The sequence below is a fragment of the Neisseria sp. P0022.S009 genome, assembly GCF_051956675.1.
In the GTDB taxonomy this organism is placed as follows: domain Bacteria; phylum Pseudomonadota; class Gammaproteobacteria; order Burkholderiales; family Neisseriaceae; genus Neisseria.
Genome location: NZ_JBQCXE010000002.1, coordinates 1 through 57,671, shown reverse-complemented (window position 1 = coordinate 57,671; position 57,671 = coordinate 1). Strand labels below are relative to the sequence as shown.

Below are 57,671 nucleotides of genomic sequence, written 5' to 3'. Positions count from 1 at the left end.
GCGTTATGTCTCAAACACACGCATGCGCCGTATGCGTAAAGACGATTTTTCACGCCGTCTGATGCGCGAGCATACTTTGACGGCAGATGATTTAATCTATCCGGTTTTTGTATTGGAAGGTCAGAATCAGGAAGAGGCAGTGCCGTCTATGCCCGGCGTCAAACGCCAAAGTTTGGATAAATTGTTGTTTACCGCTGAAGAAGCACTGAATCTCGGTATTCCTATGCTGGCTTTGTTTCCCGTGGTAACGCAAAACAAAACCGAATTTGCGGAGGAGGCTTATAACCCTGAAGGCTTGGTACCGACAGTAGTGCGAACCCTGCGCGAGAAATTCCCAGAGCTGGGTATCATGACCGATGTTGCCCTGGACCCCTATACCATACACGGCCAAGACGGTTTAACCGATGAAAATGGCTATGTCCTTAACGATGAAACCATTGAAGTTTTGGTAAAACAGGCTTTGTGTCATGCCGATGCAGGCGCACAAGTCGTCGCCCCATCAGACATGATGGACGGACGCATTCTTGCCATCCGTGAAGCCTTGGAAGATGCCGGACATATCCATACACGCATTATGGCGTATTCGGCAAAATATGCTTCAGCATTCTACGGCCCGTTCCGCGATGCCGTCGGCAGCTCCGGCAATTTGGGTAAGGCAGACAAGAAAACCTACCAAATGGACCCTGCAAACACCAATGAAGCCTTGCACGAAGTCGCATTGGATATTCAAGAGGGCGCAGACATGGTAATGGTAAAACCGGGTCTGCCATATCTGGATGTCGTCCGCCGAGTTAAAGACGAGTTCGGCGTACCGACTTATGCTTACCAAGTTTCCGGTGAATATGCTATGCTTCAGGCTGCCATTCAAAATGACTGGTTGGATGGTGAGAAAACCATTTTGGAAAGCCTGTTGGCATTCAAACGTGCCGGCGCCGATGGTATTTTGACTTACTATGCGATTGAAGCGGCAAAATTGTTGAAGAAGTAAAATAAAGAAATAAATTAAAAAGCGGCAAACAGTATTTATCCTGTTTTGCCGCTTTTTTGTATTATTTAATTTTGGGATAATTACTTAAATTCTTCTATTTTTTCTGGTTATCGATTTCTTTTTGTAGTATCCTGTTACAAAAAATGTTACTGACACAGGTCCTCCAGTCCATCCTTTCCATTTCCTACCTAGAAAAAATCTTAGGTTTCATCCTGTCATCTATCCGGATCTGACTGAATTGAAGACTGTTCGATTTTTCCTACTTAAAGACAAAGCCTTTAAAAAACTTTGATCAAAATCTGCTTGATGGTTGATTATCTACCAAGACTGTATTAGAAACAAAAATAATTCCTCTTATATCTGATTTTCAATTTTTATGTGGCTAAGCAGGATTTAGAAGCCAACACTCTAAGGTCTAGTATCCTTTATTCAAAATATGAAATAGGTCATCTCTTAAAACGATTCCATCATCTTCTATTAAATAAGCGATATGTTCCCAGAATGTTAACTCTTGTTTAATGGGCTCTTCCAAATCTGCCACTTTATTCATCAGATCTGTTGCAATTTCCTCTGCTTGATAAGCCTGACTCTTATAGAATTTTGATTTTAAAAGAAAGACGGCAGACATAAATAGAGAATAGGAAGAAACAAAAGCCTGTAAAGAATGATTGACAAAAATTCTTGGCTTTTGAAATACTTCTACTCCTTCCGGATTGCAAATTAAGAAGATCTGGTTCTTTTGGCTAATCACAAAATAGCCTAAAAAACACTGTCCGAAAAGAGTATATCTGTCTTGCTCTTTCCTTATTTCCAATAGCTCATTGCCTGCTTTTACAAAAGAGAATCCCATTTTGGAATAATCCTCTAAATAAGCAAAGAGATTGAAACGAATCTCATCAAAGCTGAGTTTTCTCTTTTTTACGGAGGTGTGAACTCCTTGTTCCTTCAATGAATCATCTATATTTACTTTCATCTGTTTATCCTATTTTCTAGGCTATTTTTACCAAGCATTTTTAACTTTCAAACCTTGATGATTGCCTTTTTTCTTAGTTATATGAAAAGGCTTACTTATTTTAAGACTTTCTCTTTTTTGTATCTCTAAGAACTCATATACGAGGATGTATTTCAAGAAAATATGGGTATACAAGCATATGGATAGACACCATAACTCGTTTTGCAAGCCGCTTCTTCGAATGGAATCCAGATAGCCTGATAAAGGAAATGACAGATGCAACAGAGCATAAACCCATTATAAAAAAGGATAATTCCTATATTTTTTCAATTTATTATCAATATAAGTGGATTGAATTCTTAGTTTTCTTTAGAGTTTGAATAAGGTTTATTTTGGAAATCTGAAGAGTTTTGTATATTAAACAAAGGCCGTCTGAAAAAAACAGTCTACTGATTTTTCAGACGACCTTATATGATTTAAACTTTAGTGATGGCTGCAACCGCCGTGGGTTTCACGCAAAGCTTCGGCTGCTTGTTCGTCTGCGTGGTAGCTGGAGCGGACCATTGCACCGATGGCGGCATTGGTAAAGCCCAATTCGTATGCTTCTTTTTCAAAAACTTTGAACTGGTCAGGCGTTACATAGCGCAAGACGGGCAGGTGGCCGTCTGAAGGTTGCAGATATTGGCCGATGGTAATCATCTCGATATTGTTGGCACGCATATCGTGCATGATTTCGCGCACGTCCTCGTCTGTTTCGCCCAGGCCGACCATGATGCCGGATTTAGTCGGGATATGCGGCATCATTTCTTTGTAGCGGCGCAGAAGGTCGAGGGAGTGCTGGTAGTTGGCACCCGGACGGGCTTTTTTATACAGGCGCGGATGGGTTTCCAAATTGTGGTTCATCACGTCAGGCGGTGTTTCTGCCAAGATTTTCAATGCAATATCTAAACGGCCGCGGAAGTCGGGAACGAGGATTTCGATTTTGGTATTCGGGCTGGTTTCGCGGATGGCTTTGATGCAGTCGGCGAAGTGTTGTGCGCCGCCATCGCGCAAATCGTCGCGGTCGACAGATGTAATGACGACATAGCGCAGGTTCATGGCTTTGACGGATTCGGCCAAGTGCTTAGGCTCATCAGGATCCAGCATATTCGGGCGACCGTGGCCAACGTCGCAGAACGGGCAGCGGCGGGTACAAATATCGCCCATGATCATGAATGTGGCTGTACCCTTGGTAAAGCATTCGCTGATATTTGGACAAGATGCTTCTTCGCACACGGTATGCATTTTTTGTTCACGAAGAATATTTTTGATTTCAAAGAATTTCTTGCCTGGTAATTTGGCGCGGATCCATTCGGGCTTTTTCAATTTTTGTTTCAATGGAACCACTTTAATCGGAATGCGTGCAGTTTTGTCTGCACCTTTCAGTTTGATGCCGCGTTTGGGGTCGTTTTTTACTTCTTCACTCATGGTGATGTGTTCTTTCTGTCGTTATAAAGGCCGTCTGAAAGCTTCTAGAAGGATTTATACCTAAAAGCTTATGGGTAAAAGTTCAGAGGGCGGTTAAAAGATGGCAGTGTGACTGGATTTTTTCAGACGGCCTTATGCCAGCTCTTTTTGTAAATGCTTGGTCAATTTGTCTGAAACTTCTGCCAAACTGGGTGCCGGAGAGACATAGTCGGCAATTTGGGTCATTTCCATACCGGCATAACCGCAGGGGTTGATATGGGTAAACGGACTTAAATCCATGTTCACATTAAGCGCCAAGCCGTGGTAAACGGAGCCGTCTTTGATACGCAGGCCCAGGGAAGCGATTTTACGCTCGCCGACATAAACGCCGGGGCGTTTGGGATCGGCGGCTGCTTCAATGCCGTATTCTGCCAAGGTGGCGATGATGCTGTTTTCAAGTGCGGAAACAATATGGCGCACACTGGTCTTACGGCGTTTGAAATTGATCATCGTATAGACGACCAATTGGCCGGGGCCGTGATAAGTAATTTGACCGCCTCTGTCAATTTGGACAACGGGTATATCGTCGCGGATGAGGAGGTGTTCGGGTTTGCCGGCCAAGCCTTGGGTAAATACGGGCGGATGTTCGACCACCCATAATTCGTCTTCGGTATTTTCGTCACGCGAGGCATTGAATGCCTTCATGGCTTCGAAAGTCGGCAGGTAATCGACCAAGCCTTTGTGCACGATTTTCATTACAACACCACTTTAACCAATTCGTGGGAAGTCAGGTCGCGGTAGATATTGTCCAACTGCTCTTGATTTTCAACATTTACATGGACAGTCGCGCCGGTATAGTTGCCTTTGCTGCTTGGGCGCGTAGTGATGTGGTGCGGCTCGGTATCGGGAGCATGTTTGCGCACGGTTTCCAAGATGGCGGATTCAAATTCCGGATGAACCGCGCCCATGACTTTTACAGGAAAGGTGCAAGGGAATTCAATTAATGATTTTTTTTCGGTTGAGTCTGTCATGGTTTACTACCTTGTTTGGTTTGCCAGGGCCGTCTGAAAAGTTTTCAGACGGCCCAAAATCCGATATATTTTATCGTAAACGTCCATATCGGGCTATTAAAAATGATGTTTTCGAAAATAGGTGCGGATAAGCTGTTTTCAAGTCTTGAAATGGAGCGCTTCAGCCCAATTTTGAGCTACATTCTGATTTAACAATGATTGAGATTATTAACTATGCCGACAAAAGACAAATATTTCGAGGAATACAGTGCGCTGGCTACTTTGCCTTTACGCGATGTCGTGGTGTATCCGCATATGGTATTGCCGCTGTTCGTCGGTCGTCCTAAATCGATTGCAGCCCTTGAGGCGGCAATGGCTAATGATGATCCGGTTTTCCTGTTGGCCCAGCTTGACCCTAATACAGAAGACCCTAAAGCTGAAGATTTGCACCAAACTGGTACGGTTGCCCAAGTTTTGCAGGTTTTGAAGCTGCCTGACGGCACGGTTAAAGTATTGGTAGAAGGTATCCGTCGTGCGCGCGCGTTGACGGTTGACGAAACAGGCGGATTGTTTTTGTCCCATGTTGAGGCGATTGATGAAAACAGCGACAAGGACAATCCTGAAATTGAGGCCTTGCGCCGTACCTTGCTGACTCAATTTGAGCAATATGCGAAATTGAACAAAAAAATCCCTGCCGAAGTCATCAGTACCATCAGCAGTATCGATGACAACAGCCGTCTTGCCGATACGATTGCCGCGCATTTGCAGCTGAAATTGGAGCAGCGTCAATATGTACTGGAGACCGCCGGCATTGTTGAACGTTTGGAATTTCTGCTGGCTCAGTTGGAAGCCGAACTCGACATCATGCAGGTCGAGAAACGCATCCGTGGCCGTGTGAAACGTCAAATGGAAAAATCCCAACGTGAGTATTACTTGAATGAGCAAGTAAAAGCGATTCAGAAAGAATTGGGCGAAGAAGACGAGCGCGACGAGCTGGATGCGCTGGAAAACAAAATCAAAGAAGCAGGCATGAGCAAAGAGGCTGAAGAAAAATGTCTGTCTGAATTGAAAAAACTGAAAATGATGCCGCCGATGTCTGCGGAATCTACCGTCGTGCGCAACTACATCGATACTTTGCTTGAGTTGCCGTGGAAGAAAAAATCCCGTGTCAGCAAAGATATTGCCAAGGCTGATTTGATTTTGAATGCCGACCACTATGGTTTGGAAAAAGTTAAAGAGCGCATTTTGGAATATTTGGCCGTTCAAAAACGTATGGACAAGCTCAAAGGCCCGATTTTATGTCTGGTTGGCCCTCCGGGGGTGGGTAAAACTTCCTTGGGTGAGTCGATTGCCAAAGCCACAGGCCGTCAATATGTGCGTATGGCGTTGGGCGGCGTGCGTGATGAAAGCGAAATCCGCGGCCACCGCCGTACCTATATCGGCTCTATGCCGGGCAAAATCTTGCAAAATATGGCGAAAGCGGGTGTGAAAAACCCATTGTTCCTGCTTGATGAAATCGACAAGATGGGCAGCGATTTCCGTGGTGATCCTGCCAGTGCTTTGCTTGAGGTGCTGGATCCTGAGCAAAACAACAAGTTCGCTGACCATTATGCCGAAGTCGATTATGATTTGAGCGATGTGATGTTTATTGCCACTTCAAACAGCTTGAATATCCCGACTCCGCTGCTTGACCGTATGGAAATTATCCGTCTGTCCGGTTATACGGAAGATGAAAAAATCAATATCGCCATGCAATACCTTGTGCCGAAACAAATGAAGCGCAATGGTGTGAAAGAGGGTGAGTTGGTGGTTGATGAAAGTGCGGTGCGCGATATTATCCGTTACTACACCCGCGAGGCCGGTGTCCGCTCGTTGGATCGCGAAATTGCCAAAATCTGTCGCAAAGTGGTGATGCAGGTTACTTTGAATGAGGACAAGAAAAAAGCGTCCAAATCCAAAACAGTAAGCAAGGCCAAGCCTAAAGCGATTAAAGTTACTGAGAAAAATCTGCATGACTATCTGGGCGTGCGCCGTTTCGACTATGGTGTGGCCGAAAGCGAAAACCGCATCGGCCAGGTAACCGGTCTGGCTTGGACCGAAGTCGGTGGCGAGTTATTGACCGTAGAGGCGGTTGCCTTGCCGGGTAAAGGTACGATTCAATGCACCGGCCAACTGGGCGATGTCATGAAAGAATCGGTATCGGCTGCATGGTCGGTTGTCCGTTCCCGTGCTGAATCAGTGGGTTTGGCGCCTGATTTTTACGAGAAGAAAGACATTCACGTTCATGTGCCTGAAGGTGCGACGCCAAAAGACGGTCCGAGCGCAGGTATCGCCATGACTTTGGCGATGGTTTCTGCCTTCACCAAAATTCCGGTGCGTGCAGACGTGGCGATGACCGGCGAAATCACTTTGCGTGGCGAAGTCTTGCCGATTGGTGGTTTGAAAGAAAAACTGCTGGCTGCTTTGCGCGGCGGTATCAAGCATGTATTGATTCCAAAAGACAACGTCAAAGATTTGGAAGAAATCCCTGAAAATGTTAAAACCGGTCTGACCATTCATCCGGTCAAATGGATTGATGAAGTGTTGGCTTTGGGTTTGGAAGCTCAGCCTGAGCAATGGGCGGCTGAATTGGCGGTTGCCGAGACCCCGCAAACTTCTAAGACGAAGTCAAGAACAAAAGCAACCAAGCATTAAGTTGGTCGTCTGATGTTGCAAAAAATGTGGTTTTGCCCTGAATGCCACAAAAATAGGGCAATTCCACATCTTTTACTTGACATGATAATTTCAGAATTGCTATAAAGTGCGTATGTGCTTTAAAAGTGCTTAAGCCCCGAGTATTCGGGCATTTCATCATTTTTTACGATAGGAAGGGACTAATTGTGAACAAGTCTGAATTGATCGAAGCAATTGCTCAAGAAGCCGGCATTTCCAAATCTGCTGCGCAAAAAGCTTTGGATGCTACTACTAATGCCGTAACCAATGCGTTGAAAAACGGCGACACTGTTACTCTGGTCGGTTTCGGTACTTTCTACGTCGGCGAACGCGCCGAACGTCAAGGCCGCAACCCAAAAACTGGCGAGCCTTTGACTATTGCTGCTGCTAAAACTCCTAAATTCCGTGCCGGTAAAGCATTGAAAGACGCTCTGTAATTTAGAGTCTTTCCCTGAATGGGAATAAAAAACCGATTTGATTCGGTTTTTTATTTTGAAGGCCGTCTGAAAGTTTTCAGACGGCCTTTGGTTTGTTGAGTGTATAAAAAGGCTGAAATCCTAATGATAAAAGGATTTCAGCCTTTTTAGTTTATCTTGTTACATTTGATTTTTACATTAATAAGATTTATCATTAGCAAAGAAAATAACAATACTCAAAACAAACCGCACTTATTGAAAGAAGTAGCGAATAGCCACTCATAACCAACCTTTCAAATGTGCCACACACTCGTCATACTTCTCACGTTTTTTCAATAATCTATTTTTAAAACAAAAAGAAAAGAGAGGCTTATGTCTGCTGTTCCTTTGTCGCGCCTGAAAAAAGGCGCAGTCGTACATATTGATTCCATCGTTTCCAATCCTGTTTTTGGTGATTTGGATACCTTGGTAACCCGTCGCCTTGCAGATTTGGGTTTTTCCAGCGGAATGCCGTTGCAAGTGATTGCAGTGGGTGGTTTTGGGAGAGGCCCGTTTGCGGTACGTTTGGGTAACCAATCCCAATTTTCCCTGCGTTCGGAAGAGGCCGGGAAGATTATGTGTCGTATCGTTGAGGCCGTTTAAGGCCGTCTGAAAGAATAAGGAAAAATGATGGAACTAAGCTATTTTGCCTTGATTGGCGCGCCAAACTGCGGCAAAACCGTTTTGTTCAACGGTTTGACCGGCTCACATGCCAAGGTTGCCAATTATCCGGGCGTAACTGTCGATAAGCGCGAGGGCGCCTTCCTCGACGACGAGGCCGTCCGCATTATCGACCTGCCGGGCACATACAGCCTACGCACGACCAGCCCCGACGAAGCGGTGGCGAAAGATGTAATGGTAGGCAAGATGGGCATTCCGCCCGATGCCATTATTGCCGTTGCCGACGCGACCAACCTGCGTATGACCCTGCGCATGATTTTGGAACTGAAAACGCTGGGACTGCCTATGGTGGTGTCGCTGAATTTGAGCGACGTGGCCCGCAAAAGGGGCTTGAATATCGACGCGGCCAAACTGAGCGAGTTGTTGGATGCACCTGTTTTGGAAACAGTTGCAGTGAGCGCGTCGGGTGTACAGGCTGTACGCGAAGCCGTGGCGAAGCTGCCGCGCAAACGCTCTTTCCCCGCAAACCCCGCCTCTGCCGAACGCACGCTCGATGCGCTGGATAGCGACAAACTTTATCAAGAAGTCGAATCGATTTTGGCACAAGTGGTACGCACTCAGATGACGCTGCCCGCATGGCACAAAAAACTCGACGACATCGTGCTGCACCCCGTCTGGGGCATGATTATGCTGCTGGTCATCCTGTTTATGGTGTTCCAAGCGGTTTACACATGGGCGGCGCCGATTATGGACGCCATCGAAGGTGGCTTTACCGCGCTGGGCGAATGGATAGGCGCCAACATGGAGCCGGGCATCCTCAGCGACTTGCTCGTCAACGGCGTCATTGCCGGTTTGGGCAGCGTGTTGGTGTTCCTGCCGCAGATTACGATTTTGTTTGCCTTTATCCTGCTATTGGAAGACTCAGGCTATCTGCCGCGTGCAGCCTTCCTGCTGGATAACATCATGGCAAAAAGCGGTTTGTCCGGCCGTTCGTTTATTCCCCTTTTATCCAGCTTTGCCTGTGCCGTTCCTGCCGTGATGTCGGCGCGTACCATTAACGACCCGCGCGAACGCCTTGTTACCATCGCGGTTGCGCCGTTGCTGACTTGTTCCGCACGTTTGCCAGTGTATGCGCTGATTATCGCCGCTGTTATTCCTGATCGTACAGTGGGTGGGATTTTCAACCTGCAAGGCCTGACATTGTTTATTCTTTATATCGTAGGCATTCTGTCGGCTGCATTGGCAGCGTATATCATGAAACGCTTGGCGCGGATGAAAGGCAATGTGCAACAATTCCCACTTTTGATGGAATTGCCGACTTTCCGTACGCCTAACTTCAAACACATCATGACCAGCTTGTGGGATAGGGTAAAAGCCTTCCTGAAACGCGCGGGTACCATCATTTTTGCGTTGGCCGTGGTTCTGTGGGGCTTGGTAAGCTGGCCGCAACCGCCTGAAGGCGCAACCGGTGCCGCCATCGATTACAGCTTGGCAGGTACGCTTGGTCATGCTATTCAGCCGTTTTTTGCACCTTTGGGTTTTACTTGGGAAATGTGTATCGCCATGATTCCGGGTATTGCCGCGCGCGAAGTGGTCGTTGCCGCATTGGGTACCGTTTATGCCGTCAGCGCGTCGTCTGAAGATGCCGTACAAAACGCATTAATTCCCATCATACACAACAACTGGGGCTTGCCGACCGCCTTTGCCTTCTTGGCTTGGTATGTGTATGCTCCGATGTGTGCCGCGACTTTGACCGTGATTAGACGCGAAACCAAATCCACGAAAAATATGCTTATGATTACAGGCTATTTGTTCCTGATGGCTTATTTTGCCGCATTCGTGGTTTACCAAATTTCTTCAAGGATACTATCATCATGACTCAATATATTATCGTCGGCTTGATTATGCTCGCCTGCGTATTCTTCCTCTTGCGAAAATTCGTATTCAAACCGAAAAAACGCGACTGCAGTAGCGGCTGCGGAAAATGTGGCGGTTGCGGTTAAATAAAGAGGGTTAGGTAAAAGTAAAAGGCTGTCTGAAATGGTTTCAGACGGCCTTTTTTATTGCTCTATGGCTTTTCAGATGCAAAACTAGGTATTTAGAGCTTAGCACCAGGATTTATTGAACGGGAAGCCTGAAATGTCCAGTGATGGTGTAGCGGTAGAGGATATCGTCTTCACGGGTTCCCGAACCGATATTATGGATAATCAGGGGCCTGTCTCCGATTTTTCGATCGGAGACGATACCGATATGGGGACGGTTGCCTTTCAGTTCCCAAGTTACAATATCGCCAGCTTGATAGTTTGTATCTTGAACTGCCCAGCCTTGACGCGTGAAATAAGTCATTAGGTTAGGGACGCGGCGGTGATCGATATTGGTATCAGGCTGTTTCAAACCCCAGCGTTTAGGATAGACAGAAAAGTTGCGGCTCATGTCTTGATGAACAAGCTCTTGCAAATCTATATTTTGCTCACGCAAGGCACGGATAACCACGTCTGTGCAAACGCCTTTTGATATCGGCACATCTCCCATCGGATAAGTGAGCTTGGTGTAAGCCGGGTCGTAACGAAGGGTTTTGCCAATTTGGTTGCGCGCAGATTGTACGATTTGCGGTGATGGTCCTTCGGGTTCGGTAATCTCTTGTTGAAAGAAATCGGTAGTAATACTTGAGATAGAGTTGTGATGACGGGCAAAAAATACAGCTGTTGTAATCAGAAGGATGGAAAGCGCAATACTGAGAACTATGAGTTTAAAGGTAGTTTTGTGTTTCATGATATATGCACGGCTTAGATGTTGTTTGCATTATTATCAGATTTTTGGGTGGATTGGCAATGCATAATGGAAAAATGGTCTTGATCAAGTATGTATGGGCAAATAATGGATGAGTGTTATTTGAGTATTACTAAAACATTTTTTGTAAATATAGATTTTACATTGGCACATGATAAAAGGCCGTCTGAAACAGTTTCAGACGGCCTTGGTTATTGGAAAAGGCTTATTTCAACGCTTCCAACAGCTTTCCGTGTATTCCGCCGAAACTGCCGTTGCTCATGACCAAAATATGGTCGCCTGCTTCGGCATTTTTCACGATTTCGGCAACAAAGGCATCGAAGTCTTTGCCGACATGCAGCTTGCCGCCTAAAGGCGCGAGGGCTTCGGCGACGTCCCAGTCCACACCGCCGGCGTAGCAGAACACTTGGTCGGCATCTTTGAGGCTTTCGGGCAGGGCGGCTTTCATCGTGCCAAGCTTCATGGTATTGGAACGCGGCTCGAGGACGGCGAGGATACGGGCGTTTCCGACGCGCTGGCGCAGGCCTTCGATAGTGGTTTCGATGGCGGTCGGGTGGTGGGCAAAGTCGTCGTAAACAGTGATGCCGTTCACCGTGCCTTTGATTTCCATACGGCGTTTGACATTTTTAAACGCGCTCAAAGCTTCACAGGCCGTCTGAATATCGACGCCGGCATGACGCGCGGCAGAGATGACGGCGAGTGCGTTCATGCGGTTGTGTTCGCCCATCAGTTCCCACGCGACGTGTCCGACTGTTTCGCCGTGATGACGTACGTCGAACGAGCCGTCGGCATGGACGGTACCAACCTGCCAGCCTTGTTCGGTACCAAATTTTTCTACGGGCGTCCAGCAGCCTTTATCCAGAGTATCTTGCAGGCTTTGCTGTTGGCCGTTGCAGACGATGAGGCCTTCAGACGGCACGGTGCGTACCAAATGATGGAATTGGGTTTGAATGGCGCCCAAATCGGCAAAAATGTCGGCGTGGTCGAATTCAAGATTGTTCAAAATGGCGGTACGCGGACGGTAGTGTACGAATTTGGAGCGTTTGTCAAAAAAGGCAGTATCGTATTCGTCGGCTTCGATAACGAAGAATGGGGATTTTGAGTTAGGGTCTTGGCGCGGGGGTTGTGGCAGACGGGCGGAAACGCTGAAGTTTTCCGGTACGCCACCAATCAGGAAGCCCGGAGCGAGACCGGCATATTCCAAGACCCAGGCGAGCATGGAGGCGGTAGTCGTTTTGCCGTGTGTGCCGGCTACACCGAGTACCCAATGATGGTGTAATACGTTTTCAGCAAGCCATTGCGGGCCGGAAATGTAAGGCAGGCCTTTATTCAAAATGGCTTCAATCACATCCATGCCGCGTTTGGCAACATTACCGATAACGTAAATATCGGCTTTAAATTCGTCCAATTGAGCGGCATCAAAACCTTCATGTACGTCTATGCCCAAGGCTTCAAGCTGGGTGCTCATCGGCGGATACATCTTTGCGTCGCAACCGCTGACTTTAAAACCTGCTTCTTTGGCAATAGCCGCTACGCCGCCCATAAATGTGCCGCCGATACCGATAATGTGGATGTGTTTCATGATAAGACCGTCTTGGGAATGAATTAATTTTAAAGCCGTCATTATAACGGAGTTTGGATAAAGGGGTCGTCTGAAAAGTTAGGCAACAATAAGAATAGGAAAAAAATACGAGGGATTTGATTTTAAAAGAAGGGCGTTGAGGTTTTGATTGGACAAGTATTACTTTGAAAAGAGTTATTTAATACGGTAAAGTCGTTCATGAAGGTCAAGGGAAGCATTGCCTTGAATTCATCCATGCTTGATAGCGTGAGGTTTTCAGTAACAGATTTGCTTGGATAGACTTTAGAAAATGGGGGGTGTTATTCAATAATGCCGTCTGAAAAATAAGCCCTGATTAAAACAAGTCATGACTTTTTTCAGACGGCATTTGTATTCTGTATCTTGTGATTTCTATTAAAGCGCGGCATCCGAACGCTCGCCGGTACGGATACGGATGGCTTCTTCAACCGGATAAATGAAGATTTTACCGTCACCGATTTTGCCGGAATGTGCGGTTTCCAAAATGGCATCAACAGCCTGATCAACTTTGTCGTCAGCCAATACCAATTCGATTTTCACTTTGGGCAGGAAATCAACTGCGTATTCTGCGCCGCGATAAATTTCTGTATGGCCTTTTTGGCGGCCGAAGCCTTTGACTTCGCTGACGGTCATGCCGGTAATGCCGATTTCGGTCAAGACTTCGCGCACATCGTCGAGTTTGAAAGGTTTGATAATGGCTTCGATTTTTTTCATATTAATTCTCCTTATTTGAGAAAAGGCCGTCTGAAACATTCAGACGGCCTTTGTTCCATTAAGTTCGTTCAAACTTTATTTGAGTGAACTTATTTCTTTTTCTGAGCCGGCAGATCAGTACATACACCCAATGCCACTTCTGCAGCCATACCGATGGATTCACCCAAGGTTGGGTGTGGGTGGATGGTTTTACCGATATCAGTTGCATCACAGCCCATTTCAATCGCCAAGCAGACTTCGCCGATCATATCGCCGCCGTTAGGACCAACGATACCGCCGCCGATGATGCGGCCGGTTTCAGCATCAAAAATCAGCTTAGTGAAACCATTGTCGCAACCGTTGGCAATCGCACGGCCGGAAGCAGCCCATGGGAAGTTAGCTTTGGTGATTTTGCGGCCGGAAGCTTTGGCGGACAACTCGGTTTCGCCTACCCATGCCACTTCAGGAGAAGTGTAGGCTACGCCCGGAATAACGCGCGCGTCGAAGTAGGCTTTGTGGCCGGCACAGTTTTCAGCGGCAACGTGGCCTTCGTGAACGGCTTTATGCGCCAACATCGGTTGGCCGACGATGTCGCCGATAGCGTAGATGTGCGGCACGTTGGTGCGCATTTGTTTGTCGACTTCGATGAAGCCGCGGTCAGTTACGGCAACACCGGCTTTTTCAGCGCTGATGAGTTTGCCGTTAGGCGCACGACCGGCAGCCACCAGTACGGCATCGTAACGTTGTGGTTCTTTAGGTGCATTTGCACCTTCGAAGGTAACGTAAACGCCGTCTTCTTTAGGCTCGACAGCGACGGTTTTGGTGTTGATCATGATGTTGTCAAAACGGTATTCGTTTTGTTTTTGCCATACTTTCACCAAGTCACGGTCTGCGCCTTGCATCAGGCCGTCCATCATTTCAACAACGTCGAGGCGTGAACCCAGCGTACTGTAAACTGTACCCATTTCGAGGCCGATGATACCGCCGCCGATGATCAGCAGTTTGCCCGGTACTTCTTTCAGAGCCAGTGCACCGCTGGAATCGATGATGCGTGGATCTTCAGGAATGAAAGGCAGTTTGGTTACGCGGCTGCCTGCTGCAATGATACAGTTTTTGAAGGCAACGATTTTTTTCTCGCCGGTAGGGGTCGCTTGCTCGTACACGTCGCCGGTGGTCAGCGACACTTCCAAGTGGTGAGGATCCAAGAATTGACCGTCACCTTGGATAACGTCCACTTTACGGCCTTTGGCCATACCTGCCAAGCCGGTAGTCAGGCGGGAAACCACGCCGTCTTTGTAAGCGCGCAGCATGTCGATGTCGAGTTCTGGTTCTGGGTATTTGATACCGTTCGCAGCCAAGTGACGTACTTCATCGATTACGGCAGCGTTGTGCAACAAGGCTTTGGAAGGGATACAGCCGACGTTCAAGCAAACGCCGCCCAAAGTTTTGTAACGCTCGACGATGGCAACTTTCAAGCCTTCATCGGCAGCGGCAAATGCAGCGGAATAACCGCCGGGGCCACCACCCAATACGACCACATCGTATTCGGCATCGGCAGAACCGCCAAATTGTGCAGCTTGAGGAGCAGGAGCAGCAGCTTTAGGGGCTTCTTGTGCAGGAGCAGCTGGTGCTTCGGCTTTAGGAGCGGTAGCCGCACCTTCGGCTTCAACGACTGCAATCAAGCCGCCTTCGGAGATTTTGTCGCCGACTTTAACTTTGACTTCTTTGACCACGCCCGCAACTTCGGCAGGTACGTCCATCGTCGCTTTGTCGGTTTCCAAAGTAATCAGGGTATCGTCCACGGCAATGGTGTCGCCTACATTTACTTCAACCGCAATAATATCTACATTTTCGTGACCGCCAATGTCGGGCACTTTTAATTCAACTAAGCTCATGTCTAATCTTTCTGAATGATGTTCGGACTTCCTTTTCCAGACGGCCTGAGTAAAAAGGCCGTCTGGAAATGCTCGGATTACAGAGTAATGCGGCGGAAGTCTTTCAACAGGTTAGCCAGGAATACGGTAAAGCGCATACCGGCGGCACCGTCGATGACGCGGTGGTCGAAGGACAGGCTCAATGGGCACATCAGGCGAGGAGCGAATTCTTTACCGTTCCAAACCGGTTTGATTTGGGATTTGCACACGCCCAAGATGGCAACTTCAGGAGCATTCACGATTGGCGTGAAGCCTGTGCCGCCGATACCGCCCAAGCTGGAAATGGTAAAGCATGCGCCTTGCATTTCTTGAGGTTTGAGCTTGCCTTCGCGGGCTTTTTTAGACAATTCGGTCAGCTCTTGGCTGATTTGTTTCAAACCTTTTTGATCCACATCTTTAATCACTGGAACAACCAAGCCGTTTGGAGTGTCGGCTGCGAAACCGATGTTGAAGTAGTTTTTCAGCACCAAGTTGTCGCCATCCAAAGAGGCATTGAATTCAGGGAAGGCTTTCAGCGCAGCAACAGAGGCTTTGATGATGAACGCCAATGGGGACAGTTTCACGCCTTCGCGTTCCCATTCTTTGTTCAGCTGTTTGCGGAATTCTTCCAATTCGGTCATGTCCGCTTCCTCGTGTACGGTAACGTGAGGAATCACAACCCAGTTGCGAGACAGGTTTTGACCGGAGATTTTCTTAATGCGTGACAGTTCTTTAACTTCGACGCTGCCGAATTTAGAGAAGTCAACTTTAGGCCATGGCAACAAGTCCAGACCGCCGCCCAAAGAAGCAGCGGCAGGCTTGCCTGCGCCGCTTTGCATAACGGATTTAACGAAGGCTTTAACGTCTTCGCCCATGATACGGCCTTTCAGACCGGTACCTTTGACTTGGCCCAAATCTACGCCCAATTCGCGTGCCAGTTTGCGTGCGGAAGGACCTGCATGAGCTTTTGCAAATGCAGCTTCGTCGATTTTGGCAGCAGCAGGAGCAGCTGGCGCAGGCGCGGCGGCTGGTGCAGCAGGAGCCGGAGCGGCAGCTGGTGCAGGTGCGGCAGCTTGAGCGGCAGGAGCAGGAGTCGCTGCGGCAGAGCCAGCAGTTTCTACTTCGATAATGGCAGAGCCTTCGGATACTTTGTCGCCAACTTTCAGGAATACGGCTTTAACCACACCAGCTTCTGTACATGGTACGTCCATAGTGGCTTTGTCGGTTTCCAAAGTAATCAGGGTGTCATCAACTGCAACAGTGTCGCCAACTTTAATTTCAACGGCAATAACGTCTACGTCAGAGTGGCCGCCGATATCAGGTACAACAACTTGTACAGTAGCGCCTCCGGTAGGAGCGGCTGCAGGCGCAGCAGCAGGAGCAGCAGGAGCTTCTGCTGCAGGGGCCGTAGCGGCATCAGCAGCGGCAGCACCGGTTTCAACGGTCAAAATAACGCCGCCTTCAGAGATTTTATCGCCAACTTTAACTTTAACTTCTTTCACGACGCCGGCTGCATCAGCAGGTACGTCCATAGTGGCTTTGTCGGTTTCCAATGTAATCAGGGTGTCGTCAACGGCAATAGTGTCGCCTACTTTAACTTCTACGGCGATGATGTCGACGTTTTCATGACCGCCGATATCAGGGACTTTGATTTCTACGATACTCATTTGAGTTCCTTTAATATTTTCAGTTTGATGCCGTCTGAAAAACTATTTCACACGGCATCGGTACAGTTTGTTCAAACCATTCAAGCATTCGGTTTTCAGACGGCCTGATGTCTGAATGAAGCAAACAGGCCGTCTGAAACATCAATTAGCGTTTCCAGCTAGGGGCTGAATCGGCTTTGATACCATATTTTTCAATGGCTTGTTGAACGGTTTCTTTGCTGACTTTGCCTTGCTCGGCCAATGCGCTCAATGCAGCAACGGCAACGTTGTAGCGGTCAACTTCGAAGAAGCTGCGCAGGTTGGCACGGCTGTCAGAGCGACCGAAGCCGTCAGTACCCAAGACGTGGTAGTCGTTAGGGATGTAGGCACGGATACGGTCGGCATAGCTGCGGATGTAGTCGGTAGCGGCAATAACCGGACCGTCATGACCTTGCAGTTGAGAAGTAACAAACGGTACTTTTGCAGTTTCCAATGGGTTCAGACGATTGAAGCGTTCCACTTCGATAGCGTCGCGATGCAACAGGTTGAAAGATGGGCAAGACCAGATGTCTGCTTCTACGCCGAAGTCGGCTTTCAACAATTCGGCACCGGCAATGACTTCTTGCAGGATGGTACCGGAACCCATCAATTGAACTTTCTTGTCGCCTTTGCCGCCGGCTTTCAGCAGGTACATACCTTTCAGGATGTTTTCTTCTGCGCCTTCAGGCATATCCGGGTGAGCGTAGTTCTCGTTCATCAAGGTGATGTAGTAGAACACGTCTTCATTATTGGCATACATACGGCGCAGACCGTCTTGAACGATAACAGCTACTTCGTATTGGAATGTCGGGTCGTAAGAAACGCAGTTTGGAATCAAATCTGCTTGAATATGGCTGTGGCCGTCTTCGTGTTGCAGACCTTCACCGTTCAGCGTTGTACGGCCGGCAGTACCACCCAACAGGAAGCCGCGTGCGTGCATATCGCCGGCAGCCCATGCCAAGTCGCCGATACGTTGGAAACCGAACATAGAGTAGTAGATGTAGAAAGGAATCATCGCAAAGTTGCTGTTGGCGTAGCTGGTTGCAGCAGCGATCCAGTCAGCCATTGCGCCTGGCTCGTTAATACCTTCTTGCAAGATTTGACCGTCGACGGATTCTTTGTAGAACATCAGTTGGTCTTTATCTTGAGGGGTGTATTGTTGGCCTTTAGGGTTCCAAATGCCGTATTGGCGGAACATACCTTCCATACCGAAAGTACGGCTTTCGTCAGGAACGATAGGTACAACGCGTTTGCCAATTTTTTTGTCTTTCAGCAAAGTAGACAGGATGCGAACGAAAGCCATGGTGGTGGAGAATTCACGGTCACCGCTGGATTTCATTTGGGCATCAAATGCTGACAGTTCAGGCACTTCCAGAACGTCTTGGGTAGGGTTGCGTTGAGGCAGGTAGCCACCCAAAGATTCGCGGCGTGCATGAAGGTATTTGTATTCTTCGCTGTCAGGAGCAAAAGTCAGGTAAGGCAGGTCGCCACTGTCGATTTGCTCGTCAGTCACAGGAATATCAAAGCGGTCACGGAATTGTTTCAGAGATGCTTTGTCCATTTTTTTGGCTTGGTGGGCAACGTTTTGACCTTCGCCGGATGCGCCCATACCGTAACCTTTAATGGTTTTTGCCAAGATTACAGTAGGTTTGCCGTTGGCGTGGTTCGCAGCGCGGTCGTAAGCGTTGTACACTTTTTGAGGGTCATGACCACCGCGGTTCAATGCCCAAATTTCGTCATCAGTCATATCGGCGACCAATGCTTTCAGTTCAGGCGTATTGAAGAAGTGTTCGCGAACGTATGCGCCGTCTTTGGATTTGTAAGTTTGGTAGTCACCGTCCAAGCACTCTTCCATACGTTTGCGCAGGATGCCATCTTTGTCTTTTGCCAAGAGGCGGTCCCAACGACGACCCCAGATGACTTTCACAACATTCCAGCCGGCGCCGGCAAAGTTGCCTTCCAGTTCTTGAATGATTTTGCCGTTACCGCGTACTGGGCCGTCCAAACGTTGCAGGTTACAGTTAATGACGAATACCAAGTTGTCCAAGCCTTCGCGTGAAGCCAGAGCAATAGCACCTTGGCTTTCAGGTTCGTCCATTTCGCCGTCGCCACAGAATACCCATACTTTACGGCCTTTGGTTTTGGCCAGGCCGCGAGATTCCAAGTATTTCAGGAAGCGTGCTTGGTAAATCGCCATCAATGGGCCCAGACCCATAGATACGGTTGGGAATTGCCAGAAGTCAGGCAACAGGTGAGGGTGAGGGTAAGAAGGCAAACCTTTACCGTCAACTTCTTGACGGAAGTTGTTCAGCTGGTCTTCAGTCAGACGGCCTTCAACGAAAGCGCGTGCGTAGATGCCAGGGGCAACGTGGCCTTGGAAGAATACCAAATCGCCTTCTTCGCCTTCGCCTTTAGCTTTCCAGAAGTGGTTGAAGCCGACTTCGTACATGGTCGCAGCAGATTGGAAAGATGCAATATGTCCACCCAATTCCAAATCTTTTTTACCTGCGCGCAAAACGATAGCGGCAGCATTCCAACGAACGAATGCACGGATGCGGTGTTCGATGTTTTGGTCGCCAGGGATGCCTTTTTCGTCTTCAACGGAAACGGTGTTCAAGTATGGAGTAGTGGTGCCGTGAGGCATACGGATGCCTTTGTCACGGCTGTATTTGACCAAACTTTCCAGCAGGTATTGGGCGCGTTCGCTACCTTCATATTCTAAAACAGAGCTTAACGCGTCTAACCATTCTTTGGTTTCAATTGGGTCAACATCGTGTAATTGGGTGGACATAATATCTATCCTTGTGTTGAGTGTTTTTCAATGACGGAGTAGTACCCCGATATTTTCGTTTATCAACAAATGTGAGTTAAAAACGAAAATTCCTAGAGTCAAATTCGAAAAAAGTTTTAATTACTGAAATATTTTCAATACGTTATAACCGTTGATAAAAAATCAGAAAGAATTGAACTTTTTACAAACCAGCTAACCTGCAAATGCTATCAGTAATTGGGCAAACTGGCAAATTGTGCTGTAGATATTGATAGGATTTAGACGTTGAAATTAGGATTTTTTTAAAGAGTTATGGAGCTTGTTTTTAAATCGGGATATTGAGTGGATACAGTAAAAAAGTATCAGATATTTGAGTAAATGGATTCGTATACGAAAAATATTTTTCAAATTTTGTTGTAAATAGAAAATTAAATTTAGATTATCTGGTCTTTTACAAAGAGAATAGGTCGTCTGAAGACTCTAAAGAGATTAAGGAGAAATGGGATTTGAGGATGGCGATTGTTGAGGAAGGGTAAATGAAAAAAATGACATGTACAGGCTACTTTAGCGCTGACATGTCATTTATGTAGGAAGTTAGAATTTCAGACGGCCTTTAATCGGTAGAGCCTTTTTGAGCGAATTGCTTCCATTGAGTCAAAAGCTCTTTGAGAACGTCTTGCTGTTCATGTCCATGTTGGATGGCTTCTTGCAGCCAGAAGCAAGCATTGTTGATGTCTTTTTTTACACCCATGCCGTGATAATACAGGCAGGCAAGATTATATTGAGCCATCGTGTCTCTTTGTTTGGCCGCTGCTTCAAACCATTTTGCAGCTTGGGCGTAGTCGACAGGTACACCTTGTCCGCAGTAATACATCATGCCAAGATTGGTTTGGGATTTGCTGTGCCCACGTTCTGCGGACTGATGGTATAACTCCAGTGCTTCAGCGTAATTCTGTTTGCGTTTTAAGCCATAGTGTGCTGCAAATGCCAGCTTGTACAGACGCTCGGCTTCCTGACGTTGGAGGGCGATTTCTTTGGTTAGCTCATAGTTTTGCTGGTTATTCAATGCGCTGTCAGACAGAAGTTTTTGGTAAGCGGCAAGATTGCCTAAATCAGCCGAGCGTTGATAATATTGACGGGCGGTGTCTGCATCAACTGCTCGTCCCAATCCGTAGCGATAGATATCACCTAAAAGACGCAAACCTTCCGGATCATTTTGATCCGCAGCAAATTTAGCATGCTGATAGGCCTTTTGAGGGTCTCGTTCGGTGTTTTTGCCTAGGAGATAGATTTCGGCAAGTGCTACATTCGCATTGCTGTCACCTTGTGCAGCAGCTTTTTCAAACCATTCCAATGCTTCAGCAGGATTTGATGCGGCTAAGAGTTCTGCAAGAGAAGTTTGCGCTGGAACAATGTCGTAATCGGCGGCAATACGTAAATGTTCGATTGCTTTTTCAGGATTTTGTGCGACACCTTGCCCCAATTTGTATTGGAGACCGAGTTGCCAGTGTGCTGCAATAAATCCCTGCGCAGCAGATTGTTGATAAAGTTTATGAGAATATTCCAAATCAGAAGAGCTGGAATATTGGTAATGTTGGGCTAAGAAGTATTGTGCCTGAGGATTTTGCTGTTCGGCAGCTTTCAATGCCCATTTGACTGCTTCTTGGTCATTGCCATTATCTGCATATAAACGCATGAGGCGTAGTTGTGCTGGGGCTAATCCTTCTTCAGCAAGCTCTTGATAGGCTGCAATGAGCTTTTCTATTTCTATTCCATTATTTTCTTGTAACTGGAGAAGATTATAGCGGGCATATGGATGACCAGCTCTTGCAGCTTGCTTTAAATATTCAACTGCAATTGCTAAATCTTGCGCATTTTCGTGGTGTTCGATCAGGCATCCTGCTAGCTGAAATGCGGCCTCAATATGCCCGGCTTCTGCTGCCTCGCAGAGCAATGGGATGGCTCGTGCAAAGTCAGGAGGGTCTTGAGTGATTAATTTTTCTGCTAGAAGAAAAGATTCTTCATATTGTTGAGCATTCATCGTTTTTTATGTTTATGAAGGATTCAAGGATAAAATAATCGGCCGACAGGGTGCGGCCGTTATGATTTTGTAATTTTGGGGTTATTTACAAAAACAGGCAACCGTATTTGTATTTTTATACTTAGAATGATGGAATAAATTGTTTTATGCTGCATAAATACAACAGAAGATGGAACAAAGTGGGTTGAGAAAATACTTCTGCTGTTTGTTCAGTTCGAATTACTCTTCGTCCGGTTTTTTACGCCATAAAACAAGTAATTTACCAATGTGTTGAACCAGTTGGGCACCCAGTGTTTCACACAGGGCATTGCAAATTTCAATACGTTCTGCACGGTCATCGCCAAAAACGCGGACTTTAATCAATTCGTGTGCTGTCAATGCGGCGTCGGTTTCTTTAATGACAGAGTCAGTCAAACCTTGTTGGCCAACCATAACAACGGGATGGAGGTGGTGTGCCTGGGCTTTCAAGGCCAAAATTTCTTTGGTGCTTAGTTTGTTGTCGCTCATTTTGATAAGTATCCAATTAAAAAGAATAATGGCTATATTGTACGCGATTTAGAACATTTACGGGGGAAATAACGTACAATACTGGTTTTAAACTTAAGCATTTCAAACCAAGATGGCTGTACGCTCAAAATCTTCAAAAGCATGGCTGCATGAGCATGTCAACGATCATTATGTCCATATGGCACAAAAGGATGGATATCGTGCCCGAGCGGCTTATAAATTATTAGAAATCAATCAGAAAGATAAATTGATCAAGCCGGGTACGGTCTTGGCGGATTTGGGTAGTGCACCGGGTAGTTGGTCGCAGGTGGCAGCCAAGCTGGTCGGTAAAACAGGGGCGGTGTTTGCTTTGGATATTTTACCGATGGATGCGATTGAAGGCGTTTCGTTTATTCAGGGTGATTTTCGAGAAGATGCTGTTTTGGAGCAGTTTGAAGCCTTATTGGATAATCGCCCGTTAGACCTTGTAATCTGTGATATGGCACCCAATATGTCAGGCAATGCCGTAACAGACCAGGCACGCAGTTTTTACCTGTGTGAACTGGCTTTGGATTTTGCCTCGCAGCACTTGAAACCCGGAGGCAGTTTTTTGGTGAAGGTGTTTCAAGGCGCGGGCTATCAGGAATATACGGCGGCAATGCGCGAAATTTTTGCCAGTGTGCAAACTCGAAAGCCGGATGCTTCCCGCAATCGTTCCAGTGAGATTTACCTATTAGGCAAAAATAAACGCTGACAATGTAGGGTGGGTGCTTTAAAATTCTTTCCCTTGATTTTATTTATTTTGTAACCATGGAGCCTGTTCAGTGGGGAATACCATTAAAAACATATTAGTCTGGGTAGTGGGTGGTGCTATGCTTTTAGCAGCATTCAATGCACTCAGCGATAAGCAGGAAGATAAACAGCAAATCGAATATTCTCAATTTATTCAGCAAGTTAATAGTGGCGAAGTATCCAATGTCAATATCGAAGGATCTGTTGTCAGCGGCTATCTGATTAAAGGTGAGCGCACCGATAAAACTGCCTTCTATACCAATGCGCCTTTGGATGACAACTTGGTTAAAACACTGTTGGACAACAAAGTACGCGTCAAAGTGACTCCGGAAGAAAAACCAAGCATGCTGGCCAGTCTGTTTTACAGCCTGCTACCTGTTTTGTTGTTGATTGGTGCATGGTTCTACTTCATGCGCATGCAAAGCGGCGGTGGCGGTAAAGGCGGTGCCTTCTCTTTTGGTAAAAGCCGTGCGCGTTTGTTGGATAAAGATTCCAATAAAGTGACTTTTGCCGATGTTGCCGGTTGTGATGAGGCAAAAGAAGAAGTACAAGAAATCGTAGATTATTTAAAAGCCCCCAATCGTTATCAAAGCTTAGGCGGTCGTGTGCCGCGCGGTATTTTGTTGGCAGGTAGCCCCGGTACGGGTAAAACATTACTGGCCAAAGCGATTGCCGGTGAGGCAGGTGTACCATTCTTCAGTATTTCAGGTTCTGACTTTGTAGAAATGTTTGTCGGTGTCGGTGCGAGCCGTGTCCGCGATATGTTCGAGCAGGCCAAGAAAAACGCACCATGCATCATCTTTATTGATGAAATTGATGCGGTCGGCCGTCAGCGCGGTGCCGGTTTGGGCGGTGGCAATGATGAGCGTGAGCAAACATTAAACCAATTGTTGGTTGAAATGGATGGTTTTGAAAGTAATCAAACCGTTATTGTGATTGCAGCAACCAACCGTCCTGATGTACTTGACCCTGCATTGCAGCGTCCAGGCCGTTTTGACCGTCAAGTCGTTGTTCCATTGCCTGATATTCGTGGCCGTGAGCAAATCTTGAACGTCCACGCTAAAAAAGTGCCTTTGGATGCATCTGTAGATTTGACTTCTTTGGCTCGTGGTACACCTGGTTTTTCAGGTGCAGATTTGGCAAACTTGGTCAATGAAGCTGCTTTGTTTGCCGGTCGTCGCAATAAAGTTAAAGTTGATCAAAGCGACTTTGAAGATGCGAAAGACAAAATCTATATGGGTCCTGAACGCCGCAGCATGGTGATGCATGAAGATGAAAAACGTGCGACGGCCTATCATGAGGCCGGTCATGCAATCGTAGCGGAAAGCCTTCCATTTACCGATCCGGTTCACAAGGTAACCATTATGCCGCGCGGCCGTGCCTTAGGTTTGACTTGGCAACTGCCTGAGCGTGACCGTATCAGCATGTACAAAGACCAAATGTTGAGCCAGATCTCAATTTTGTTCGGCGGCCGTATTGCTGAAGATATTTTTGTCGGCCGTATCTCTACCGGTGCCTCTAACGACTTTGAGCGTGCAACTCAAATGGCACGCGAGATGGTAACGCGTTATGGTATGAGCGATAAAATGGGGGTGATGGTTTATGCTGAGAACGAAGGTGAAGTGTTCTTGGGTCGCAGCGTGACCCGTTCTCAAAATATTTCCGAGAAAACCCAACAAGATATCGATGCGGAAATCCGCCGTATTTTGGATGAGCAATATCAAGTGGCTTACAAAATCTTGGATGAAAATCGCGATAAGATGGAAACCATGTGCAAAGCACTGATGGATTGGGAAACCATCGATCGAGACCAAGTTTTGGAAATTATGGCCGGTAAACAGCCTAGCCCGCCTAAAGATTACAGCCACAATGTCCGTGATGACAAAGTAGAAGAGCCTGAAGCGCCTGTTGCTGAAGCTGCTGAACCTGTTGAGCAACATGAGGTTCAGACTGCTGAATCAGTAGAAGCAGAAAAAACAGATAAATCTGTATAAGGTTTGAAACAGAAAACGGTAGCTTTTAAGCTGCCGTTTTTATTTTGAGGATAAGCTAAAGGCCGTCTGAAAATTTTCAGACGGCCTGATTTTATTTGGTTAATTACAAAACGGCCAAAGCAGCTTCGTAGTCAGGTTCATTCGCAATTTCAGAAACCAACTCAGCGTGGAGAACTTGGTTTTGCTCATTCAAAACTACCACTGCACGGGCAGTTAGGCCGCGTAATGGGCTTTCTGTCAGTGTAACACCGTAATCGTTAGAAAAGCTGCTGCGGAATGTAGAAAGTGTTACTACATTTTCCAAACCTTCTGAGCCACAGAAGCGGGCTTGTGCAAACGGTAAATCAGCAGAAATGCACAAGACGACGGTATTGTCCAAAGACGAGGCACGTTTGTTGAAAGTGCGGACGGACTGGGCGCATACGCCGGTGTCAATGCTAGGGAAAATATTCAGCACTTTGCGTTTGCCTGCAAAGTCAGCCAATGATTTCTCAGATAGGTCTGCTGCTACCAATGTGAAATCAGATGCAACTTGGCCGATAGCGGGCAAATTACCGTTTGTAGAAATAGGTGATCCTTGGAAAGTAACTTGAGCCATGATTCAGTCCTTATATCAGGGGTAAAATGGATGGGCAGGGTTTTAGTAATGACGGCGGCGGAAATAGAACATGCCTTCGCTGTCAATTTCCAAAATATAGCGGCCGTTTTGAACGGCGGCATAACCGCTTTTGCCTTCGGTATAAGGCTGTAAAGCAGCGTGTGAAATCAGATAGTCGGTCAGTTTGCCGCCGTCTTGGGCAATATTGTCCACCATTTTTGCAAAGGCAGTGTGGCAGACGCCGTTGGCTGACCATCCGGCTGAAACGCCTTTTTCATTTTTTTCCATGCATTGGCCGCTGATGACTTCTAAGTCGTTAGGGTGCTTGCCAATCAGATTGATAACGCCGCCCTCTATGCCGTTAATCGGATAGGTGCGTTGTTTTTTACCTTCTTTAGTTTCGCCTTCTTGAGCTGTACCTAAATCCAAACCGGCTATGGCTTGTTCATCGATGTATTTGACTTTAAAGGTAGGTTTAGGCGCTTTGCCTGAAGCAGCATCATTGGCGGCAGTATCTTCAGACTTGCCGCCGCAGGCAGCCAATGAAAGGCTGAGCAAGATAAGAGGAAAGGTTTTTTTCATATGAGAAACCCTAGAAAAATGATTATATTTCAAATAATAAACGATATTATGGCCGTCTGAAATTTTCAGACGGCCTTACTATTATTATTTCAACGGACGAATACCTACTGCATCGCGTACTTTATCCAACAATTCGCCTGCTTCTTTACGCGCTTTTTGTGCGCCGGCCTGCAAAATATCTTCAATTTGAGAGGGTTTGGCTGTCAACTCATTGTAACGCTCGCGCGGTTCTGCGAGTTCGGCATTGATTTTTGCGCCCAAGAGTTTTTTGGCTTCGCCCCAAGCAAGGCCTTCGGCCAGCATTTGTGTGAATTCGGCAGTTTCAGACGGCGTAGAGAAGGCTTTGTAGATTTCAAACAGAGGACTTTCATCAGGCTGTTTCGGCTCGCCGGGTTCTTTCATATTGGTGATGATTTTGTTGACCGATTTTTGGGTTTTTTTATCGTTTTCCCAAAGCGGAATGGTATTGCCATAGGACTTGGACATTTTGCGTCCATCCAAGCCGACCAAAAGTTCGACATTTTCATCGATTTTTACTTCGGGCAGGGTGAAGAGTTCTTGGAAGCGGTGGTTAAAGCGTCCGGCAATATCGCGCGCCATTTCGACGTGTTGGATTTGGTCGCGACCGACAGGTACTTCATGGGCATTGAACATAAGGATGTCGGCAGTCATAAGGATAGGGTAGCTGTATAGGCCCATTTCCACGCCATGATCCGGATCTTCCTGACCGTTTTCGGTATTTGCCTGTACTGCGGCTTTGTAAGCGTGTGCGCGGTTCATCAGACCCTTTGCAGTAATACAGGTCAGAATCCAGTTCAATTCCATTACTTCGGGAATATCGCTTTGACGGTAGAAAGTGGTCTGTTCCGGATTGAGTCCGCAGGCGAGCCATGTAGCGGCAACAGCTTGAGTAGATTGATGAATCATTTCCGGCTCATGACATTTGATGATGCCATGATAGTCGGCCAAAAAGAGGAATGATTCGGTATTGGCATCCTGCGCCGCGCGGATAGCCGGGCGGATGGCGCCGACGTAGTTGCCCAAGTGCGGAATGCCTGTTGTGGTAACGCCTGTTAAAACTCGTTTTTTGCTCATGAAAGTATCCTTCGGCGCAAAGGCCGTCTGAAAATTAATATGTTGCCGATTATACCTGATTCTTCTTGATTTTTCAGACGGCCTTTTACGTATGGGGCAAATGGAAAAGAAAAGTTATACACATAAAATTATAAAAATAAATCAATATAAAACAATAATATAAATAAAATTTACTATTTAATGAAAAAATAACTCTTGAGTTATCCACATTTGCGCCTATATAGGCTTCAACAGAAATATATTTGTAGAGGAACGTAAAATGAGATTTGATAAATTGACTGCTAAATTTCAGCAAGCTCTGCAAGAAGGTCAAAGCCTGGCTTTGGCTGCGGACAGCAGCTATCTCGAGGCCGGCTTTATCTTAAAAGCATTGCTTGATGATCAAAACAGTGGAGCTGCTGCGTTACTGGCTCATGCAGGTGTGAATGTGCCTCAGGTGAAACAGCGTTTGCAGCAACATTTGAGCAGCCTGCCGAAAGTGTCCGGCCAGGGTGGCGATATTATGCCCAGCCGTGAGCTGCAAGCTGTATTGAACCTGATGGACAAGGCTGCAACCAAACGCGGCGATGCCTATATCGCCAGCGAACTTTTCCTGTTGGCTTTGGTGCAGCAGAATGATGCGACCGGCAAAATCTTGAAAGATGCCGGCGCAACCGAACAAAACATCAATGCCGCAATTGATGCGGTAAGAGGAGGACAAAACGTGAACGATGCCAATGCTGAAGACCAACGCGATGCGCTGAAAAAATACACGCTCGACCTGACTCAACGCGCCCGTGACGGTAAGCTCGACCCTGTTATCGGCCGTGATGATGAAATCCGCCGTGCGATTCAGGTATTACAACGCCGTACCAAAAACAACCCTGTGCTGATTGGTGAGCCTGGTGTGGGTAAAACCGCTATTGTTGAAGGCTTGGCGCAACGTATTGTTAATGGCGAAGTGCCCGAATCCCTGCGCAACAAACGCCTGCTGGTTTTGGATTTGGCGGCATTGATTGCCGGTGCGAAATACCGCGGCGAATTTGAAGAGCGCTTGAAAGGTGTGTTGAATGATTTGGCGAAAGACGACGGCAACACCCTGATTTTCATCGACGAAATCCATACTTTGGTCGGCGCGGGTAAAACCGACGGCGCGATGGACGCGGGCAATATGCTGAAACCGGCTTTGGCGCGCGGCGAATTGCACTGCATCGGCGCGACCACCTTGGACGAATACCGCCAATACATCGAAAAAGATGCGGCACTCGAACGCCGCTTCCAAAAAGTATTGGTCGGCGAGCCCAGCGTAGAAGACACAATCGCCATCCTGCGCGGTTTGCAGGAACGCTATGAAATCCACCACGGCATCGACATCACCGACCCCGCTATCGTTGCCGCAGCGGAGTTGAGCGACCGCTACATTACCGACCGCTTCCTGCCCGACAAAGCGATTGATTTGATTGACGAAGCCGCCAGCCGTATCAAAATGGAGTTGGACAGCAAACCCGAGCAGATGGATAAACTCGACCGCCGCATCATCCAGCTCAAAATGGAAAAAATGCACGTTGCCAAAGAAAGCGACGACGCCAGCAAAAAACGTTTGGAACTGATAGACGAAGAAATCGACGGTCTGCAAAAAGAATATGCCGATTTGGACGAAATCTGGAAAGCCGAAAAAGCCGCGTCTTCCAGCACCGCCGACATTAAGAAACAGATGGACGACATCAAAGTCAAAATCGAGCAGGCCAAACGCCAAGGCGACTTTGCCCGCGCGTCCGAACTCGAATACGGCGAGTTGCCGAAATTGGGCGCACAGTTGCAAGCTGCGGAAAGCAATCCTGACGGCAAAAAACAAAACAAACTTTTCCGTACCGAAGTTGGCGCGGATGAAGTGGCTGAAATTGTTTCCCGTATGACCGGCATTCCTGTGTCAAAAATGATGGAAGGTGAACGCGACAAGCTGCTGAAGATGGAAGAAGTATTGCACCGTCGTGTGGTTGGTCAAGACGAAGCCGTACGTGCTGTGTCCGACGCTATCCGTCGCAGCCGTTCCGGTTTGGCCGATCCGAATAAACCTTATGGCAGCTTCTTGTTCTTAGGCCCGACCGGTGTGGGTAAGACCGAATTGTGTAAGGCATTGGCAGGCTTCCTGTTTGACAGTGAGGATCATCTGATTCGTATCGATATGTCCGAATACATGGAAAAACATGCTGTTGCCCGCTTAATCGGTGCACCTCCCGGCTATGTCGGCTACGAAGAAGGCGGCTACCTGACCGAACAAGTCCGCCGCAAACCGTACAGCGTGATTCTTTTGGACGAAGTGGAAAAAGCCCATCCAGACGTGTTCAACATCTTGCTGCAAGTTTTGGATGACGGCCGTTTGACCGACGGACAAGGTCGTACAGTGGACTTTAAAAATACTGTTATCGTCATGACTTCCAATATTGGTAGCCAACATATCCAACAAATGGGTACTCAGGACTACGAAGCAGTAAAAGAAGTTGTGATGGAGGATGTGAAAGAACATTTCCGTCCAGAAATGATCAACCGTATTGACGAAGTCGTCGTGTTCCACGGTTTGGATCAGGCCAATATCCGCAGCATTGCGAAAATCCAGCTTAAAGGTTTGGAAAAACGTTTGGAAGCGCAACATCTGCATCTGAAAGTCGATGATGCTGCCTTGGATCTGATTGCCAAAGCCGGTTTCGACCCTGTGTATGGTGCCCGTCCGCTCAAACGCGCTATTCAGTCTGAAATCGAAAATGCGCTGGCAAAAGCCTTGCTTGAAGGCAAATATGCGCCCGATAGCACAATCCATGTTAAAGAAGAGGGTGGTAAACTCTTGTTTGCATAGGATTAAATTAATGTAGTATGTTGTTGTAACAGGCCGTCTGAAAGAATTCAGACGGCCTTTCTTGATTATTGATTCATATTATATAATTGTTATGTAATTTGATTATTCTTTGAATTCTAGGGAAATTGATCAAAATCTTATACCTTAGTTTGATAAAGAATACGCTATAATCCGACTTGTTTACCAAGGTTCTTGCTAAATACCTAATTTAATGTAATAATACTACAATGCAAAAACTGACTAATCAAAATCTTCACATTATTTTGTCGGAGCGCTTAAACGATACCGACTTTGTTCTTATCCTCAATGCCTTAATCAAATTTTTGCGCCGGGGAGGCAAAAAGAAGGCCTCCGAACGTTTTGATTTGATTTTATCTACGTTAAAACAAGATGATGCTTTATGCCGTCAATTCAGCCTGCGCTTTTATACTTGGCTGTCTAAAGTTCACATTTATCCTGCGCTGATTAAGCTGGGTATTTTCTCGCGCCATAGTTTTACCCGGGAAATGGGCATACGGATTTATGAGCGGTTCAGCCCGTCTTATAAAGATTTTTCCAACTTGCGCGAAGTATTTTTATATCTTTTTCATTCTGAAAACGATGATAAATGGTTGCAAACACTGAGTTTGCGACAATGGCTGGGTATGTATGAATTGTTGTTGGCTAAGGCGGATCCCGCTTTGCTTCAGACGGCCAGCCGACAATTGACAGATGCACGTTTGCGTGCGGTAGAAATGTTGTCCATCTGGATTGCTTCCGAAGCGATTGAGCCGGATTTAATACGGATTGCCCCCCGTTTGTTGGAAGCGGATTCTGCATTTGTCGCTTTACAGCGCGAAGTTGCGAAGATGGTGGAACATTATCGCCATAGTGAAGAAACTTATGACACGGCGCACTTGGAGGTTATGTTTGACCAGTGTGAAAATCAAATTGACTATTTGCGCCGTCGTGGTACCGGAGCAGGGTCTGGTTCGTCAGTAAAAGTTGCCCACTTGCTCGAACGCCTGCAACAAACCATAGACCGCCTGAAATTGTTGACCAATATTCAAATCGAAACCAGCCGCACCCGCTTAACTGTCAATCTGATGAATGCGATGATTTATGCGGCGGTGGAGCAATACAGCACCAGCCACTTGCGTAAAAGCAGTATCCGAATGCTGGCACGCAGTATTACGGAAAACAAAAGTCATCATGGTGAGCATTACATTACGCGCAACCGTAGCGAATATTTCAAAATGTTTTATTCCGCAGCAGGCGGCGGCGTAATTATTGCTTTGATGGCATTGAATAAAATCCATATTGCGTCTTTGGGGTTTGGCGAATTTACTACTGCATTCTTAGCCGGGCTCAATTATGGTTTGGGCTTTATGTTGATTCATATGTTGCACTGCACCGTTGCAACCAAGCAGCCTGCCATGACGGCAGCGAGCTTTGCCGAACAGGTGGACTCGAATGAAGGCAGCAAAGCGGTGGACAATAAATTGGCTAAACTGCTGATTGACGTGTGCCGTTCGCAAAGTGTTGCCGTATTTGGTAATGTATCGATTGCTGTATTATTGGCGGCGGGGATCGCTTGGGGCTATGCCTACACGCATGGCCATCCCTTGTTGAATGAGGTGGTTACAGCCTACCAGCTTAAATCTATTGAGATTTTTACTCAGCCAACCTTATGGTATGCCGCTATTGCCGGTGTATGGTTGTTTTGTTCAGGGATTATTGCCGGCTTCTTTGACAACCGTTCCGATTATCTGAACCTGCGTCAGCGCCTGCCGTTTAATCCGTTTTTACGAAAAATCATGCGCCCGCAGCCGCGCCGCCGTTTGGCCGCTTATATTCATAAGCATTACGGCTCGCTTATGGGCAATTTTATTTTCGGTATGCTTTTAGGCATGACCGGCTATTTTGGCCATCTTTTCGGCTTGCCGCTGGATATTCGCCATGTGGCGTTTTCTTCGGCAAATTTAGGTTATGCCGCGATCAGCGGCCATGCAGATGTATTCACGTTTATACTCGGCTTGGCAAGCGTATTGGCAATCGGTATGGTAAATTTAGTGGTCAGCTTTTCTTTGGCTTTGGCTGTTGCGCTCCGCTCCCGCGGTACGCGTTTGGGCAGTATACGCAATCTGCTGAAAAGTTTTTGGAACCAAGTAAAAGCCAACCCTTTGATTTTGCTGTATCCGGTTCAAGTGAATAATAAAGACAATACGAAGTAGGATTGGAGAAAGGCCGTCTGAATATATACGTTCAGACGGCCTTTGATTTAAACCGATAAAGATTAGGCTTGTAGAGATTCGCGGTTTTCCAAAACTTGGTCAATCAAACCGTATTCTTTGGCTTCATCGGCAGACATATAATTGTCGCGATCGGTATCACGTTCCAAATCGGCCAAATCGCGATCACAATGTTTGGCAAGCAAGCGGTTCAGTTTCTCTTTGATTTTCAGCAACTCTTTAGCGTGAATTTCAATGTCGGAAGCCTGACCGGCCAAGCCGCCGCTGATGAGCGGTTGGTGAATCATGATGCGGCTGTTGGGCAGGGCAAAGCGTTTGCCTTTTTCACCGGCAGACAACAAGAATGCGCCCATGCTTGCCGCTTGGCCCAAGCATAAGGTAGAAACATGAGGCTTGATGAAGTTCATGGTGTCGTAAATCGACATACCGGCAGTAACCGAACCACCCGGTGAGTTGATATAGAAGAAGATGTCTTTATCTGGATTTTCACTTTCCAAAAACAGCAGTTGCGCGACAACCAGATTGGCAGATTCGTCTGTTACCGGGCCGACCAAGAAAACGATGCGCTCTTTCAAAAGGCGTGAGTAGATGTCGAATGCGCGCTCGCCGCGACCGCTTTGTTCGATAACGGTAGGGACAAGGTAGTTATTGAAATCGAAGGACATTTTTGTCTCCTGTTAATGATGGAAAAGCACCAAAGCCATTTAAAGCGCTTCGGTGCTTTTGATTGTCTGTTTCAGACGGCCTTAGAGCAATTAAGCTTGTGCGCCCATTACTTCGTCAAAAGACAGCGCTTTTTCGGTTACTTTAGCTTTGCTCAGAACGAAATCAACAACGTTGCTTTCTACTGCCAAAGAAGTCGGGCCTTGCAGGCGGGAAGGCTCTGCGTAGTACCAGTCGATAACTTCTTGAGGATCTTCGTAGCTTTCTGCGAAGTTGGCAACAACGGCTTTGATTTGGTCTTCAGTTGGCTCAAGTTTGTTTTCTTCAACCAATTTAGCCAAAATCAGACCCAAAGCAACGCGGCGTTCTGCCTGTTCTTTGAACATATCCAAAGGCAGATCCAAGTTGGCAGCGTCAGCCATACCTTGGTTAACGAAGTTTTGTTTCATTTCGTTTGCCAAGCGGGCCGCTTCTTCGTTGACCAAAGCAACAGGAACTTGCAAGTCAGTCGCTTTGAGCAGGGCGTTCATGACAGATTCTTTGGTTTGTTCACCGATGCGGCGTTCAACTTCACGGCCGACGTTTTTCTTCACTTCTTCACGCATTTTGGCAACGTCGCCGTCTTCAATGCCCAGAGCTTTAGCAAAGTCAGCGTTAACTTCAGGCAAGGTGGCTTCAGAAACGTTGTTCAGAGTGATGGTGAATACGGCAGATTTACCGGCAACATCTTTACCGTGGTAGTCTTCAGGGAAGTTTACGGTAACGTCTTTGCTTTCACCGGCTTTCATACCGACAACACCGGCTTCGAATTCAGGCAACATTTGACCTGCACCCAATACGAAAGCGTAGTTTTTAGACGCGCCGCCGGCGAAAGGTTCGCCGTCGATTTTGCCTTCGAAGTCGATGATGACGCGGTCGCCGTTTTGGGCTTCGCGGTCAACATGGTTGAAACGGGTGCGTTGTTTGCGCAGGATTTCTACAGTTTGGTCAACTTCGGCATCGCCAACGGTTGCAGTTACTTTTTCTACTTCTTGGGCAGACAGGTCGCCGATGGTTACTTCGGGGAAGACTTCAAAAATAGCGGCAACTTTGAAAGACTCTTGATCGTCTTGTTCTTCAACGGCTTCAAAGCGTGGGTAACCGGCAACTTTCAATTCTTGAGCAACGGCAACATCGTAGAATTCGCGTTGTACCAATTCGTTGATAACGTCGTTTTGTGCGCTTGCGCCGTACATTTGGGCAATCATTTTGAACGGTGCTTTACCCGGACGGAAGCCATCAATTTTTGCGCGGCGTTGGGTTTGTTTCAGTTTTTTCTCAGTTTCTGCGTTGATTTTGGACCAAGGCAGAGACAATACTACTTTGCGTTCCAGATTTTCTAAAGTTTCAACAGTTACGCTCATCGTAAGCCCTTAAATTTGTTGTGTTAAACGGTTATCCTTCTGCTTAATCCCCCGAAGGATTTCGGGAATATGCATAAGGTCAAAATTTAGCTGCTTAGTATAACACAATGTTTCACGAATAACATAAAAAGGCCGTCTGAAAAGTAGGAAATTCTTTTCAGACGGCCTTTTTGCTTTGACATTGTTTTTTAAAGCTGGTCTTTTTGCGCCAGAATCCGTCGGCTGCCGTTGACATCTGCCGGAGAAAGCACGCCGGCATTTTCAAGCGCATCTATTAAATTGGCGGCACGGTTGTAGCCGATGCGCAATTGGCGTTGCAGGGAGGAGATGGAAGTCTTCCGGCTTTCCAATACGAAGGCAACTGCTTGATCAAACAGTTCATCGCTGTTGGCGTTCGGATTGACAATATTGGTGGTTTCGATGGCCGCTTCACCGCTGAGCAAGCCTTCCACATAATTGGTCGGCGCTTGTTCTTTGATGAAATTGACAACTTGATGCACTTCATCATCGGAAACAAACGCACCTTGCAGGCGTGTCGGTTCTGCGCTGCCCGGTTGCAGGAACAATGAGTCGCCGTATTTGAGCAATTCGTCTGCACCCATTTGGTCAAGAATGGTGCGGCTATCGATTTTGCTTTGTACGGTAAAGGCCATGCGTGTCGGGATATTGGCTTTAATCAGACCAGTAACCACATCAACGCTCGGGCGTTGGGTGGCGACAATCATATGGATGCCTGCCGCACGCGCTTTTTGGGCAAGGCGTGCGATTTGTTGCTCGACGGATTTGCGTTCGGTCATCATCAAGTCTGCCAACTCGTCGATGACGACCACAATCAACGGCAGTTTTTCCAGAGGCTCGGGATCGTCAGGATTTAAGCTGAATGGATTGAGTAATGGCTTGCCTGCCGCTTTGGCCTGCTCAATTTTTTGGTTGAAGCCGTCCAGATTACGCACGCCGGCGTGTGAGAGCAGGCGATAGCGTTTTTCCATTTCGGCAACGCACCAGTTTAACGCTTGTCCTGCCTCGCGCATATCGGTTACAACCGGGCAGAGCAGGTGTGGAATGCCATCGTAAATGCTCAATTCCAGCATTTTAGGGTCAATCATAATAAAACGGACTTCGTCGGGCGTGGCTTTGAAGAGCATGGACATAATCATGCCGTTCACGCCGACGGATTTACCCGAGCCGGTCATACCAGCGACCAAAAGATGCGGCATTTTTGCCAAGTCGCCGACCACGGGCGTACCTGCAATATCTTTACCCAACGCGACGGTCAGTTTGGACTTAGCGTCGGTAAATACGGGTGAAGAGAGGATTTCGCTCAACATCACGTCTTGGCGTTTCTCATTAGGTAATTCAATGCCCATGGTATTTTTACCAGCAATGGTCTCAACAATGCGTACCGCTTGCAGAGACATCGAGCGCGCCAAATCTTTGGATAAGGCGACAATTTGGCTGCCTTTGACACCTTGTGCTGGTTCGATTTCGTAGCGGGTAATCACAGGGCCGGAAGTGGCGGAAACAACTTGTACGCCGATGCCGAATTCAGCCAGTTTGGTTTCAATCAATTCTGCAGTCTGTTGCAATTCATCTGGATTGACGGCAACCGGTTCTTCAGACGGCATACGCAACAGGTTCATATTGGGTTTGTGGTATTCGCCGTTGTTTTTAGGCTCGGTATCGTCAAACAGGGAAGTTTGGATTTTAGGAGGCGGTGCAACGGATACGGCAACGGTTTTACGGTTGCTGCTGCTGCCTGCCAACGGAGCAACCGGAGTAGCGGTAATGGTTTTGGCTTCTTTAACCATGCGGCGCGTATTTTGGGTTTCCAAAGCTTCGGCGCTGACGTCTTCTTTTTTATTTTTGAATTGAGACAATTTTTTCATCAGGCTGCCAAACAGGCCGCCCATATGGCTGCCGGATTTGGCCATGACTTCCAACCATGACACCTGAGCCAGCAGGGAAATGGACAACAGCAACATCACCAGCATAATCAACAGGCTGCCTGATTTGCCCAGCAGCCAAGCCAAGCCTGAGCCGGCCAATAAGCCGACCAAGCCGCCGGCACCGACGGGAAGGGATTCGCTCAATGCGTTGTCAAACAGGAAGTGCTCGATAATCGGGCTGCACACCAGCAGGAGGAATAATGCTAAAGCGGCTACGCCGTGATTGTAGGGCTTATGGTTTTCCTGCTTTTTCATGGGGCGGAAGTTTTTGTAGAGGAAAACGCAAGAGGCGACAATCCACCACCAAAATGACAGGCCGAACAAATAATACCCGACATCGGAAAGATAGGAACCAAAAAGGCCGCCGAGGTTGGCAACATCATGGCTTTTGGGAACGCTGCGTGACCATGCAGGGTCGTCCATGCTGAAACTGGCCAGGGAAATGGCCAGATAAATGGTGATAACCAAACCAAACAGCCATAAGGCATCATTAATCAAGTTGACGACATGTTCGGGGCGCGCTTTTTTTTCTTCGTTTCTTTGCAGCTCTTTGGCGGCTTTCAGGCGTTGGGAGACTTTATTGTCGGCTTGAGTTTGTGTTTTGGCGGATTTGCGTGTGGTCGGTTTGGCAGCCGGTTTGTTGGAGGTACGTTTTTTTGTTTGGGTTTTAGAAGATTTTGCAGTCATGAGATAAAGGCCGTCTGAAAAGACCGGAGGTAATGTGCGTAAAGGGCAAATTATACCGTATTTACCAGACGCGAGAAATTGAAACGGGCGTAATCATTACGGGATTCAGGCCGTCTGTTTGGCGTGACGAAAATTTTGGATTTCGTTTCCACCTGTTCAGACGGCCTGATGTTTTGATTGATTTGAACTTACATTCTGCCCAGTTCGCGCTGGAGGGCTTGAATGTTTTTCTCCCTATCCAAAACGGCACCTTGCAGCGTACTGATGGCCTGTTGATTGACGCTGCCGCCTTTGGCTGTCCGCGCTTGGCTTAATTGCTTTTTGGCATCGGCCAAAGCCGCGCGTTCATTCGATAACTCGGTTTCCAAAATAGAGCGGCGGCTGTTGACGCCGGAGGATTTGGGAACCGGAGGAGGAGCCGTTTCAGAAGCGGTGCGGACGGGGGCAGGTTTAGGCGTTGCTTTATGGTTGGATTTTGCCGCCGTATTTTTGCTTTTTGCCGGAGCCGTTTGTGATGTCGGCGCGTTGAGTGTAGGCGCATCGCTGATCGGGGCATCGTATCGGCTGCTGCTGTATTTGCCGACAATCGGCAAATCGTTGACGGCTTGGCAGTTGCCGCTTGGGCGTGAGGTATAGACAATCGAGCCGTTGACTTCACAGGTGTAGATTTTTGCGGCGTGGGCTTGGCTGTTGAAAACAGCAAGCGGCAGCAAGGATAGGGTAAGCAGATATTTTTTCATGATTCAGGTAGGGCTGATTCGTTGCAGTTGAGCATTTTATTCTTGTTCAGACGGCATGGGCTGTTGTTTTTTGGCTTTTGCACTGTTTTTGTTTTTGCTCGGTTTGTCAGATTTTTCCGTGCGCTTCTTTTTCTTGGGTTTTGCATTGACGCGTTCATCAGAGGCATTGAGGCTGCGGATGTTGAGATGATAACCGCTGCCTTGATGGCCGCTGATTTTAGGCAATTGGGCCTGTGCGCAGGAGGAGTTGGGCTCGGAGGTATAGCTGCCGTTGCCGCAGGAATAAACTGCGGCGGCTGCGTGAAGAGAAATGCCCAAGACGAAAGAGGATACGAGGAAGTATCCGGCTTGTTTGATAGTTGAAGTCATGTTTTTCCGTATTGTGTTTTATTTCAGACGGCCTGATGGCTCTATTTTTATTGGGAAAACTCGGCTTCGACATCAACTTGGATTTGCTCAAGCTCTTCTTGCCATTGCAGCCAGTTTTCTTCCAGTTGCGTTAATTTTACTTTAGTTTCTGTTAATTGTGCGAGTGTCTCTTGCAATTTGGGTTTATTTTCTTCTGAATAAGCAGATTCTTGTGCCAAAAATGCTTCACAGGCCGTCTGAATATCAGTCAAACGCGCGATTTCTTTTTCGGCTTTGTCGATTTTCTGCTGAATCGGTTTACTGCGTTTGGCTTTTTCCTGACGGATTTGTGCCTCGATACGCTTGGTGTCCTTGGGGCTTTGGCTTTGTGCAGATGCAGCGGGGGCTGTTGCGGCGTTTTCTTGTGCCAATCGCCATTGACGGTAGTCGTTCAAATCGCCGTCGAAGTTGTTCAGACGGCCTTTGTCAATCAATAGGAAGCTGTCGGTAGTCGCTTCAAGCAGGCTGCGGTCGTGCGATACGACAATCAATGCGCCTTGGAAACTTTGCAGGGCAAGTGTCAGGGCGTGGCGCATATCCAAGTCCAAATGGTTGGTCGGCTCGTCAAGCAGCAGCAGATTGGGTTTTTGCCAGATAATCATGGCAAGGGCGAGCCGCGCTTTTTCGCCGCCGGAAAAGGGCTCGGTCTTTTGAACCGCCATATCGCCGACAAAGTTGAAACCGCCTAAAAAGTTGCGGATTTCCTGTTCGCGGACTTCGGGCGAAAGCTGTTGGATATGCCAAACCGGACTTTGGTCTGCACGCAAGGTATCCAGTTGGTGCTGGGCAAAATAGCCGATATTGAGCTTTTCGGAGCGGACGATGCTGCCGGAAAGCAAATCGATTTTTCCTGCCAAGGCTTTGATAAATGTGGATTTGCCGCTGCCGTTAACGCCCAACAGGCCGTAACGTGCGCCACTTTCCAGAGACAAGGTGATATCGTGCAAAACGGTTTTGTCGCCATAGCCCAAGTCGGCATGGTCGAGTTTCAATAATGGATTGGGCAGGTGGGTCGGATTGGCAAACTCAAAGGAAAACTCGCTATCCAAATGAGCAGGGGCGATGCGCTCGAGTTTGGCTAATGCCTTCATGCGGCTTTGGGCTTGTACGGCCTTTGTGGCTTTAGCTTTGAAACGGTCGATAAAGGATTGCAGATGTTTGATTTGCGCCTGCTGTTTGACGTAGGCGGCTTGTTGTTGCGCCAGACGCTGGGCGCGTTCGGCTTGATAGAAATCGTAATTGCCGCCGTATTGGGTCAGTTTTTGTTGCGACAGTTCGATGGTTTGCGTGGTGGTGGCATTCAAGAAGTCGCGGTCATGGGAGATGATGATTTGCGTACAGGGCAGGGAGGCAAGATGGTTTTCCAGCCACAATACGGTTTCTAAATCCAAGTGGTTGGTCGGTTCGTCCAAAAGCAGCAAATCGGCACGGCAAATCAGTGCTTGGGCAAGGTTGAGGCGCATACGCCAGCCGCCGGAAAAAGATTTGACGGGGCGGATATGTTCTTCTTGTGCAAAACCCAAGCCGCTCAACAATTTCGCCGCGCGTGCCGGAGCGGTATAGGCATCGATTTCTTCGAGTTTGGCGTGATATTCGGCCTGCTTCATGCCATCGTTTTGCGCTTCTGCTTGGGCCAAGGCCGTCTGAAAAGCCTGCAATTCGGCATCGCCTTGCAAAACGTAGTCTAAAGCGGAAATATCTAAATCGGGCGTTTCTTGAGAGACGGAAGCCAGGCGCCATGTTTTGGGAATCAGGATTTCGCCGCCATCTTGTGTGATTTCACCTTTTATCAGCGCAAACAGGCTGGATTTTCCCGTACCGTTTTTACCGATTAAACCAACGCGTTGGCCGGGGTTGATTACGGCATCGGCTTTATCGAGCAGGACTTTCAAACCGCGTTGCAGGGTGAGTTTTTTGATTTCTATCATGATGGCGGGTAGGGGATAAGTAAAACGAAAGGCGTTATTTTACCTGAAAAGACATATAAAAGGCCGTCTGAACAAGTATGAAAACGAAATCAGCGTTTTCTATTTCACTTATTCAGACGGCCTTTATGAAATGACAGTCGGAAATGCTTTCAAATTTTCTGTCGTTTCAATTAAATTTAAAGGTCAGCATTGTCCGCACGGATTTGGCGCAGGAATTTTTGTGTCCGCTCATGTTTGGGATGGTTAAACAAATCTTGCGGGCTGCCTTGTTCGACAATAACGCCGCCATCCATCACGACGACGGTGGTTGCCACTTCCAAGGCAAATTTGATTTCATGCGTAACGACAACCATGGTCCAGCCTTCTTGTGCCAACTCCTTCATGGTATCCAAAACATCTTGCACCAATTCAGGGTCGAGCGCGGAAGTCGGTTCGTCAAACAGCATCAGTTCAGGCTGAATCGCCAATGCTCGGGCAATGCCGACGCGCTGCTGTTGACCGCCAGAAAGCTGGTAGGGGTAGAGATCAATCTTATCGCCCAAACCGACTTTTTTAAGCAATTTGACAGCCTCTTCACGCGCTTGGGCGACAGGTTTGCCTTGTACGGCAACCGGTCCTTCCATGACGTTTTCCAACGCAGTTTTGTGCGGAAAGAGGTTGTATTGTTGGAACACCATGCCGGACTTGCGGCGCAGTGCCAAAATATCGTGTTTGCTTGGTTTTTTGGAAAAATCGATGCTTAACGGCTGCGCGTTGTCAAACTCGATCTGACCTTGTTCGGGCATTTCCAAAGCGTTTAAACAGCGTAAAAACGTGGTTTTGCCCGAGCCGGAAGGGCCTAGGATAACGACCACCTGTCCTTTGCCGACATCCAAATCGATGCCGCGCAAAATGGTATTTTCGCCAAAGGTCTTATGGATATTGCGGATTTTAATCATGACAACTCCTTATTTGGCGACATAGCGGTCAAAGCGTTTTTCCAAGCGCGCCTGAATCAAAAACAGCACTTTGCAGAAACACCAATAAACCAATGCGGCTTCGATATAGACTGGTAGATAGTCATAGGAGCGATTCGCAATTTGTTGGGTAACTTGGAATAATTCAGTTACTGTTACAACTGCTGCAAGCGAAGTATTTTTGAACAAGCCGATAAACTCGTTGCTCAAAGGCGGTACGGCAACACGAAATGCCTGCGGCGCGATAATACGGCGGAACGTCTGCATATAGGTCATACCGATGGAGAAGCCGGCTTCCCATTGACCTTTAGGTACGGACAAGATTGCCGCGCGGATGGTTTCGGAAGCATATGCGCCGACATTGAGCGAGAAGCCGATGATGGCAGCAGGAATCGGGTCGATATATATACCAACAGATGGCAGGCCATAGAAGACTACAGCCAGCTGTATTAGAAGTGGTGTGCCACGAATGACCGAAATATAGAATTCAACCACTTTAAGTAGGATTTTTTGAAGAATTCCAACTGGTGGCATAATTCGTACCAAAGCAACGGCTATAGCAATAATCATGCCGATAACGAAAGAAGCGATCGCTAGAGGAAGAGATACTATAAAGCCGGCTTTAACCATGGGCCAAAACGCGCTGATGAGCATATCAGCGCGTGTTTCCGTCATAAACGGCAGAGAGGCAAGGAAATTATTTAACACTGATGTCTTTTCCGAAGAATTGTTCGCCCAGTTTTTTCAGCGTGCCGTCGGCTTTCAGTTCGTTCATGGCTGTGCTGAATTTAGCCAATGCTTCATCGTTGCCTTTATTGACAATCAAGCCGGAGCCGACTTTTTCATCAGCCGGGGCAGACCAAACGATTTTTACACCGGCGTTCGGATTTTTCTTCAGATAGTCCAATACCGCCAATTCGTCGTTCAGGGTTGCATCGGCACGTTTTTGTTCAATCAAGGTCAGGGATTGAGCCAAGCCGTCTACCGGTACGAGTTCTGCGCCTGCAGCTTTGGCTTTTTCGCCATAGTTGCTGGTCAGGGATTGTGCGGTTTTCACGCCTTTGATGTCGTCGATGGATTTGATGTTGCTGTCTTTGCGCGCAACTAATACAGCACCGCTCCAGCTGTAAGGCTCGGATTTGTCAAAAGTTGCTTGACGTTCAGGGCTGGTCAGGCCGACTTGGTTGGCAACCACGTCGAAACGGCCGGCTTTCAAACCCGCCATCATGGAGTCCCATTGTGTTTCTTTAAATTCGACTTTTACGCCCAGTTTGTCGGCAACGGCGCGGGTAACTTCGACATCGTAGCCGGTCAATTTGCCGTCTTTATCATGGTAGGTGAAGGGTGCGTAAGTGCCTTCCGTACCGACAGTGATGGTACCTTTGTTGTTGATACGCTCAATCAGTGAGCCGGAGGCTGCGCCGGATTGGGCCGGTGCAGAAGAAGCTGAATTGCTGCCTTCGCCACCGCAAGCAGCCAAAACTACTGCAGCGATGGTGCCGAGTACGAATTTTTTCAACATGGATTTTTACTCCTGATTTTTAGTGTGTCATCTGGTATTAAAGCATGCATTCTAAGCGAAACTGCCCAAAATACAAAATACATCTTATTTCTTAAAAGGCCGTCTGAACGCTGATTTGTTCAGACGGCCTTGAGCGGTGTATCAAAATTCCGGCTTATGCAATTTCAAGCCACATGACTTGATAGGGTTGCAGTACCAAATCCTGATTCAGGGAAACGGTTTGACCGCTGATCAAATCGTGCGCTTTAAACGGCATGGCTTGCAGCGTATGCGCACTGATGGTTTGCGGATGTTCGCTGAAGTTGCCGAATGCCAAAAGCGCGTTGTTACGCATATAGCCGATGATGTGTTTATTGTTGGTATTGAAGGTAACCAACTTGCCGCCGTCAAAGCGCGGATTGCTTTGGCGGATGGCAATCATATGGCGCAAACCTTGGAAGATTTGACCGGCAGTGGTCGAGCTGTCATGGCGTTGGTTGTACAACTCCTCATTATAACGAGGACGGTGTGCCCAGCGGCTGTCGTCGCTCTTATTGCTGTCTTGCGACCAGTCGTCGTCATTGAGCGTACCCACTTCGTCGCCTAGGTAAATCAGCGGCAGACCGCCGGTACTCAGGGCGATGCTGTACAAAAGTTTGATGCGGTCAACGGCATACGGGTCATTTTGAGCCAAACCAACCAATGCTGCGGCTGTACCGCTGACACGGCAGTCGCCAGTGTTTGGGTTGTATTGGAAGGGGACGCCGCGCGCGAAGCTGCCGTCGAAATGGTTGACGAAGAAGCGGTTGAGGAATTGTCGGTGGTCGTAGCCGTGGATGCCGAACTGCCATGCGTCCTCATCGGCAAACGTCCAGCCTATGTCGTCATGGCTGCGTACGTAGTTGACCCATGCTGTGTGGTCGGGCAGGTTGTGGCGGTAGGTCAATGCCTGATGGAGCAGGTTGACTTCGCGCGTGGCAAGCGTGTTCCATAACAATGCCATTTGCAGCGGGTTGTAACCGATTTGGCATTCGTCTTGGCTGATGTATTGGACAACTTGGTCGGGGTGGACGATGGCTTCGGATTTGAAGAACACGGCCGGGGCGGCAATACGCATCACAGAGTTAAACGCGCGAATTAAGGCATGGGCTTGCGGCAGGTTTTCGCAGCTTGTGCCCATTTGTTTCCAAATAAAGGCAACGGCGTCCATGCGCAGAATATCAACGCCCAAGTTGGCAAGGAACATCATTTCGCCTGCCATGGCACGGAATACCCATGGGTTGCTGTAATTCAAGTCCCATTGGAAGGAGTTGAACGTCGTCCATACCCAGCGTCCGTCTTCCAGTTGGGAGAAGCCGCCCGGATGTTGGTCGGGGAAGATTTCACGCAGGGTGCGGTCGTATTGGTCGGGCATCCAGCGGTCAGGGAAGATGTAGTAGAAGTTGTCGTAGAGCGGATCACCGGCGGCGCAGCCTTTTGCCCATTCGTGTTCGTTGGAAGTATGGTTAAAGATGAAATCGACGACGGCGGAAATACCTGCTTCGTGCAAGGCGGCAATGACATCGCGCAAGTCGTCTATCGTACCCAAAGCCGGATTGACATCGCGGTAGCTGCTGACCGCATAGCCACCATCGCTTTTGCCTTCGGGACATTTAAACAGGGGCATCAGGTGCAGATAGGTCAAGCCCAATTCTTGGAAATAAGGGATTTTGGCTTTCAAACCTTGCAGATTGCCTGCGAACAAATCGACATAGCACACGCCGCCAACCTGTTTGTTGGACAAAATCCAGTCAGGATCGTTTTCGCGCGCAATATCAATATCTTTTAAGGATGAGTTGCGTTGGGAATAGCTTTGCCATGCTTGAGCAATCAGTTGCTCCAGCATGGGGAGAACGGCTTCGTTGTTGTTGTAAACATTGTCCAGCTCGTGCATCAGTTTTGGGAAGTGTTCTTCAAGTCGCCTGTCAAACTGTTTCCAGTCTTCAGATGTCTCGATGCTTGCACGCTGTTCGGGGGTATAAATCGATAGGGTGCGTTCTTTAAGGTGATGCAAGGTCAAATCAACCTGTTGAGTCTGGGTCAACATGATGCCTACTCCGAAGTTAAGGTGAAATTGTTTTGAAGCTTGGTTTCACTTCTTTTGCAAATCCATGCCGATTGTGGGCGGCTAAGACTGTAATTTTGCGTCAAGAAATTGTCACAATAATACTGGAAGTGCTTGAGTGTGCATAGGGTTTTCAAGGTTGGGAACGATGATTTTTCAAGTGTTTGATTTTGATTAAAAGTAGGATTGAGCATATGGAAAGTGGCCTTTTGACGAACTTATCTTTCAGACGGCCTGAGTCTTGTGAAAAAACTTTTATTTTTATTATCTTAGACATATTTTTATGCTAAGTATGGCCGTCTGAAACATATGTATAGCATAAGAGGTTGCTTATTTTGTTTAAAAACGTGTCATAGCGATTAAATTCATGACTTCTGATGTAAATCAAGATTCTATAAAGAGGCAGTTATTGTGTTTTGAAGAGAGAGTGAATGGTTGCATTTCATTTATTAAAAAATGAATCCTTTAGTTTTCTTATTGATAGTAGTTATTATGTAGATTATCAATTTAATAAGGGAAAGGTGTTTGTCTGGTTTGTCATGCTTTTTTAATATTATTTTTTAAAATTAGACTTGACCCATTACAAGCAATTACTTAAAGTATCCATCTTATTTTTACACAAGAAAATGGGTTATCCCGTTCCAAAAAAATGAGCGCAATCAAACCACCACAAATCACCGTATTCGACAGCAAGCCAACCGATGCTTATTTCTTCGGTACTTGCGTTCTCGACCTTTTCATGCCCGAAGCAGGCATGGATGCCATTACCTTAATCGAACAACAGGGCATCCGTATCCATTATCCGATGGAGCAAAGCTGCTGCGGCCAACCTGCCTATTCGTCCGGCCATCCGAAAGAAGCTTTTGATGTGGCCAAAGCCCAATTGGATTTATTCCCGGAAAATTGGCCGATTGTCGTACCGTCCGGTTCTTGCGGCGGCATGATGAAACACCACTGGCCGACTTTGTTCAAAGGCACCGAGTACGAACAAAAAGCCATTGATTGCGCCAACCGTATCATTGAATTTACCCACTTCCTGCTGGCCATCGGCTACAAACCTGAAGATAAAGGCGAGCCGGTTAAAGTGGCCGTTCATACTTCTTGCGCGGCGCGTCGTGAGATGAATGTCCATTTGTCAGGCTGGCAGCTGATTGACGGCATGGAAAATGTTGAGCGTATCGTTCACGACCATGAAAGTGAATGCTGCGGTTTTGGCGGTACATTCTCTGTCAAACAAGCAGATATTTCCGGCGCGATGGTAACCGACAAAGTTGCAGCCCTGAAAGAAACCGGCGCGACTGAAATCATCAGCGCAGACTGCGGCTGCATGATGAATATCGGCGGCAAAATTGCCAAAGACGAACCGAATATGCCACGTCCGAAACACATTGCATCCTTCCTGTTGGAACGCACCGGAGGTAAAGCATGAGCGCGCGCGAAAATATTTTGGCGAAATTGAAAAAAGCCGATGCCTTACCGATGGAAGAGCCGCCGGTTTTCGATTATTACCGTGAAATGGGCGTTTCTTGGGCAAACGATGTCGAACGCTTGAAACATTGGGCGGCTGCCATGCGTGCCGTCAAAACGGAAATCTATTGGGTTACTAAAACCAACTGGCCGCAAGTATTCCGTCAAGCAGCCGAAGGCAAAGGCTTGAAAAACATTCTGTTGCCATTGGAAACAGAACACGGCCAGCTGGCTCGTGCAGCTTTGGCCGATACCGATATCGAACCGCGCGGTTTTGAGCGAAAAATCGACGACTGGAAAAACGAATTCTTTGCCGATATTGAGGCCGGATTTAGCGGCTCTAAATGCGGTATTGCCCGTACCGGTACGATTATGTTGGAGTCCAGTCCTCTGGAGCCGCGCAGTTTGAGTTTGGTACCGCCTGTGCATTTCTGCCTGTTTGACACCAGCAAAATGTACAACGAATTCCATAATGCTGTTGAAGGCGAAAAACTGGTAGAAAAAGGTATGTCTACCAACGTTATTTTGATTTCCGGCCCGTCTAAGACTGCCGATATTCAATTGACTTTGGCCTATGGTGCACACGGCCCGCGCGATTTGGTGGTTTTGGCTGTCCTGCCTGATCATATTTCCCCTGCCGATTTGGAGGAAAAAGCATGAGTTCCCAAACCATTAAATTCCATATGAAGCCGGAAACGTTCAAGCAAAACGCCGCGATTTCTTTGCAAGACAAGCCTCTGCGTAAAAGCTTGCGTACGGCGATGGATATGCTGATGACCAAGCGCAAAGCTGTTTTGACAGATGAAGAAGAGCTGCAAAGCCTGCGTGACCTGTGTGAGCATGTCCGTCAACGTTCGTTGTCCAAATTACCTGCATTATTGGAACAGCTGGAAGAGAACCTGACCAAGCTGGGCGTTAAAGTCCACTGGGCGGAAACACCGGCCGAAGCCTGCCAAATCATTCACAACATCATTACCGATAAAAACGGTAAGCTGATGGTGAAAGGCAAATCTATGGTCAGCGAAGAGATTGAGCTGAACCATTATCTGCAAGACCGGGGCATCAAAGCGGTTGAAAGCGACTTGGGCGAGTTTATCGTACAAATGGCCGGCGAGAAACCAACCCATATCGTGATGCCTGCCATTCACAAGACCAAAGAGCAGGTGAGCGAGCTTTTCCATCAAAACCTCGGTACGCCGTTAACTGACGACGTGGACCAACTGACCGGCTTCGCCCGTAAAGCACTGCGCGATATTTACAGCACTGCCGACGTCGGTTTGAGCGGCGTAAACTTCGCCGTTGCTGAAACAGGCACTTTGTGTCTGGTGGAAAACGAAGGTAACGGCCGCTTGAGTACCACTGTGCCGCCTGTGCATATCGCCATTACCGGTATTGAAAAAGTGGTTGCGAAACTGTCGGATGTGCCGCCTTTGTACAGCCTGTTGCCACGCTCCGCCATCGGTCAGAATATTACCACTTATTTCAATATGATTACCGGTCCTCGCCGTAGCGAAGAACTGGACGGTCCGCAGGAAATGCACTTGGTTCTGCTCGACAACGGCCGTAGCCAAGCGTATGCAGAAGATCAAATGCGCCGTACCTTGCAATGTATCCGTTGCGGTGCGTGCATGAACCACTGTCCGGTTTACACCCGTATCGGTGGCGCGGCATATGGCACAACCTATCCCGGCCCGATTGGCGAGATTATCTCTCCGCATTTGTTGGGCTTGGATGCGACACGCGATCTGCCGACTGCGTGTACCATGTGCGGCGCGTGTGTCGAAGTTTGCCCAGTACGCATTCCGATTACCGAACAAATGCAACGTCTGCGCGTTGAAGCACAACGTTCGCCAACAGAAGCCGTTCCTCATCCTATCCGTGGTCAAGGCGCATCGCATACCTTCGGCGAGCAAATGGCATGGCGAACCTTTAACGGTATTTTCAGCGGCAGTAAGGCTTATCGAGCATTCGGCTGGGCTGCTACCAAATTCCGTGCATTGACGCCAAGTAAGCAGTTAAGCTGGACCAATAACCATGTTCCGATGAAACCTGCCAAGCAAACATTGCATGAGATGGTGGCAGAAAGAAAACGTCAGCAGGAAAAAGCATAAGGCTTGAAAATAAAACCTGGGGGATGAAAGCCTCAGGTTTTATTTTTTATTGAATGGTGTTGAATGACTGATAGTAATTGATTTCATTAGCTTATTTTTATTTCTATTAAGTAAGAGGCCGTCTGAAAATGAGTTTCAGACGGCCTTGTAAATATCAATATTCTACTTTTCTAAATGAACATTCTCATAGCTCAAACTTAATGGAAACGGCATTTCAGACGGCATCGGTACTAATTCGCTATCGCGCAGTTGTGAATCAGCCTCTTTATTGCCTTTATTGTCTGTGCAGATATCAGCGGTTTGGTCACGCTCGCTTAAGGCTTCCAAAATCGCTTTTTTCAGCGGTGCACCAATGGTGAAATCCAAGGCTTTTAAGGCCGGATTCAACACTTTTAAAAATGCCTCACGATTTTTATATAATTTATCGCCCAAGCCATTTAATGCGGTAATAATGGCTTGTTGCTGCGCTGCGCCGATGGCTTCATCAGCTTTAATCTGCGCTTCGTCTTTGAGTTTTTTGCTTGTGGCTAAATTCACAAAGGCGGTTTGTTCCTACAGTTTTTCAATACGTTCTGCGCTGGCTTGGAAATTGAGTCGCAGCGGACGTTCTACCGTGATTTTCAAATAAGCAAAATCTTGGTTGCTAAAAATCTTGCTGTCTTTGGTTTCGGCAAAATTGGCATACAGTTTGGTAATCTCTGCGATATGCTGTTCAGACAATTCGTTGCGCTTATTGCCAAGCGATTTTTGCATTTTTTGGAAATACTGCGTAGCGTTAATCAGCTGCACTTTGCCTTGTCGTTTGGCGCTTTTCTTATTCGATAAAATCCAAATGTAGGTATAAATGCCGGTGTCGTAAAAAATTTGATCCGGCAGCGCGATAACGGCCTCAAGCAGGTCGTTTTCAATTACATAGCGGCGGATATTGCTTTCACCGCTGCCGGCATCGCTGGTAAATAGCGGCGAGCCGTTAAATACCACGGCAATGCGCGAGCCTTGGCCGTCTTTTTCAGGCTGCTTCATTTTGCTCATCATGTGTTGCAAAAAGAGGAGTGAGCCATCGTTGATACGCGGCAGACCAGCCCCGAAACGCCCGTTAAAGCCTTTATCGGCATATTCTTCTTTGACGTAATCTTCTTGGATTTTCCATTCCACACCGAAAGGCGGGTTCGAGTATTTCGGCATGACGGCTCATGATGCCGATGCAGTTGATGAGGACGTCTTGCCCCTCTAATAAACGGCGTGCGGCTGTTTCATTGGGATGAAGAAAGTCGAAGGCGCGGCGGTCAGGCGTGCAAACTTGGTGACCTTGTTCTTTGAGGATTTGAACGGTACGCTTGCCGATAAATCCGCTGCCTCCGAAAATGATGATGTTCATGGTTTTTTCTTTATATTGCTGAGGCCGTCTGAAAACCTTTAAACCGGTTTCATCACCATCAGGAAGTAAATCACGATAGTGGCACAAAAGGCGGGATAGCCCAGCAATTCCCAACGTCTGGCATAACGCCAATAAGGCTCAGGAATGGTGTCTGCATTTTCTTTGTGCGCTTTTTCGGCAATCTTGGCCATGCGGATTTGCAGCCAAACAACGGGCAGCCAGCAAATGCCTGAAAAGATGTATAAAGCCAGCGTCATCCATATCCAATTTTGTTCCAGCATGGTGGAAACAGTATAGCCGCGTTCATACAGCATCCATAAGCCGGACAAGGGTTGGAAAATGACGGCAGGTGTCGTAAACCACCAATCTGCTTTGATGACCCAATGCGATACGACCGACTGTGCGGCGACCGAACCGCTGCGGTTTGCCCAAAAGAGGTAAAACGCTGTACCAAAACCGGTGCCGACCATTAAGGTAGCGGAGATGATGTGCAAGGTTTTAACGATTAAATAGGTGTTCATTTTTTATCTTCTACGGATTGATACAGGAAAAATAAAGTAGCCATAATCGGCAGGTTTTTTACCAAAGGTGCAAACGGATGCGCCCACATTTCAGGCAGCCTGAAGGCAATAATCAGGCTGTATGCCGCGACGGTTATCAATTGCAGCAGCCATATTGCGGAACGGAAGCGAAAGCGGCTGAAACATAAAAAGGCAAAACCGATGTCCAACAGTGAAGCAGCGATTAATGTCGGCCATTGCAAAGGATTAGGAATGCCGGCCGAACGCAGTAAACCCAATGACATTTCAGGCATGAAAAACAGAGGCTGGGTACCACTCCAGAGCCATAGCAGCCCCATCGAGTAAGACAAGTAGGCGGGAGGAGGGCGTTTAATATTGTCGAGCATACCAAATTCCTATTTCATCAGTTAAGCCTGTTCAATCTTTAATTTCTAAAATTTCTGTCAAGAGAGAAATTATAGGGTAAAAAAATTTTGGTTTTACATGCCCATGTAAAACTAACATGAGTATGTTTTCATATTTCTAAATAACATAGGCAGTATTTTTTGAGCAGATGCCCAATGCCATTACCGGAAAAATTTTTGTATTCCTGCACCGACTTTCAAGATTTTTACCATGGTTGAAGTGGATAGCTTCAGCATTTCATTTGCCCATATGGTCAGCGTACTGATGAAATCATGGGTTTGTTGGATTCGCTGCTTGGCGGTTTCATTTTCCTGACTAAATTCAGGGCTGTCGATCAGGCTTTGCAAAAATTGCCGCGTCGGTTCGATTTCGCGCTGCATACGCACTTCAGCAATGGTGCGGAATAAAGTCCAGACATCATCCGAAGTTTCAAAATGATCGCGCCTATCGCCCAAGATATGCACGGTATGCACCAGTCTCAGATTTTGCAGCTCTTTAATACTGTTGCTGACATTGGAGCGCGCCACTCCGAGCGTTTCGGTAATTTCCTCGGCATTCATCGGCCTGCCCAAGATATAGAGCAGGGCATGGATTTGCGCAACGGTACGGTTGACCCCCCATTTGGTGCCCATTTCGCCCCAATGGAGGATAAATTTTTCAGTGGTCGGATTCAGTTTCATAGTGATGGTATTCTATTTTTATCTTTTATTTCTGTCAATACAGAAATAAAGAAATTTTTGGCCGTCTGAAATAAAATGTTCAGACGGCCTTTTGAATCAACCCTTCTTCTATATATCCTCTCAACATCTCTAGACCTTATCAGTCATGATTTCTTATGAGGAAAAGATGTTGTTCGTAAACCGGTATTTTTTGAATAAAAATTTGTCCGTACAATCCGCTGTATCAAATAACGAGGAGTAAATCATGAAAAAAATGCCTGTATTGTTTGTCGGGCATGGCAGCCCGATGAATGTGTTGGACAAAGAAAACCTGTTTAATCAGAATTTCAGCCTAATTACGCAAAGGTTTGCCAAACCAAAAGCTATTTTGATGATTTCAGCGCATTGGTACAGCAGCCGTTTGCAGGTAACCTCAGGCGCGCATCCTAAAATGATTTACGATTTCTACGGCTTTCCAGATGAACTCAGTCAAGTGCAATATCCTGCGCCCGGTTCGCCTGAGTTGGCGGAGCAAGTGAAGTCATTATTACAGCCGGAAAATGTCGAGCTGAACCCAACACGTGGCTTTGATCATGGTGCTTGGGCAGTGTTGAAATTTCTTTATCCCAATGCCGATATTCCTGTGGTGCAACTTAGCCTTAACCGTTTGCAATCGGCAGAATGGCATTTCAATTTGGCGAAAAAGTTAGCTGCTTTACGCGAACAAGGCGTGTTGATTATCGGCAGCGGCAATATTGTGCATAACCTGAGGGCAATAAGCTGGGAACATATTGATCAAATCGGTGCAGGGTATGAATGGGCGTTTGCATTCCAAGAAACGGTCAATCAAGCGATTGCGACACAAGATGATGAAACCTTGGTGCATTATCAGCAACTAGGCGAAAAAGCCGAGCTTTCCGTGCCAACACCGGATCATTACTTGCCCTTGCTGTACATCATGGCATTGCGCGAACCGCAAGATCAGGTTACGTTTTTCAACGACAAGCTGATTGCAGGTTCACTCAGCATGACGTCGGTTTTAGTGGGGTAAAAAGGGAAAAATATAGTAAAAGAAATCATCCTTTATTGGCTTTATCTGTTTCAGACTGCGTTTTATATCTATATAAACCATAACCTATTCAGCAAAGATGAGATTGAGTTTATAATCTTCAAATATAAATAATTCGAGCATAGCAAGCGATTAAAGCTGAATTTTATTTGCAGTTGGGATGATTAGGTGGGAATGGTTTGATTATATTATAGATAAAAGTTATATCTAATAAAGTAGGACTATGGTATATTATTTATGAAATTTTATAATTTTTTTATTACTATGTGTATTCTCTTTTTTCCTTAGTAAGCAAAATTTCTATATTTCAGATTATATTGTTTATGGGGATATCTATAAGCTATCTGAGCTACAGGGTGAGATAGAGGGTAATGAAGTTTTTATTAAATTATTTTTTATTTTGAATAATATTCCTATTTTACTTTTTCTACTCAATAGGAAAATAATTGGATTAATATTCTTAGCTTTATTTTTATATTTTATCCATAAATTAGTAGGATTAGATCTATTTTTTATCATTGTCTTCAGTACAATAAAAGCAGGTAATTATGGATTAATCATTATATTTTTCCTATATGTGATACTTTTGTTAAGCAATATATATTTTTATCTTCGCATACATAAATTGAGATAAGTATGTAGTTTAGAGAAACCCGAATAAGAAAGGCCGTCTGTAAGATATTCAGACGGCCTTTGCTGTTGTCTTATTTTGCGATTCAGTTGCGCTTTCATGGTATGAATATGATAATGAACACATATTCCTGATTTTAGAAAGCTAGTTTCTCATGAAAGATTTTGCCCGCTTGCTCAACCATCCCGATATTTCCTTTTCTCCGATTCCAAATGCTATTAAAGTTGATAATCCTGCAACAGGTGAGACTTTGGCGTTTGTCCGCACGACTCGTTCAGACGGCCTCAAGTTGCTGATTCAAAAGGCGGAGGCCGCACAAAAATTATGGGCGGCAAAAACTGCGTTGGAACGCGCCGATGTGTTGTGGCGTTGGTATTTTTTAATCAAGGAAAACAAAGAAGAACTGGCGCGCATCATGACGATGGAACAGGGCAAAAGCCTGACCGAGGCGCGCGGCGAAATCGATTATGCGGCTTCGTTTGTGCGCTGGTTTGCCGAAGAGGCGCGGCGGATTGACGGCGATGTGCTGACAAGCGTGAAAGCGTCGCAAAAACTGGTCGTGTTGAAACAGCCCGTCGGCGTTACCGCTGCGATTACGCCGTGGAACTTCCCGTCCGCGATGATTGCGCGCAAGGCCGCGCCTGCTTTGGCGGTGGGTTGCGCGATGATAGTCAAACCTGCGTCGCTCACGCCCCTGAGCGCGTATGCGCTGGCGCTACTGGCCTACGAAGCAGGCGTGCCGCAGGATTTGCTTCCCGTCGTCAGTGGCCGCGCTTCTGAAATCAGCCATGAATTTGCCACGAACCTGACCGTGCGCAAAATCAGCTTTACCGGCTCTACCGAAGTCGGTGCGAAAATTTTTGCCGACAGCGCGGCGGACATTAAAAAACTCAGTTTAGAACTGGGCGGCAACGCTCCGTTTATCGTGTTTGATGATGCCGATTTTGACAAAGCCGTCGAAGGCGCGCTGGCCAGCAAGTTCCGCAACAGCGGCCAGACCTGCGTCTGCACCAACCGCGTTTATGCTCAATCCGGCATTTACGAAGAATTTTGCCGTAAATTGAGTGAAAAAGTGGCTGCGCTCAAATTGGGCAACGGCTTGGATGAAGGCGTGAACCAAGGGCCGCTGATTGAGGAAAAAGCGGTAGAGAAAGTTGAGCAGCACATCGCCGACGCACTTTCAAAAGGCGCGGTCTGCCTGACCGGCGGCAAACGCAGCGCGTTGGGCGGAACATTTTTCGAACCGACTGTCTTAAGCGGCGTAACGGCGCAAATGGCGGTGGCGCGCGAAGAAACCTTCGGGCCGTTGTGTCCAGTATTCTGTTTTGAAACCGAAGCCGAAGTCATCGCGACCGCCAACGATACGGAATACGGTTTGGCAGCTTACCTTTTTACCTCCGATACCGCCCGTCAGTGGCGCGTCGGCGAAGCCTTGGAATACGGCATGGTCGGCATCAATACGGGCTTAATCAGTAATGAAGTGGCACCGTTTGGCGGTGTAAAACGCAGCGGTTTGGGACGTGAAGGCAGCAAATACGGTGCGGACGAATATTTGGAATTGAAATATTTGTGTATTGATGTGGCGGAATAAGGCTGTACAGTAAAGGCCGTCTGAAATTCGGTTTTCAGACGGCCTTTTTTAAACGCAGAAAAGGTATTGGATAATTTTCATATTGTGAGAACGAGCTTTATAAAAAAGCAAAACCATAAGAAACAAAGTTGCAAAAATTTTGTCACATGTATATAAAATTATTTTGATAATTTTTTTATGTTTTTAATCTTGCAAGGTGCTTATTTCGAGTTTCTAGCAGTGGTTTTTCTTTGAGTGATGGCAGCGGGAATTTTGGATAATACAACCGTGAGCAAGGAAGGATTGTTTTTTTGCTCACATAGTGTGGCTTATATCGATAGCGTGGGAACTTTATCTAGGCTGTAATTTTTGGGTATGATTTTTATAAAAAAGTGATGTGAATGTTGAAGAAATTTTTAATCTTGTTTTGCGTAGCTTTCAGCGGAGCATGCAGTTCATTTGATGGAGATGGTTTGACAAATGGCTCATATTCTCAAGGAAAACGTCTTGATCCGAATTGTGATCATTTTTATGGAAAAAAAACTAGAAGGTATATTACCTTATGTCCAATTGGATACTATGAAGACAGATTTAATGATGATCATTTCAGAGTTAATACCGGTATAGATAACTCTTGGTCAGAAGTTAGTGGAAATAAGGCAGATGAACTCTATTTTTTAGGATTAGGGGTTGATTTACGACATCCTCACGCCTTGGAGGCAGCACGTGACTTTTTTTATGCCTTCTTTATTGATAAGTTATCTCTTGTCGAGATGGAGCAAAAAATTATAAGGTTTGATATAGAAGAAGGATGGAAGTTTAAACGAAAAAATAGGGGAATGGATGATTAACAATAGAGTTAAATAATAATAAAATTTTTAGTTTGGATACTTTAATCAGTATAATCTGTATCTGATTTTTTTATCATTAGGCTGTTTTTCAATTCTTATTCTATTGATTATAAAAAATATATCGGTATTAGTTCTTTTGAGAAGGTTAGTGTAGATAGTAAGGCAGTATGGACGAATAAATACGAAGCATAGGATAGAATCCACTAAGAAACCGTTTTAGAAGGCTTAAAAATTCAACGTCCCATTCCGTGTCCAAGGTAAATATTACGATCGAGAAAATGGATTACATTGGAACAATACGGACTTTGACAACGAAAGTTTGATTATGAAAAGGCTTAAGGAATATAAACAAAAAAGGCTGTCTGAAACATTTCAGACGGCCTTTTTTGTTTTTGAATATTGTAAGTGATTGTACTACTGAAAGAAACAGATTTTAGAAATTTGAAATGCTTAAATTATAAATTTAACATATACTGAGCTGCCGATTTTACCGATGAAGAAATAGAAGAGGCCGTTGAGAATAAAATAGAGCTCCTTCGTAAATTTGACTTGGGCTATACCTTATTTCATTTCAAAGAAGGAATACCTGTTGTAGAAGGAAATACTTATACCATTGATCAAGTTGCATATATCAGAGATGCAAGCAAAGAAGAGTATGATGCCAGTCCTCATGTAACCATAGTAGGTTGTAATGGGGAAATTATCACCAGCAAAGAAGAAGCCCGCAACAGTTGCGCCGCCAGATAAAAATCTTTATTTTAATCAAGAAAGGATAATTCATGAATGATACCGAAAAGAAACTCATCGCCATCCATTATACCGCCGACCGCACCAAACGCAACAACGAACATGGCTTTACCCTGTTGAAACTGGGCATACGTGGCGCAATCTATTTTAATACCCGCAATGATGTCGCCGATGCCTTAACCGCTCTGATGGATTTCTATTACGAATGGGCGAAAGACAAGCTGACAATAGCTAGGCACGAAAGAGGCCATAGGGATATTAAAAAAGTCAAACTGACCGAAAAATCATATCTGAAAGAACGGGATACAATCTACCGGTGGTTGGACAATCGGGAGGAAAATCTGCCAGAGGTGATGTGGGGAATGCAAAGTGAGCATGCAGATACCAGCGCATCCTATTATTTCGACATTACCTCTATTGCCGCAGGTTTGGTTAATGAAGCCCATATGCCGCTAGGCACCCTACTTTTTAACCTGCCACTGGAAATTTTGTCTTCCCCCAAAGATTTGGCAAAACTGGATGAGTTTGTCGACAAGATTGCAGAGAAGCTGGATGTTTTCCATGGCTATATCGGTCTGGCAGCAATTCCACCTCATAACTATTACGATGGTGCGCCATACGAATACGGGGTGTGTCGCGAGAATTTCGGTCTGATTCCGGTTACAACCGATTATCTGTCAACTTTTTATAGATACAACATACGCAGTATCAGTTGGTACACTCTGGTTGGTAGGGAACTTTACGGACAGCTTCCGGCAGGCAGGATAGAGCCTGTTTTGGCAAATCATCCCGATATTAAGATGCGTGATATAGCAGGTATCAAAGTTTTCAAAATTGGCAATTTGCCTGAAACCGGAGATATCCACGAAGATTTACCCTTGGACTATATTGAGCTAAACCGCGCTTTAGAACCGATACGTGAAAAATACCCCCGTGAAAATATGGGCGGCATTACCCGCGAACAGATGTATTATTGGTCGAGAAGATGGGACGGCTGGGAAGTGGAAGAAGAAAAAGACGGTAAAAAGATCTACACCCAAGCACCGCAGGAAATCATCGGCGTCGAGGAAGAGCCTGTCCCGATTTCGGGCATATGGAAAATTACCAGCTTTAACGGCGAAACCCGTCATTTCAATAAAGGCGAAATCTTCCCCGAAGGAGAGGGTGAGAGAACGCAAAAAGCACTTCTCGGCCCCCAAATGGGTCTGACCATTTGGGAGCTTGTCAAAGGAGACCATGACGAGCCGTTGCGTAGAAAACCTATATGGTAAAGCCAAGCCATAAACAATCTGTCGGCAGGTGGATCTAAAAAAACACCAAAGCAATCCCTGAATAAAGTCTTGGACAAATTACTTATTGAAATAATCGGAGACTTTAACAACAAGGGATTTATTGAGAAAAAGCTGGGGCAATTGATAAAAGGCCGTCTGAAAAACCTTTCAGACGGCCTTTTTTATTCTTGAATTCTGTAAGTGATTGTAGAATTAAGAGAAACTGGAATGAATAGACTACAATACTAGGTATATGAAGTTAACATAATATAAATTAATTTCCTTTTCCCTATTCTTCTACAAATTCCGCTGTTTTGTTCCTATATGTCAAATGAGAATTAATAATACTCTAGAGAGTATGCTCATAG

General features: G+C 46.7%; 48 protein-coding genes and 1 pseudogene (1 of these 49 running past the window's edge). 18 read left to right on the top strand and 31 right to left on the bottom strand.

All coding sequences use genetic code 11. From position 1 onward, the window contains the following. Positions 1 to 988 carry the 3' portion of a porphobilinogen synthase gene (gene hemB / locus ACTHUG_RS03240; protein WP_440386392.1) on the top strand. The gene continues 14 nt to the left of window position 1, outside the view, so 988 of the gene's 1,002 nt are visible here — the last part of the coding sequence; its start codon lies beyond the left edge, outside the window; the stop codon is at positions 986 to 988. 415 nt (positions 989 to 1,403) lie between these two features. Here the strand turns inward: hemB and ACTHUG_RS03235 are convergent, their stop codons facing one another. The 4 genes from ACTHUG_RS03235 to ACTHUG_RS03220 all read right to left on the bottom strand — a co-directional run bounded on the left by ACTHUG_RS03235 (position 1,404) and on the right by ACTHUG_RS03220 (position 4,417). Continuing rightward, positions 1,404 to 1,961 carry a hypothetical protein gene (locus tag ACTHUG_RS03235; RefSeq protein ID WP_440386393.1) on the bottom strand — a complete coding sequence of 186 codons (558 nt, stop codon included), beginning with the start codon at positions 1,959 to 1,961 and terminating at the stop codon, positions 1,404 to 1,406. Positions 1,962 to 2,423: 462 nt separating this feature from the next. Then, a complete protein-coding gene (lipA, locus tag ACTHUG_RS03230; protein WP_440386394.1) occupies positions 2,424 to 3,407 on the bottom strand; it encodes a lipoyl synthase in 984 nt (327 codons plus the stop codon). A gap of 132 nt (positions 3,408 to 3,539) precedes the next feature. Next, complete coding sequence (gene lipB, locus ACTHUG_RS03225) at positions 3,540 to 4,142, bottom strand: lipoyl(octanoyl) transferase LipB (RefSeq protein WP_049352317.1); 603 nt, start codon at positions 4,140 to 4,142, stop codon at positions 3,540 to 3,542. After that, entirely contained in the window at positions 4,142 to 4,417 is a 276-nt protein-coding gene (locus ACTHUG_RS03220; protein WP_003746890.1) for an HP0495 family protein, read from the bottom strand. The genes lipB and ACTHUG_RS03220 overlap by 1 nt, the downstream gene beginning before the upstream one ends. Before the next feature lie 213 nt (positions 4,418 to 4,630). On the opposite strand from ACTHUG_RS03220, the gene lon reads away from it, so the two are divergent. The 5 genes from lon to ACTHUG_RS03195 all read left to right on the top strand — a co-directional run bounded on the left by lon (position 4,631) and on the right by ACTHUG_RS03195 (position 10,187). Next, on the top strand, positions 4,631 to 7,090 hold the full coding sequence (gene lon, locus ACTHUG_RS03215; RefSeq protein ID WP_063068092.1) for an endopeptidase La: 2,460 nt from the start codon (positions 4,631 to 4,633) through the stop codon (positions 7,088 to 7,090). A gap of 185 nt (positions 7,091 to 7,275) precedes the next feature. Continuing rightward, positions 7,276 to 7,545 carry an HU family DNA-binding protein gene (locus tag ACTHUG_RS03210; protein ID WP_003683413.1) on the top strand — a complete coding sequence of 90 codons (270 nt, stop codon included), beginning with the start codon at positions 7,276 to 7,278 and terminating at the stop codon, positions 7,543 to 7,545. A 351-nt stretch (positions 7,546 to 7,896) separates the two neighbouring features. Continuing rightward, complete coding sequence (locus ACTHUG_RS03205) at positions 7,897 to 8,166, top strand: FeoA family protein (RefSeq protein ID WP_440386395.1); 270 nt, start codon at positions 7,897 to 7,899, stop codon at positions 8,164 to 8,166. Positions 8,167 to 8,193: 27 nt separating this feature from the next. Next, on the top strand, positions 8,194 to 10,062 hold the full coding sequence (gene feoB / locus ACTHUG_RS03200) for a ferrous iron transporter B (RefSeq protein WP_049336637.1): 1,869 nt from the start codon (positions 8,194 to 8,196) through the stop codon (positions 10,060 to 10,062). Then, on the top strand, positions 10,059 to 10,187 hold the full coding sequence (locus ACTHUG_RS03195; RefSeq protein ID WP_003683546.1) for a FeoB-associated Cys-rich membrane protein: 129 nt from the start codon (positions 10,059 to 10,061) through the stop codon (positions 10,185 to 10,187). The genes feoB and ACTHUG_RS03195 overlap by 4 nt, the downstream gene beginning before the upstream one ends. A gap of 115 nt (positions 10,188 to 10,302) precedes the next feature. Here ACTHUG_RS03195 and ACTHUG_RS03190 read toward each other — a convergent pair whose 3' ends face one another. The 8 genes from ACTHUG_RS03190 to yhbY all read right to left on the bottom strand — a co-directional run bounded on the left by ACTHUG_RS03190 (position 10,303) and on the right by yhbY (position 22,183). Beyond that, on the bottom strand, positions 10,303 to 10,956 hold the full coding sequence (locus tag ACTHUG_RS03190) for a DUF1287 domain-containing protein (RefSeq protein ID WP_440386396.1): 654 nt from the start codon (positions 10,954 to 10,956) through the stop codon (positions 10,303 to 10,305). 223 nt (positions 10,957 to 11,179) lie between these two features. Continuing rightward, positions 11,180 to 12,556, bottom strand: a complete 1,377-nt coding sequence (gene mpl, locus ACTHUG_RS03185; RefSeq protein WP_440386397.1) for a UDP-N-acetylmuramate:L-alanyl-gamma-D-glutamyl-meso-diaminopimelate ligase — start codon at positions 12,554 to 12,556, stop codon at positions 11,180 to 11,182. Positions 12,557 to 12,949: 393 nt separating this feature from the next. After that, the gene (locus ACTHUG_RS03180) at positions 12,950 to 13,288 is read right to left on the bottom strand and encodes a P-II family nitrogen regulator (RefSeq protein ID WP_003746874.1); all 339 of its coding nucleotides are present in this window, start codon (positions 13,286 to 13,288) and stop codon (positions 12,950 to 12,952) included. Between the two features lie 89 nt (positions 13,289 to 13,377). Then, complete coding sequence (gene lpdA, locus ACTHUG_RS03175) at positions 13,378 to 15,162, bottom strand: dihydrolipoyl dehydrogenase (RefSeq protein WP_440386398.1); 1,785 nt, start codon at positions 15,160 to 15,162, stop codon at positions 13,378 to 13,380. Positions 15,163 to 15,239: 77 nt separating this feature from the next. After that, on the bottom strand, positions 15,240 to 16,847 hold the full coding sequence (gene aceF / locus ACTHUG_RS03170) for a dihydrolipoyllysine-residue acetyltransferase (RefSeq protein ID WP_440386399.1): 1,608 nt from the start codon (positions 16,845 to 16,847) through the stop codon (positions 15,240 to 15,242). 145 nt (positions 16,848 to 16,992) lie between these two features. Beyond that, positions 16,993 to 19,656, bottom strand: coding sequence for a pyruvate dehydrogenase (acetyl-transferring), homodimeric type (gene aceE / locus ACTHUG_RS03165; RefSeq protein ID WP_440386400.1), 2,664 nt, complete (start codon positions 19,654 to 19,656; stop codon positions 16,993 to 16,995). A gap of 592 nt (positions 19,657 to 20,248) precedes the next feature. Further along, the gene (locus ACTHUG_RS03160; protein WP_440386401.1) at positions 20,249 to 21,676 is read right to left on the bottom strand and encodes a tetratricopeptide repeat protein; all 1,428 of its coding nucleotides are present in this window, start codon (positions 21,674 to 21,676) and stop codon (positions 20,249 to 20,251) included. Positions 21,677 to 21,895: 219 nt separating this feature from the next. Next, positions 21,896 to 22,183, bottom strand: coding sequence for a ribosome assembly RNA-binding protein YhbY (gene yhbY / locus ACTHUG_RS03155; protein ID WP_049323205.1), 288 nt, complete (start codon positions 22,181 to 22,183; stop codon positions 21,896 to 21,898). Positions 22,184 to 22,295: 112 nt separating this feature from the next. Here yhbY and rlmE point away from each other — a divergent pair, with 112 nt between their 5' ends. After that, complete coding sequence (gene rlmE, locus ACTHUG_RS03150) at positions 22,296 to 22,916, top strand: 23S rRNA (uridine(2552)-2'-O)-methyltransferase RlmE (protein WP_150537380.1); 621 nt, start codon at positions 22,296 to 22,298, stop codon at positions 22,914 to 22,916. Positions 22,917 to 22,986: 70 nt separating this feature from the next. After that, positions 22,987 to 24,948, top strand: coding sequence for an ATP-dependent zinc metalloprotease FtsH (ftsH, locus tag ACTHUG_RS03145; protein ID WP_440386402.1), 1,962 nt, complete (start codon positions 22,987 to 22,989; stop codon positions 24,946 to 24,948). Positions 24,949 to 25,051: 103 nt separating this feature from the next. Here the strand turns inward: ftsH and tpx are convergent, their stop codons facing one another. The 3 genes from tpx to trpS all read right to left on the bottom strand — a co-directional run bounded on the left by tpx (position 25,052) and on the right by trpS (position 27,223). After that, positions 25,052 to 25,546 carry a thiol peroxidase gene (gene tpx / locus ACTHUG_RS03140; RefSeq protein WP_440386403.1) on the bottom strand — a complete coding sequence of 165 codons (495 nt, stop codon included), beginning with the start codon at positions 25,544 to 25,546 and terminating at the stop codon, positions 25,052 to 25,054. Positions 25,547 to 25,588: 42 nt separating this feature from the next. Further along, the gene (locus ACTHUG_RS03135; protein ID WP_188211696.1) at positions 25,589 to 26,128 is read right to left on the bottom strand and encodes a hypothetical protein; all 540 of its coding nucleotides are present in this window, start codon (positions 26,126 to 26,128) and stop codon (positions 25,589 to 25,591) included. Between the two features lie 84 nt (positions 26,129 to 26,212). Beyond that, the gene (trpS, locus tag ACTHUG_RS03130) at positions 26,213 to 27,223 is read right to left on the bottom strand and encodes a tryptophan--tRNA ligase (RefSeq protein WP_440386404.1); all 1,011 of its coding nucleotides are present in this window, start codon (positions 27,221 to 27,223) and stop codon (positions 26,213 to 26,215) included. 259 nt (positions 27,224 to 27,482) lie between these two features. Between trpS and clpB the strand changes: the two genes are divergently transcribed. Together clpB and ACTHUG_RS03120 are read left to right on the top strand one after the other, a co-directional pair. After that, complete coding sequence (gene clpB, locus ACTHUG_RS03125; protein WP_440386405.1) at positions 27,483 to 30,056, top strand: ATP-dependent chaperone ClpB; 2,574 nt, start codon at positions 27,483 to 27,485, stop codon at positions 30,054 to 30,056. 227 nt (positions 30,057 to 30,283) lie between these two features. After that, positions 30,284 to 32,269 carry a site-specific recombinase gene (locus tag ACTHUG_RS03120; RefSeq protein ID WP_440386406.1) on the top strand — a complete coding sequence of 662 codons (1,986 nt, stop codon included), beginning with the start codon at positions 30,284 to 30,286 and terminating at the stop codon, positions 32,267 to 32,269. Positions 32,270 to 32,331: 62 nt separating this feature from the next. Here the strand turns inward: ACTHUG_RS03120 and clpP are convergent, their stop codons facing one another. The 10 genes and pseudogenes from clpP to ACTHUG_RS03070 form a co-directional block, all read right to left on the bottom strand. After that, a complete protein-coding gene (gene clpP, locus ACTHUG_RS03115; RefSeq protein ID WP_049349799.1) occupies positions 32,332 to 32,952 on the bottom strand; it encodes an ATP-dependent Clp endopeptidase proteolytic subunit ClpP in 621 nt (206 codons plus the stop codon). Positions 32,953 to 33,042: 90 nt separating this feature from the next. Continuing rightward, positions 33,043 to 34,353 carry a trigger factor gene (gene tig / locus ACTHUG_RS03110; RefSeq protein WP_070837884.1) on the bottom strand — a complete coding sequence of 437 codons (1,311 nt, stop codon included), beginning with the start codon at positions 34,351 to 34,353 and terminating at the stop codon, positions 33,043 to 33,045. A 188-nt stretch (positions 34,354 to 34,541) separates the two neighbouring features. Then, a pseudogene (locus ACTHUG_RS03105) lies at positions 34,542 to 36,887 on the bottom strand (DNA translocase FtsK); the annotation flags it as partial. Positions 36,888 to 37,174: 287 nt separating this feature from the next. Continuing rightward, complete coding sequence (locus ACTHUG_RS03100) at positions 37,175 to 37,726, bottom strand: hypothetical protein (RefSeq protein WP_440386407.1); 552 nt, start codon at positions 37,724 to 37,726, stop codon at positions 37,175 to 37,177. Between the two features lie 36 nt (positions 37,727 to 37,762). Beyond that, positions 37,763 to 38,095 carry a nucleolar protein gene (locus ACTHUG_RS03095; protein ID WP_440386408.1) on the bottom strand — a complete coding sequence of 111 codons (333 nt, stop codon included), beginning with the start codon at positions 38,093 to 38,095 and terminating at the stop codon, positions 37,763 to 37,765. Positions 38,096 to 38,142: 47 nt separating this feature from the next. After that, positions 38,143 to 40,062, bottom strand: a complete 1,920-nt coding sequence (locus ACTHUG_RS03090) for an ATP-binding cassette domain-containing protein (RefSeq protein WP_440386409.1) — start codon at positions 40,060 to 40,062, stop codon at positions 38,143 to 38,145. Between the two features lie 176 nt (positions 40,063 to 40,238). Continuing rightward, complete coding sequence (locus ACTHUG_RS03085) at positions 40,239 to 41,000, bottom strand: amino acid ABC transporter ATP-binding protein (protein ID WP_036490792.1); 762 nt, start codon at positions 40,998 to 41,000, stop codon at positions 40,239 to 40,241. 9 nt (positions 41,001 to 41,009) lie between these two features. Beyond that, positions 41,010 to 41,726 (bottom strand): amino acid ABC transporter permease, encoded by a 717-nt coding sequence (locus ACTHUG_RS03080; protein ID WP_191620507.1) that lies wholly within the window; start codon positions 41,724 to 41,726, stop codon positions 41,010 to 41,012. Further along, positions 41,716 to 42,540 carry an amino acid ABC transporter substrate-binding protein gene (locus tag ACTHUG_RS03075; protein WP_049323223.1) on the bottom strand — a complete coding sequence of 275 codons (825 nt, stop codon included), beginning with the start codon at positions 42,538 to 42,540 and terminating at the stop codon, positions 41,716 to 41,718. The genes ACTHUG_RS03080 and ACTHUG_RS03075 overlap by 11 nt, the downstream gene beginning before the upstream one ends. 154 nt (positions 42,541 to 42,694) lie before the next feature. Continuing rightward, entirely contained in the window at positions 42,695 to 44,605 is a 1,911-nt protein-coding gene (locus ACTHUG_RS03070; protein WP_049323224.1) for an alpha-amylase family protein, read from the bottom strand. Positions 44,606 to 45,272: 667 nt separating this feature from the next. On the opposite strand from ACTHUG_RS03070, the gene ACTHUG_RS03065 reads away from it, so the two are divergent. From ACTHUG_RS03065 to ACTHUG_RS03055, 3 genes are read left to right on the top strand one after another with little or no spacing between them, the layout of a single operon-like run. Next, a complete protein-coding gene (locus ACTHUG_RS03065; RefSeq protein WP_049323225.1) occupies positions 45,273 to 46,052 on the top strand; it encodes a (Fe-S)-binding protein in 780 nt (259 codons plus the stop codon). Continuing rightward, positions 46,049 to 46,750, top strand: a complete 702-nt coding sequence (locus ACTHUG_RS03060; RefSeq protein WP_440386410.1) for a LutC/YkgG family protein — start codon at positions 46,049 to 46,051, stop codon at positions 46,748 to 46,750. Before ACTHUG_RS03065 ends, ACTHUG_RS03060 begins: the two co-directional genes overlap by 4 nt. After that, the gene (locus tag ACTHUG_RS03055; RefSeq protein ID WP_440386411.1) at positions 46,747 to 48,201 is read left to right on the top strand and encodes a LutB/LldF family L-lactate oxidation iron-sulfur protein; all 1,455 of its coding nucleotides are present in this window, start codon (positions 46,747 to 46,749) and stop codon (positions 48,199 to 48,201) included. The genes ACTHUG_RS03060 and ACTHUG_RS03055 overlap by 4 nt, the downstream gene beginning before the upstream one ends. Before the next feature lie 162 nt (positions 48,202 to 48,363). Here the strand turns inward: ACTHUG_RS03055 and ACTHUG_RS03050 are convergent, their stop codons facing one another. The 6 genes from ACTHUG_RS03050 to ACTHUG_RS03025 all read right to left on the bottom strand — a co-directional run bounded on the left by ACTHUG_RS03050 (position 48,364) and on the right by ACTHUG_RS03025 (position 51,185). Further along, positions 48,364 to 48,738, bottom strand: a complete 375-nt coding sequence (locus ACTHUG_RS03050; protein WP_440386412.1) for a hypothetical protein — start codon at positions 48,736 to 48,738, stop codon at positions 48,364 to 48,366. Between the two features lie 15 nt (positions 48,739 to 48,753). Next, positions 48,754 to 49,386 carry an HsdM family class I SAM-dependent methyltransferase gene (locus ACTHUG_RS03045; RefSeq protein ID WP_440386413.1) on the bottom strand — a complete coding sequence of 211 codons (633 nt, stop codon included), beginning with the start codon at positions 49,384 to 49,386 and terminating at the stop codon, positions 48,754 to 48,756. Continuing rightward, the gene (locus tag ACTHUG_RS03040) at positions 49,307 to 49,579 is read right to left on the bottom strand and encodes an NAD-dependent epimerase/dehydratase family protein (RefSeq protein ID WP_440386414.1); all 273 of its coding nucleotides are present in this window, start codon (positions 49,577 to 49,579) and stop codon (positions 49,307 to 49,309) included. Before ACTHUG_RS03040 ends, ACTHUG_RS03045 begins: the two co-directional genes overlap by 80 nt. Before the next feature lie 38 nt (positions 49,580 to 49,617). Next, positions 49,618 to 50,100 carry a DUF2269 family protein gene (locus ACTHUG_RS03035; RefSeq protein ID WP_440386415.1) on the bottom strand — a complete coding sequence of 161 codons (483 nt, stop codon included), beginning with the start codon at positions 50,098 to 50,100 and terminating at the stop codon, positions 49,618 to 49,620. Continuing rightward, positions 50,097 to 50,486 (bottom strand): DoxX-like family protein, encoded by a 390-nt coding sequence (locus ACTHUG_RS03030; RefSeq protein ID WP_440386416.1) that lies wholly within the window; start codon positions 50,484 to 50,486, stop codon positions 50,097 to 50,099. Before ACTHUG_RS03030 ends, ACTHUG_RS03035 begins: the two co-directional genes overlap by 4 nt. Before the next feature lie 180 nt (positions 50,487 to 50,666). After that, positions 50,667 to 51,185, bottom strand: a complete 519-nt coding sequence (locus ACTHUG_RS03025; protein WP_308904528.1) for a GbsR/MarR family transcriptional regulator — start codon at positions 51,183 to 51,185, stop codon at positions 50,667 to 50,669. A 244-nt stretch (positions 51,186 to 51,429) separates the two neighbouring features. Between ACTHUG_RS03025 and ygiD the strand changes: the two genes are divergently transcribed. The 5 genes from ygiD (at position 51,430) to ACTHUG_RS03000 (ending at position 57,303) form a co-directional block, all read left to right on the top strand. Then, positions 51,430 to 52,215, top strand: a complete 786-nt coding sequence (ygiD, locus tag ACTHUG_RS03020; RefSeq protein ID WP_440386417.1) for a 4,5-DOPA dioxygenase extradiol — start codon at positions 51,430 to 51,432, stop codon at positions 52,213 to 52,215. 803 nt (positions 52,216 to 53,018) lie between these two features. Then, the gene (locus ACTHUG_RS03015) at positions 53,019 to 54,455 is read left to right on the top strand and encodes an NAD-dependent succinate-semialdehyde dehydrogenase (protein WP_440386418.1); all 1,437 of its coding nucleotides are present in this window, start codon (positions 53,019 to 53,021) and stop codon (positions 54,453 to 54,455) included. A 380-nt stretch (positions 54,456 to 54,835) separates the two neighbouring features. Continuing rightward, positions 54,836 to 55,285 (top strand): hypothetical protein, encoded by a 450-nt coding sequence (locus ACTHUG_RS03010; RefSeq protein ID WP_440386419.1) that lies wholly within the window; start codon positions 54,836 to 54,838, stop codon positions 55,283 to 55,285. Between the two features lie 549 nt (positions 55,286 to 55,834). Continuing rightward, on the top strand, positions 55,835 to 56,032 hold the full coding sequence (locus ACTHUG_RS03005) for a hypothetical protein (RefSeq protein WP_440386806.1): 198 nt from the start codon (positions 55,835 to 55,837) through the stop codon (positions 56,030 to 56,032). A gap of 32 nt (positions 56,033 to 56,064) precedes the next feature. Then, positions 56,065 to 57,303: a type VI immunity family protein gene (locus ACTHUG_RS03000; RefSeq protein ID WP_440386805.1), complete on the top strand. Its 1,239-nt coding sequence runs from the start codon at positions 56,065 to 56,067 to the stop codon at positions 57,301 to 57,303. Positions 57,304 to 57,671: the final 368 nt, after the last annotated feature.

Coding starts and splice junctions, on each gene's coding strand:
- ACTHUG_RS03235 (WP_440386393.1), bottom strand. CDS start 1,961: ATGAAAGTAAATATAGATGATTCATTGAAGGAACAAGGAGTTCACACC.
- lipA (WP_440386394.1), bottom strand. CDS start 3,407: ATGAGTGAAGAAGTAAAAAACGACCCCAAACGCGGCATCAAACTGAAA.
- lipB (WP_049352317.1), bottom strand. CDS start 4,142: ATGAAAATCGTGCACAAAGGCTTGGTCGATTACCTGCCGACTTTCGAA.
- ACTHUG_RS03220 (WP_003746890.1), bottom strand. CDS start 4,417: ATGACAGACTCAACCGAAAAAAAATCATTAATTGAATTCCCTTGCACC.
- lon (WP_063068092.1), top strand. CDS start 4,631: ATGCCGACAAAAGACAAATATTTCGAGGAATACAGTGCGCTGGCTACT.
- ACTHUG_RS03205 (WP_440386395.1), top strand. CDS start 7,897: ATGTCTGCTGTTCCTTTGTCGCGCCTGAAAAAAGGCGCAGTCGTACAT.
- feoB (WP_049336637.1), top strand. CDS start 8,194: ATGGAACTAAGCTATTTTGCCTTGATTGGCGCGCCAAACTGCGGCAAA.
- ACTHUG_RS03195 (WP_003683546.1), top strand. CDS start 10,059: ATGACTCAATATATTATCGTCGGCTTGATTATGCTCGCCTGCGTATTC.
- ACTHUG_RS03190 (WP_440386396.1), bottom strand. CDS start 10,956: ATGAAACACAAAACTACCTTTAAACTCATAGTTCTCAGTATTGCGCTT.
- mpl (WP_440386397.1), bottom strand. CDS start 12,556: ATGAAACACATCCACATTATCGGTATCGGCGGCACATTTATGGGCGGC.
- ACTHUG_RS03180 (WP_003746874.1), bottom strand. CDS start 13,288: ATGAAAAAAATCGAAGCCATTATCAAACCTTTCAAACTCGACGATGTG.
- lpdA (WP_440386398.1), bottom strand. CDS start 15,162: ATGAGCTTAGTTGAATTAAAAGTGCCCGACATTGGCGGTCACGAAAAT.
- aceF (WP_440386399.1), bottom strand. CDS start 16,847: ATGAGTATCGTAGAAATCAAAGTCCCTGATATCGGCGGTCATGAAAAC.
- aceE (WP_440386400.1), bottom strand. CDS start 19,656: ATGTCCACCCAATTACACGATGTTGACCCAATTGAAACCAAAGAATGG.
- ACTHUG_RS03160 (WP_440386401.1), bottom strand. CDS start 21,676: ATGAATGCTCAACAATATGAAGAATCTTTTCTTCTAGCAGAAAAATTA.
- yhbY (WP_049323205.1), bottom strand. CDS start 22,183: ATGAGCGACAACAAACTAAGCACCAAAGAAATTTTGGCCTTGAAAGCC.
- rlmE (WP_150537380.1), top strand. CDS start 22,296: ATGGCTGTACGCTCAAAATCTTCAAAAGCATGGCTGCATGAGCATGTC.
- tpx (WP_440386403.1), bottom strand. CDS start 25,546: ATGGCTCAAGTTACTTTCCAAGGATCACCTATTTCTACAAACGGTAAT.
- ACTHUG_RS03135 (WP_188211696.1), bottom strand. CDS start 26,128: ATGAAAAAAACCTTTCCTCTTATCTTGCTCAGCCTTTCATTGGCTGCC.
- trpS (WP_440386404.1), bottom strand. CDS start 27,223: ATGAGCAAAAAACGAGTTTTAACAGGCGTTACCACAACAGGCATTCCG.
- clpB (WP_440386405.1), top strand. CDS start 27,483: ATGAGATTTGATAAATTGACTGCTAAATTTCAGCAAGCTCTGCAAGAA.
- ACTHUG_RS03120 (WP_440386406.1), top strand. CDS start 30,284: ATGCAAAAACTGACTAATCAAAATCTTCACATTATTTTGTCGGAGCGC.
- clpP (WP_049349799.1), bottom strand. CDS start 32,952: ATGTCCTTCGATTTCAATAACTACCTTGTCCCTACCGTTATCGAACAA.
- tig (WP_070837884.1), bottom strand. CDS start 34,353: ATGAGCGTAACTGTTGAAACTTTAGAAAATCTGGAACGCAAAGTAGTA.
- ACTHUG_RS03100 (WP_440386407.1), bottom strand. CDS start 37,726: ATGAAAAAATATCTGCTTACCCTATCCTTGCTGCCGCTTGCTGTTTTC.
- ACTHUG_RS03095 (WP_440386408.1), bottom strand. CDS start 38,095: ATGACTTCAACTATCAAACAAGCCGGATACTTCCTCGTATCCTCTTTC.
- ACTHUG_RS03090 (WP_440386409.1), bottom strand. CDS start 40,062: ATGATAGAAATCAAAAAACTCACCCTGCAACGCGGTTTGAAAGTCCTG.
- ACTHUG_RS03085 (WP_036490792.1), bottom strand. CDS start 41,000: ATGATTAAAATCCGCAATATCCATAAGACCTTTGGCGAAAATACCATT.
- ACTHUG_RS03075 (WP_049323223.1), bottom strand. CDS start 42,540: ATGTTGAAAAAATTCGTACTCGGCACCATCGCTGCAGTAGTTTTGGCT.
- ACTHUG_RS03070 (WP_049323224.1), bottom strand. CDS start 44,605: ATGTTGACCCAGACTCAACAGGTTGATTTGACCTTGCATCACCTTAAA.
- ACTHUG_RS03065 (WP_049323225.1), top strand. CDS start 45,273: ATGAGCGCAATCAAACCACCACAAATCACCGTATTCGACAGCAAGCCA.
- ACTHUG_RS03060 (WP_440386410.1), top strand. CDS start 46,049: ATGAGCGCGCGCGAAAATATTTTGGCGAAATTGAAAAAAGCCGATGCC.
- ACTHUG_RS03055 (WP_440386411.1), top strand. CDS start 46,747: ATGAGTTCCCAAACCATTAAATTCCATATGAAGCCGGAAACGTTCAAG.
- ACTHUG_RS03045 (WP_440386413.1), bottom strand. CDS start 49,386: ATGCCGAAATACTCGAACCCGCCTTTCGGTGTGGAATGGAAAATCCAA.
- ACTHUG_RS03040 (WP_440386414.1), bottom strand. CDS start 49,579: ATGAACATCATCATTTTCGGAGGCAGCGGATTTATCGGCAAGCGTACC.
- ACTHUG_RS03035 (WP_440386415.1), bottom strand. CDS start 50,100: ATGAACACCTATTTAATCGTTAAAACCTTGCACATCATCTCCGCTACC.
- ACTHUG_RS03030 (WP_440386416.1), bottom strand. CDS start 50,486: ATGCTCGACAATATTAAACGCCCTCCTCCCGCCTACTTGTCTTACTCG.
- ACTHUG_RS03025 (WP_308904528.1), bottom strand. CDS start 51,185: ATGAAACTGAATCCGACCACTGAAAAATTTATCCTCCATTGGGGCGAA.
- ygiD (WP_440386417.1), top strand. CDS start 51,430: ATGAAAAAAATGCCTGTATTGTTTGTCGGGCATGGCAGCCCGATGAAT.
- ACTHUG_RS03015 (WP_440386418.1), top strand. CDS start 53,019: ATGAAAGATTTTGCCCGCTTGCTCAACCATCCCGATATTTCCTTTTCT.
- ACTHUG_RS03010 (WP_440386419.1), top strand. CDS start 54,836: ATGTTGAAGAAATTTTTAATCTTGTTTTGCGTAGCTTTCAGCGGAGCA.
- ACTHUG_RS03000 (WP_440386805.1), top strand. CDS start 56,065: ATGAATGATACCGAAAAGAAACTCATCGCCATCCATTATACCGCCGAC.